General features: G+C 37.2%; 51 protein-coding genes and 1 riboswitch (1 of these 52 running past the window's edge). Of the genes, 44 read left to right on the forward strand and 7 right to left on the reverse strand.

Going from position 1 to position 50,860, the window contains the following annotated elements; genetic code table 11:
- The 8 genes from RR45_RS03630 to dnaK form a co-directional block, all read left to right on the forward strand.
- Nucleotides 1-200: the 3' portion of an ACT domain-containing protein gene (locus RR45_RS03630; RefSeq protein ID WP_031365900.1), read on the forward strand. It extends 67 nt beyond the left edge of the window; the window shows 200 of its 267 coding nt (coding positions 68-267); its start codon lies off the left edge, out of view; it ends in the stop codon at nt 198-200.
- A 45-nt stretch (nt 201-245) separates the two neighbouring features.
- On the forward strand, nt 246-1,583 hold the full coding sequence (locus tag RR45_RS03635; RefSeq protein WP_072353574.1) for a PFL family protein: 1,338 nt from the start codon (nt 246-248) through the stop codon (nt 1,581-1,583).
- Nucleotides 1,584-1,855: 272 nt separating this feature from the next.
- A complete protein-coding gene (locus RR45_RS03640; protein ID WP_031365898.1) occupies nt 1,856-2,545 on the forward strand; it encodes a histidine phosphatase family protein in 690 nt (229 codons plus the stop codon).
- Entirely contained in the window at nt 2,535-3,359 is an 825-nt protein-coding gene (locus RR45_RS03645; RefSeq protein ID WP_072353575.1) for a M15 family metallopeptidase, read from the forward strand. Before RR45_RS03640 ends, RR45_RS03645 begins: the two co-directional genes overlap by 11 nt.
- An 88-nt stretch (nt 3,360-3,447) precedes the next feature.
- A complete protein-coding gene (locus RR45_RS03650) occupies nt 3,448-3,858 on the forward strand; it encodes a hypothetical protein (RefSeq protein ID WP_031365896.1) in 411 nt (136 codons plus the stop codon).
- 228 nt (nt 3,859-4,086) lie between these two features.
- Entirely contained in the window at nt 4,087-5,136 is a 1,050-nt protein-coding gene (gene hrcA, locus RR45_RS03655) for a heat-inducible transcriptional repressor HrcA (protein ID WP_031365895.1), read from the forward strand.
- Nucleotides 5,137-5,162: 26 nt separating this feature from the next.
- On the forward strand, nt 5,163-5,705 hold the full coding sequence (grpE, locus tag RR45_RS03660; protein WP_072353576.1) for a nucleotide exchange factor GrpE: 543 nt from the start codon (nt 5,163-5,165) through the stop codon (nt 5,703-5,705).
- A 98-nt stretch (nt 5,706-5,803) separates the two neighbouring features.
- Nucleotides 5,804-7,627, forward strand: a complete 1,824-nt coding sequence (dnaK, locus tag RR45_RS03665; RefSeq protein ID WP_031365893.1) for a molecular chaperone DnaK — start codon at nt 5,804-5,806, stop codon at nt 7,625-7,627.
- Nucleotides 7,628-7,760: 133 nt separating this feature from the next.
- Here the strand turns inward: dnaK and RR45_RS03670 are convergent, their stop codons facing one another.
- Complete coding sequence (locus RR45_RS03670; RefSeq protein WP_031365892.1) at nt 7,761-8,534, reverse strand: helix-turn-helix domain-containing protein; 774 nt, start codon at nt 8,532-8,534, stop codon at nt 7,761-7,763.
- Between the two features lie 895 nt (nt 8,535-9,429).
- On the opposite strand from RR45_RS03670, the gene RR45_RS03675 reads away from it, so the two are divergent.
- The 16 genes from RR45_RS03675 to bioB all read left to right on the forward strand — a co-directional run bounded on the left by RR45_RS03675 (nt 9,430) and on the right by bioB (nt 25,966).
- Nucleotides 9,430-10,548 (forward strand): hypothetical protein, encoded by a 1,119-nt coding sequence (locus RR45_RS03675; RefSeq protein WP_031365891.1) that lies wholly within the window; start codon nt 9,430-9,432, stop codon nt 10,546-10,548.
- A complete protein-coding gene (locus RR45_RS03680) occupies nt 10,529-11,884 on the forward strand; it encodes a HesA/MoeB/ThiF family protein (protein WP_031365890.1) in 1,356 nt (451 codons plus the stop codon). Before RR45_RS03675 ends, RR45_RS03680 begins: the two co-directional genes overlap by 20 nt.
- A gap of 102 nt (nt 11,885-11,986) precedes the next feature.
- Complete coding sequence (locus RR45_RS03685; protein WP_031365889.1) at nt 11,987-12,880, forward strand: ABC transporter ATP-binding protein; 894 nt, start codon at nt 11,987-11,989, stop codon at nt 12,878-12,880.
- A complete protein-coding gene (locus tag RR45_RS03690) occupies nt 12,873-14,093 on the forward strand; it encodes an ABC transporter permease (RefSeq protein ID WP_031365888.1) in 1,221 nt (406 codons plus the stop codon). Before RR45_RS03685 ends, RR45_RS03690 begins: the two co-directional genes overlap by 8 nt.
- A 63-nt stretch (nt 14,094-14,156) precedes the next feature.
- The gene (locus RR45_RS03695) at nt 14,157-14,825 is read left to right on the forward strand and encodes a helix-hairpin-helix domain-containing protein (RefSeq protein ID WP_031365887.1); all 669 of its coding nucleotides are present in this window, start codon (nt 14,157-14,159) and stop codon (nt 14,823-14,825) included.
- Nucleotides 14,791-17,043, forward strand: a complete 2,253-nt coding sequence (locus RR45_RS03700; protein ID WP_341868402.1) for a DNA internalization-related competence protein ComEC/Rec2 — start codon at nt 14,791-14,793, stop codon at nt 17,041-17,043. Before RR45_RS03695 ends, RR45_RS03700 begins: the two co-directional genes overlap by 35 nt.
- 109 nt (nt 17,044-17,152) lie before the next feature.
- Complete coding sequence (locus RR45_RS03705; protein WP_031365885.1) at nt 17,153-17,947, forward strand: alpha/beta hydrolase; 795 nt, start codon at nt 17,153-17,155, stop codon at nt 17,945-17,947.
- A gap of 154 nt (nt 17,948-18,101) precedes the next feature.
- Nucleotides 18,102-18,302: a F0F1 ATP synthase subunit C gene (locus tag RR45_RS03710; protein ID WP_031365884.1), complete on the forward strand. Its 201-nt coding sequence runs from the start codon at nt 18,102-18,104 to the stop codon at nt 18,300-18,302.
- Nucleotides 18,303-18,393: 91 nt separating this feature from the next.
- Complete coding sequence (gene atpB / locus RR45_RS03715) at nt 18,394-19,104, forward strand: F0F1 ATP synthase subunit A (protein WP_031365883.1); 711 nt, start codon at nt 18,394-18,396, stop codon at nt 19,102-19,104.
- A 12-nt stretch (nt 19,105-19,116) separates the two neighbouring features.
- Entirely contained in the window at nt 19,117-19,626 is a 510-nt protein-coding gene (atpF, locus tag RR45_RS03720; protein ID WP_031365882.1) for a F0F1 ATP synthase subunit B, read from the forward strand.
- Between the two features lie 2 nt (nt 19,627-19,628).
- Nucleotides 19,629-20,156, forward strand: coding sequence for a F0F1 ATP synthase subunit delta (locus RR45_RS03725; protein ID WP_031365881.1), 528 nt, complete (start codon nt 19,629-19,631; stop codon nt 20,154-20,156).
- A 146-nt stretch (nt 20,157-20,302) separates the two neighbouring features.
- Nucleotides 20,303-21,808, forward strand: coding sequence for a F0F1 ATP synthase subunit alpha (gene atpA, locus RR45_RS03730; RefSeq protein WP_031365880.1), 1,506 nt, complete (start codon nt 20,303-20,305; stop codon nt 21,806-21,808).
- Nucleotides 21,809-21,822: 14 nt separating this feature from the next.
- A complete protein-coding gene (locus RR45_RS03735) occupies nt 21,823-22,698 on the forward strand; it encodes a F0F1 ATP synthase subunit gamma (RefSeq protein ID WP_031365879.1) in 876 nt (291 codons plus the stop codon).
- 320 nt (nt 22,699-23,018) lie between these two features.
- Nucleotides 23,019-24,431, forward strand: coding sequence for a F0F1 ATP synthase subunit beta (gene atpD, locus RR45_RS03740; protein ID WP_031365878.1), 1,413 nt, complete (start codon nt 23,019-23,021; stop codon nt 24,429-24,431).
- A gap of 21 nt (nt 24,432-24,452) precedes the next feature.
- Entirely contained in the window at nt 24,453-24,872 is a 420-nt protein-coding gene (locus RR45_RS03745) for a F0F1 ATP synthase subunit epsilon (RefSeq protein ID WP_031365877.1), read from the forward strand.
- Between the two features lie 116 nt (nt 24,873-24,988).
- Nucleotides 24,989-25,966 (forward strand): biotin synthase BioB, encoded by a 978-nt coding sequence (gene bioB, locus RR45_RS03750; protein ID WP_031365876.1) that lies wholly within the window; start codon nt 24,989-24,991, stop codon nt 25,964-25,966.
- 149 nt (nt 25,967-26,115) lie between these two features.
- On the opposite strand, the gene sdaAA is transcribed toward bioB, so the two are convergent.
- The 3 genes from sdaAA to RR45_RS03765 form a co-directional block, all read right to left on the reverse strand.
- A complete protein-coding gene (sdaAA, locus tag RR45_RS03755; protein ID WP_031365875.1) occupies nt 26,116-26,985 on the reverse strand; it encodes an L-serine ammonia-lyase, iron-sulfur-dependent, subunit alpha in 870 nt (289 codons plus the stop codon).
- 105 nt (nt 26,986-27,090) lie between these two features.
- Nucleotides 27,091-27,762, reverse strand: a complete 672-nt coding sequence (sdaAB, locus tag RR45_RS03760; protein WP_031365874.1) for an L-serine ammonia-lyase, iron-sulfur-dependent subunit beta — start codon at nt 27,760-27,762, stop codon at nt 27,091-27,093.
- Nucleotides 27,759-28,400, reverse strand: a complete 642-nt coding sequence (locus tag RR45_RS03765; protein WP_031365873.1) for an HAD hydrolase-like protein — start codon at nt 28,398-28,400, stop codon at nt 27,759-27,761. Before RR45_RS03765 ends, sdaAB begins: the two co-directional genes overlap by 4 nt.
- Before the next feature lie 346 nt (nt 28,401-28,746).
- On the opposite strand from RR45_RS03765, the gene RR45_RS03770 reads away from it, so the two are divergent.
- The 5 genes from RR45_RS03770 to RR45_RS03795 all read left to right on the forward strand — a co-directional run bounded on the left by RR45_RS03770 (nt 28,747) and on the right by RR45_RS03795 (nt 33,801).
- Nucleotides 28,747-29,166, forward strand: a complete 420-nt coding sequence (locus RR45_RS03770; RefSeq protein ID WP_031365872.1) for a hypothetical protein — start codon at nt 28,747-28,749, stop codon at nt 29,164-29,166.
- A gap of 14 nt (nt 29,167-29,180) precedes the next feature.
- Nucleotides 29,181-31,841 carry a C47 family peptidase gene (locus tag RR45_RS03775; protein ID WP_031365871.1) on the forward strand — a complete coding sequence of 887 codons (2,661 nt, stop codon included), beginning with the start codon at nt 29,181-29,183 and terminating at the stop codon, nt 31,839-31,841.
- A gap of 11 nt (nt 31,842-31,852) precedes the next feature.
- Nucleotides 31,853-32,146: a hypothetical protein gene (locus RR45_RS03780; RefSeq protein ID WP_031365870.1), complete on the forward strand. Its 294-nt coding sequence runs from the start codon at nt 31,853-31,855 to the stop codon at nt 32,144-32,146.
- Nucleotides 32,147-32,640: 494 nt separating this feature from the next.
- Nucleotides 32,641-32,991 (forward strand): hypothetical protein, encoded by a 351-nt coding sequence (locus RR45_RS03790; RefSeq protein ID WP_031365868.1) that lies wholly within the window; start codon nt 32,641-32,643, stop codon nt 32,989-32,991.
- A 516-nt stretch (nt 32,992-33,507) separates the two neighbouring features.
- A complete protein-coding gene (locus RR45_RS03795) occupies nt 33,508-33,801 on the forward strand; it encodes a hypothetical protein (RefSeq protein ID WP_072353577.1) in 294 nt (97 codons plus the stop codon).
- A 447-nt stretch (nt 33,802-34,248) separates the two neighbouring features.
- Here the strand turns inward: RR45_RS03795 and RR45_RS03800 are convergent, their stop codons facing one another.
- Together RR45_RS03800 and RR45_RS03810 are read right to left on the reverse strand one after the other, a co-directional pair.
- Entirely contained in the window at nt 34,249-35,187 is a 939-nt protein-coding gene (locus tag RR45_RS03800; RefSeq protein WP_084463452.1) for a biotin--[acetyl-CoA-carboxylase] ligase, read from the reverse strand.
- Between the two features lie 426 nt (nt 35,188-35,613).
- Entirely contained in the window at nt 35,614-36,159 is a 546-nt protein-coding gene (locus tag RR45_RS03810) for a biotin transporter BioY (protein WP_031365865.1), read from the reverse strand.
- Nucleotides 36,160-36,528: 369 nt separating this feature from the next.
- Nucleotides 36,529-36,642: riboswitch (FMN riboswitch) on the forward strand.
- A gap of 229 nt (nt 36,643-36,871) precedes the next feature.
- On the opposite strand from RR45_RS03810, the gene ribD reads away from it, so the two are divergent.
- From ribD to RR45_RS03850, 8 genes are all read left to right on the forward strand, one after another.
- Nucleotides 36,872-37,975, forward strand: a complete 1,104-nt coding sequence (gene ribD, locus RR45_RS03815) for a bifunctional diaminohydroxyphosphoribosylaminopyrimidine deaminase/5-amino-6-(5-phosphoribosylamino)uracil reductase RibD (RefSeq protein ID WP_031365864.1) — start codon at nt 36,872-36,874, stop codon at nt 37,973-37,975.
- Nucleotides 37,956-38,555, forward strand: a complete 600-nt coding sequence (locus RR45_RS03820; protein WP_072353578.1) for a riboflavin synthase — start codon at nt 37,956-37,958, stop codon at nt 38,553-38,555. The genes ribD and RR45_RS03820 overlap by 20 nt, the downstream gene beginning before the upstream one ends.
- Complete coding sequence (locus tag RR45_RS03825) at nt 38,548-39,747, forward strand: bifunctional 3,4-dihydroxy-2-butanone-4-phosphate synthase/GTP cyclohydrolase II (RefSeq protein ID WP_031365862.1); 1,200 nt, start codon at nt 38,548-38,550, stop codon at nt 39,745-39,747. The genes RR45_RS03820 and RR45_RS03825 overlap by 8 nt, the downstream gene beginning before the upstream one ends.
- Before the next feature lie 60 nt (nt 39,748-39,807).
- Complete coding sequence (ribH, locus tag RR45_RS03830) at nt 39,808-40,272, forward strand: 6,7-dimethyl-8-ribityllumazine synthase (RefSeq protein ID WP_031365861.1); 465 nt, start codon at nt 39,808-39,810, stop codon at nt 40,270-40,272.
- Nucleotides 40,273-40,410: 138 nt separating this feature from the next.
- Entirely contained in the window at nt 40,411-41,535 is a 1,125-nt protein-coding gene (gene mnmA / locus RR45_RS03835; protein ID WP_031365860.1) for a tRNA 2-thiouridine(34) synthase MnmA, read from the forward strand.
- Nucleotides 41,536-41,747: 212 nt separating this feature from the next.
- Entirely contained in the window at nt 41,748-42,242 is a 495-nt protein-coding gene (locus RR45_RS03840) for a YehS family protein (RefSeq protein ID WP_031365859.1), read from the forward strand.
- A gap of 143 nt (nt 42,243-42,385) precedes the next feature.
- Nucleotides 42,386-44,257, forward strand: coding sequence for a tRNA uridine-5-carboxymethylaminomethyl(34) synthesis enzyme MnmG (mnmG, locus tag RR45_RS03845; protein WP_031365858.1), 1,872 nt, complete (start codon nt 42,386-42,388; stop codon nt 44,255-44,257).
- Nucleotides 44,258-44,671: 414 nt separating this feature from the next.
- Nucleotides 44,672-45,175, forward strand: a complete 504-nt coding sequence (locus RR45_RS03850) for a conjugal transfer protein (RefSeq protein WP_084463453.1) — start codon at nt 44,672-44,674, stop codon at nt 45,173-45,175.
- Nucleotides 45,176-45,289: 114 nt separating this feature from the next.
- Here the strand turns inward: RR45_RS03850 and RR45_RS03855 are convergent, their stop codons facing one another.
- Nucleotides 45,290-46,285 (reverse strand): YhdH/YhfP family quinone oxidoreductase, encoded by a 996-nt coding sequence (locus RR45_RS03855; RefSeq protein ID WP_031365857.1) that lies wholly within the window; start codon nt 46,283-46,285, stop codon nt 45,290-45,292.
- A gap of 786 nt (nt 46,286-47,071) precedes the next feature.
- Between RR45_RS03855 and RR45_RS03860 the strand changes: the two genes are divergently transcribed.
- From RR45_RS03860 to rplT, 7 genes are all read left to right on the forward strand, one after another.
- Nucleotides 47,072-47,506, forward strand: coding sequence for a MarR family winged helix-turn-helix transcriptional regulator (locus RR45_RS03860; protein ID WP_031365856.1), 435 nt, complete (start codon nt 47,072-47,074; stop codon nt 47,504-47,506).
- A 585-nt stretch (nt 47,507-48,091) separates the two neighbouring features.
- On the forward strand, nt 48,092-48,355 hold the full coding sequence (locus RR45_RS03865; RefSeq protein WP_208601310.1) for a hypothetical protein: 264 nt from the start codon (nt 48,092-48,094) through the stop codon (nt 48,353-48,355).
- A 208-nt stretch (nt 48,356-48,563) separates the two neighbouring features.
- The gene (locus RR45_RS11520) at nt 48,564-48,686 is read left to right on the forward strand and encodes a hypothetical protein (protein WP_279625294.1); all 123 of its coding nucleotides are present in this window, start codon (nt 48,564-48,566) and stop codon (nt 48,684-48,686) included.
- A gap of 238 nt (nt 48,687-48,924) precedes the next feature.
- Nucleotides 48,925-49,155 (forward strand): tyrosine-type recombinase/integrase, encoded by a 231-nt coding sequence (locus RR45_RS11610; RefSeq protein ID WP_072353580.1) that lies wholly within the window; start codon nt 48,925-48,927, stop codon nt 49,153-49,155.
- A 484-nt stretch (nt 49,156-49,639) separates the two neighbouring features.
- The gene (infC, locus tag RR45_RS03875; protein WP_003140677.1) at nt 49,640-50,140 is read left to right on the forward strand and encodes a translation initiation factor IF-3; all 501 of its coding nucleotides are present in this window, start codon (nt 49,640-49,642) and stop codon (nt 50,138-50,140) included.
- A gap of 28 nt (nt 50,141-50,168) precedes the next feature.
- Nucleotides 50,169-50,369: a 50S ribosomal protein L35 gene (gene rpmI, locus RR45_RS03880; protein WP_003140675.1), complete on the forward strand. Its 201-nt coding sequence runs from the start codon at nt 50,169-50,171 to the stop codon at nt 50,367-50,369.
- Nucleotides 50,370-50,428: 59 nt separating this feature from the next.
- A complete protein-coding gene (gene rplT / locus RR45_RS03885) occupies nt 50,429-50,788 on the forward strand; it encodes a 50S ribosomal protein L20 (protein ID WP_003140672.1) in 360 nt (119 codons plus the stop codon).
- The last annotated feature ends 72 nt before the right edge of the window (nt 50,789-50,860 follow it).

The following is a 50,860-nucleotide window of genomic DNA, read 5'->3' on the forward strand; positions in this document are numbered from 1 at the left end:
TGACAGAACTTGATGTAAACATTATCGACATTTCACAAACGATTATGGATGGCTTTTTTACCATGAACATGGTGGTTGAAATTGAAGCAACTGAAGCATTCCCAGAAGTGAAGACAAATCTTGAAGCACTAGGTGAAAGTTTGAAAGTTGATATTAAAATCATGAATGAAGCCATTTTTGAGGCGATGCACCAACTTTAATTTTTAGTCGTATGAAACGATTAAAATAACAGAAAGGTTAATGAAGTGAAACAAAATCAAATTCTTGAAACAATTCGCATGATCGAAGAAGAAAATCTAGATATTCGAACGATTACAATGGGGATTTCCCTTTTGGATTGTATTGATAGTGATATCGATCGTGCCTGTGAAAAGATTTATCAAAAGATTACTACTAAGGCAAAAGATCTTGTGAAAATTGGTGATGAGATTGGTGATGAACTCGGTATTCCTATCATCAATAAACGAGTTAGCGTAACGCCAATCGCTATTATCGGTGCAGCAACTGATGCGACTGATTACACACCGTTTGCCTTGGCACTTGATCGTGCTGCGAAAGAAATTGGCATTGACTTCATTGGTGGGTTCACAGCGCTCGCCCAAAAAGGCTATCAAAAAGGCGATAAGATTCTCATTGATTCATTGCCTAAAGCCCTTGCGGCGACTGATTATGTTTGTAGTTCGGTCAATGTTGGCTCAACAAAAACAGGGATTAACATGGATGCTGTCCGAGATATCGGTGAGATCATTGTTGAAGCTGCTAAATTGGATGATATGAGCTGTGCTAAACTTGTTGTCTTTGCCAATGCTGTTGAAGACAATCCATTCATGGCGGGTGCTTTCCATGGTGTTGGTGAAGCTGATGTGGTCATTAATGTTGGTGTTTCAGGTCCTGGTGTCGTGAAACGTGCCCTTGAAAAAGTTCGAGGGGAGTCGTTTGATGTTGTCGCTGAAGTGGTTAAGAAAACGGCTTTCAAAGTCACACGCATGGGACAACTTGTCGGTAAAATGGCATCTGAGCGTTTAGGTGTAGAGTTTGGCATTGTCGATTTATCTCTTGCGCCAACACCTGCGGTTGGTGACTCTGTTGCACGTATTTTAGAAGAAATGGGTCTTGAGATGGTCGGGACACATGGGACGACTGCGGCACTTGCACTTTTGAATGACCAAGTCAAAAAGGGTGGCGTTATGGCCTGTAACCAAGTTGGCGGTCTCTCAGGTGCCTTCATTCCAGTTTCTGAAGATGAAGGCATGATTGCAGCGGTTAATGCTGGCGTGCTCAATCTTGAAAAACTTGAAGCAATGACTGCGATTTGTAGTGTCGGCTTGGACATGATTGCTGTACCAGGCGACACACCTGCCAGCACGATCTCTGCTATGATTGCAGATGAAGCAGCAATTGGTGTAATTAATATGAAGACAACTGCTGTACGTGTTATTCCCAAAGGCAAGGTCGGTGAACAGATTGAATTTGGTGGCTTGCTTGGGACGGCACCAGTCATGCCAGTCCATAAAGAATCATCTGCTGCCTTCATCTCCCGTGGTGGTCATATTCCAGCACCGATTCATAGCTTTAAAAACTAAGACTCTATTTGCATATTATCAGAATCTATTACCGATTACGATACTTAAATCGTCATCAAAGATACAGCAAGAGAGCTGAATAAAAAGTGGAGAAATCTGCTTTTTTTTGTTAGAATGAATATAACTGGTGTTGTTGAGCGCTTACATCTCAGAGAATTCATGACAGACGTCATATTGAATAGCTAGACTATCAACGTGATTTACGGTTTTTAGTCACAAAATCATCTTGCGCAACATATCAAACAAACATTTTAAAAATGGAGTAGACAGAAATGGTAAATATCTATTTAGTCAGACATGGCAAGACCATGTTTAACACAATCGGCCGTGCCCAAGGCTGGTCAGACACCCCCTTAACCCGTACCGGAGAAACCGGTATTATCGAGCTAGGTTTAGGCTTTGCAGTGAAAAATATCAAATTTGATTATGCTTTTTCGTCAGATAGCGGTAGAACAATTCAGACTATGGGGCTTATCTTGAAATATTCTGAAAACGAGGGCATCCCTTATGAGATGGACAAACGTATTCGTGAATGGTGTTTTGGTAGCCTAGATGGCGGTTATGATGGTGAACTTTTCGATGGTGTTTTGCCACGGACGGATGCCTATAAAGGTAAAAGTCCAGAAGAATTAACCTATGAGGACATTGCTAAAGGTTTACTTGAAGTCGATACTGCTGGTTGGGCAGAGCCTTGGGAGGTGTTAAGCAAACGCATTCTGGATGGTTTCTTTGACGCTGCTAAAAAGGCTGAGGCCAATGGTGCAGAAAATATTGTCATCGTTAGTCACGGTATGACGATTGCAACATTTATCAAATTACTCGATAGTCGTCGCCCGAAATTTCAAGGGCTAGATAATGGTTCGGTCACACACTTAACCTACTCAGATGGTAATTTTTTAATCGGTGAAATCGGAGATATGCATTACCGAGAATTAGGACGGGAGATTTTAAATGCAGAATAATGAACAACATAATGAACCTTATCATAGAAGAAGACCCCGCAAAAAGCCTCGTTATGATCGCTTGGTAGGGGCTGCCATAGTAGGTGTTGTTGCTATTTGTGCAATTGCTTTTCTGGTGCATACTTTACTTAAGAAAGAAACGGCAACACCGACCAAGTCGACAACAATTAGTCAGTCTCAAAAATCAGCAGAAAAAGCTAAGGCATCATCAGTACAAACTTCTGAAACTAAAAAAGATAAAAACTTGCCAGATAGTAAATCAACAGATTGGGAACTTGTTTTAGTGAATCGTGATCATCCTAAGGAAGAAATGAGTCCTGATGTCGTACAAATAGACAATATTTGGGTTGACTCGAGAATTGCAGATGCGACAGAGCAATTTTTAGCAGCAGCACAGGCGATCAATCCTGCCGAACATCTGATTTCAGGTTATCGCAGTGTCGCTTATCAAACAACACTCTACGAGCAGTACGTTGACCAAGAAATAGCAGCTGATCCATCGCTAGATCGTGAGGCGGCAGAAAAGAAAGTCCAAACTTATTCACAACCACCGACGAAATCTGAGCATCAGACTGGTTTAGCCATTGATTTGTCAGATGTTGATAGCCTTAATGAATCAACAACTGCTGAACAAGTCGCTGCAATTGCTCCGGAGTATGGTTTTGTTTTACGTTTTCCAGAGGGGGGCGCTGCGAGTACGGGTGTTGATTATGAAGACTGGCATTTTCGTTATGTTGGTGTTGCCAATGCCAAATATATGACAGAACACCATTTAACTTTGGAAGACTATCTCAAATTACTAGACAAAAATTGATTAGCGTTAATCACAATTCTGTATGAAAATTATGGTAAAATAGTAATATCTAACATCATTTAAAGTCGAATTAGGAGCAAAGGTCCTCATGTTTTCAGGAAAATCACCATCATTTATTATTTTATCAAGTATTGGTTTGCTGATTTATTCAGCTTGGCAAATGATTAACAACATATTACCCAATTTACAAATTTTTAAGGTTGTCTATGACACCTTCCTTAAAGCATTTGCTGCTTTTAAATTGCAGTCGAGTGTCTCAATGACTAATATTCAATTTTTGATTTATGTTGTTTTGCTAGTCGTTTTCATCTTTCTTTTGGCTAAATTTTGGAAATTTGCTATTTACGCTTTGCTCTTTTTCGTCTTTGTTCTGGTTTGTAATTTTGCTTATTACGCTTGGTCAACAGGTGCGACATCAGCAGAATGGTTCACTTTTATTGTCATGAGTGTTAGCTTTATCAACGTTTTTCTGACATCTAAGACAGGCGGCCTCATCTAATTATTGCTTTAAAATTAACAGTTTGAAAAAATTAGCACTCTGTGTAAAAGAGTGCTAATTTTTTGTGTTTTTTCCTTGACAATACCTCAATAGAATTATATAATAATAGATGTAGTTAGCACTTGGTAGCTACAAGTGCTAATACTAATTCACATTTAAAATATAACAATTTTTGCCTAATTTTAGTTATATTTCAAACGTTCATTAGTATAAAAAGAGGTGTTCAATATGATTACAAAACGCCAACAACAAATTTTAAATCTCATCATATCACTGTATACACAAACGCATAAAGCGGTTGGTTCCAAGGCTTTGATGACGTCAATTAACGCATCTAGTGCTACCATCAGAAATGACATGAAGACGCTAGAAACGCTAGGGTTCATTCAAAAAGAGCATACATCATCTGGCCGTGTGCCAAGTGTCACAGGTTATAAATATTTCGTTGAAAATTTTTTGAAACCTGGAAAATTAGATAATAATGATGTTTATCAGGTGGTGAAACGTTTCGATGGTGAGTTTTATAAACTGGATGTGCTATATCAAGAGGCTGCTCAAATTTTGTCTGATATGACTGGTTTTTCAGCCTTCATCTTGAATGTCTCTTTGAAAAATCAGATTTTATCAAAATTTGATTTTGTTCAACTCGATAATCACTCAGCAATGGCTGTGATGACACTTGATAGTGGCCTAGTCAAAACGACACAGTTTTCACTGCCAAGGTCAATGACTTTAGATGATTTGACGACTTTCAAGTTTATTTCTGATGAACGGTTGGTTGGTAAACGAATTTTGGATATTCACTATTCTTTATTGACAGAAATTCCGCAAGTCGCACAGAAATATTTTGTCGTGACAACAGCTGTTTTGCAACTCTTTGATCATGTCTTTTCAGATTTGTTCAAGGAAAACTTGATTTCGGCAGGACGACAAAACTTATTAGAGTATTCGGATGATGTTATTTCTCTTTACAAGATTTTGATGGATGATGATGCCATTATTCATGAGATTCGAGATACGGTATCCGATGATGAAATCAGAAGTGTCAAATTTGATTCTAGCTTGACAGAGAATCATCAGATTTCAAAAAACATCACCCTTATGACGCAACAATTTGTTGTGCCATATAGAGGTCTGGGTACATTAGCGCTAATGGGTCCAGTGGATTTAGACTATCAAAAGGTTGTTTCTACTATGGACCTTGTGGCAAAGATTTTAACAATGAAGCTGAGTGACTACTATCGTTATCTTGATGGTAACCACTATGAAGTAATATAACATTCAAATGGTGAAAAGGAGATGAAATGTCTAAAAAAAAGCATAATAAAGATGTTGAAGATGTTGAAAAAGAATTAGCTCAGGAAGTTGAGAACGAAACGGTTTTGGAAGAAATTGTAGCCGATGAAATTGATGAGTTGGCAGAACTTCAAGTTAAGCTAGATGAGATGGAAAACAAGTATCTCAAAGCTTATGCGGAGATGCAAAACAATCAGCGTCGTGCTAATGAAGAACGTCAAACGATTTTAAAATACCGTTCACAAGATTTGGCACGTAAAATCTTACCAAGCTTGGATAATCTTGAACGTGCGCTTGCAGTTGAAGGTTTGACAGATGATGTCAAAAAAGGTCTGGAAATGACCCATGAAAGCCTGCTCAATGCCCTCAAAGAAGAAGGGGTTGTTGAAGTCGCAACGGATGGCGAATTTGACCCTAACTTCCATATGTCAGTTCAAACTGCACCAGCAGACGATGAGCATCCAGCTGATACTATTGCACAAGTTTTACAAAAAGGCTATCAGCTCCATGAGCGCAACCTGCGTCCAGCTATGGTTGTGGTTTATCAATAAGCTATTTGACTGACCGAAATGTCAAAAAACTATGAATAAATTGATGAATGCGCGTAGCGCACAAAATAACTATCACATAAAAAAGAAGGTAAAAAATTATGTCTAAAATTATCGGTATTGACTTAGGTACAACAAACTCAGCTGTCTCAGTTCTTGAAGGCGGCGAAGCTAAAATTATTGCTAATCCAGAAGGTAACCGCACAACGCCATCAGTTGTTGCCTTTAAAAACGGTGAAATTCAAGTTGGTGAAGTTGCGAAACGTCAAGCAGTAACTAACCCAGATACAATTATCTCAATCAAACGTCACATGGGGACTGACTACAAAGTCGAAGCGGGTGGCAAATCTTACACACCACAAGAAATCTCAGCTATGATTCTCCAATACATCAAAGGTTTTGCTGAAGATTACCTTGGTGAAAAAGTTGAAAAAGCAGTTATCACTGTTCCTGCTTACTTTAATGATGCGCAACGTCAAGCAACAAAAGACGCTGGTAAAATCGCTGGTCTTGAAGTAGAACGTATTGTCAACGAACCAACAGCAGCAGCCCTTGCTTATGGTCTTGATAAAGTTGACAAAGACGAAAAAATCCTTGTCTTTGACCTTGGTGGTGGTACTTTTGACGTCTCAGTACTTGAACTTGGTGATGGTGTCTTTGAAGTCTTGTCTACATCTGGTGATAACCACCTTGGTGGTGATGACTTTGACCAAAAAATCATTGATTACTTGGTCGCGCAATTCAAAACTGCTAATGGGATTGACTTGTCACAAGATAAAATGGCTTTGCAACGTTTGAAAGATGCTGCTGAAAAAGCTAAAAAAGACTTGTCAGGTGTGACATCAACACAAATCTCATTACCATTTATCACAGCTGGCGAAGCTGGACCACTTCACTTGGAAGAAACTTTGACACGTGCTAAATTTGACGATTTGACTGCTGACTTAGTAGAACGTACTAAAACACCAGTTCGTAAAGCATTGTCAGACGCTGGTTTGTCAGCATCAGAAATTGATGAAGTGATCTTGGTCGGTGGTTCAACACGTATTCCTGCAGTTGTTGAAGCTGTTAAAAAAGAAACAAATAAAGAACCAAATAAATCAGTTAACCCAGATGAAGTGGTTGCCATGGGTGCTGCCATTCAAGGTGGTGTGATTACAGGTGACGTGAAAGATGTTGTCTTGCTTGATGTGACACCTCTGTCACTCGGTATCGAAACAATGGGTGGTGTCTTCACAAAACTCATTGACCGTAATACAACCATTCCAACCTCTAAATCACAAGTCTTCTCAACAGCTGCGGACAACCAACCAGCAGTAGATATTCATGTCCTTCAAGGTGAACGTCCAATGGCTGCTGACAACAAAACGCTTGGTCGTTTCCAACTTTCAGATATTCCTGCTGCACCGCGCGGTATTCCACAAATCGAAGTGACCTTCGACATTGATAAAAATGGTATCGTGTCTGTTAAAGCGAAAGACATGGGCACAAACAAAGAGCAAACGATCGTTATCCAATCAAACTCTGGTTTGTCTGATGAGGAAATCGACAAAATGATGAAAGATGCTGAGGCTAATGCTGAAGCTGATGCGAAACGTAAAGAAGAAGTTGACCTTAAAAATGAAGTCGATGCAACAATCTTTGCCACTGAAAAAACAATCAAAGAAACTGAAGGCAAAGGCTTTGATACAGAACGTGACGCTGCACAAGCTGCACTTGATGAATTGAAGGCCGCACAAGAAGCTGACAATCTTGATGATATGAAAGCAAAACTTGAAGCCTTGAACGAAAAAGCACAAGCCTTGGCGGTTAAACTCTATGAGCAAGCAGCAGCAGAGCAACAAGCCGCTGCCGGCGCTGAAAATGCTGGTGATGCACCTAAAGATGACAATGTTGTTGATGGGGACTTTGAAGAAGTGAAATAAGTTTTTAAAAAAGGTATCTGTGGAACTGAGTAGTTCTACAGATATCTTTTTCTTATTCTAATTAAATGATAAATCCATAATAAAATTTGAGGTTTGCCTACAGTATGGATATTAACTAGAAAAAATTTGTATTTTAATTTTTATATTTTTTTCTGAAGTTTAGAGGAGATAGAGAAGTTTGGGATTTAAAAAATCTAATAAAAGAAGGACTATTCATAAATCCTAAGTTATCTGAGATACACTCAATTGTTTTTTCTGTATGAATAAGCTGCTGACAAGCAAAATCAAATTTTAATTTAAAAACGAATTTTGAAAAGCTCAGTCCTGTTTGTTTAAAAATTTCATCTTTGATTTTTTTTTGATTGATTTTTAGACTTTTTGATATCTCTACTAATGTTGGTTTATTTTTTAGTTGTTTATAGATTTCAGTTTGGATGGAAAAGTAAAGGGTTTTATTTTGCAGATGTTTAGAGATATGATGGTAAATTTTTAAACATCTATTTTCAATATCTAGATTATCAAATATAGGGAAATGATGTAAATCAAGTATTCTATCATGACTAGTTTTTGAACGAAAACCACCAAAGATAAAAGTTCCGATGAGTATCTTATCGGGTCTACGAATTGGAAAAGCTGCGTAAATTAAGTTGTAATAACCTCTGAATAATACCATTTCATCTTTAACGAAGAAAAAATTATGGCGTATTTTTTTATAATACTGATACCAATCACTGATAAAGTCAGTTTTGGATAAGATGAGATGATGATTTTTTAATTCAAAAATAGTATCTTTGATATAATCGTGATAGATGATGAAAGGTAATTCAGTAAATTGATTAAAACTTTTAAAGAAAGAAGTATCGGTGAAAAATTCCTTCAATTCTTTTAATTCTTTTAATTCTTTCATTTTTAAATCCCTTTAATTCTTTTTATTCTATAATATAATGAATGTTCAGAAAAATCAAATATTTATCTTGATATTAATATTATAATTATCTAAAATAGTTAGATATAATATGAAAAAGAGCCCTAAAAAGATAACTGAAAACTCAAAATTGTCTATTTATTTGAATGTTTTTTATTGTTATACTAGATTTGTAAGGTTGATAGAAAATATTTTTCGACATCATTCAAAATTTTTACAACGTTTATTGGTATTTATAATTTTGTGTAATTGATAGAAAAATATTTCTTGAGAGTCTTATATTGGCAAGTCGACAGTCAGTAACTTAATTGGAGGGAGAAGTATCATGGAGTTTAATTTGGTAGAAGAGATTGAAACAGTTGTCTATGGTGATGGCGCTTACTGGGCTGGTGCTGTAGTAGGAGTTGCGTTGGTGGCTTTGGCGTGTGATTAATTATAGAAAGAGAGAAATAAATGGAATTTGAACTGATTGAGACTGAGGAAACTGTTGTTTATAGTACAGCAAGAGATTTTGCAGAAGGTATCGCTTTGGGAATTGGCATAGCCTCTCTATTTTTATGCTGATGAAAAAATTATGAAGATTAAAGTTTTGTTATTACTGGTAGTGATATTACTCATTACAAGTCATTTTTTAGAAAAAAAATATGATGTATTTAATATAGTAAGCATTGTCCTGACAGTAATTGTTATTTTGATGTTTCTTTATTTTGTATTTAAGAAATACAAAAATTAATATTTTGGTAAGATATATCCAAATATTAATTTTGAAATGTTATGAAAAGAACATATCTGTTTTGTTTTTGCTTAGGAAAAAATAAAATTTTAAAGTTTGAGCATCTATCAAATTGATAGATGTTTTTACATAACGAGGGAGAAAATGTTTACAGACGATTGGCAACCAAAACACAACGATAATTTGATATTTCGAGAAAATAATTCCAGATTTACAGTCAGAAATACAGTTACCAAACAGACTTTTACAATTGGAAAAATAGAGTATCAGATTATTCAAGCACTTGATGGCAGTAAAAAAATTGCAGAGTTATATCAACAATTCAAGCAGTTTTTTACTGCAAATCAATTTGAACGCTATTTACTTTTACTGTCAAGCAAAGGCTTATTAGAGGAGGGAAAACAAACTAAAAAGAAAGTTGATATTTTGAAATTATTGTTACCTTTGACTAAAGATTTTCATTTTTTAAAAAAAGGTAGATTGAGTCAACTATTGTCCCACATTATATTATCTGGTGTCTTTGTTTTAGGGATTGTCTTAATTGTTTTAAAGGCACATCTTGGCACAATTGTTACAACAACAATGACTGCTAATTATTTCCGATGGGATACAATTCTATTGTATCTAATGGAAGTCTTTGTAATTGGCATCTTGCACGAAAGTTGTCATGCTATTTTAATGATAAATTCAGGTGGTAATGTATTTGAAATGGGAATTGGTCTTAATCATTTTAATCCTGTATTCTATGTTGATATTACAGGTATTAAACAGATTAAAGATAAATCAAAACGTTTACAAATTTGGTTTGCTGGTATTAGTAGTCAGATGATATTTTTGGGGATTGGTCTATTGTTAGAATATCAATTTGGCATTGATACATATGCTATTTTATTATGGAATACCATTAATGTAGGCATGATACTTTTAAACTTAACATTTCTAATTAAGCTGGATGGTTATTACATTTTATGTGAGCTATTAGATGAACCTGATTTGCGAGAAAAGTCACTATCTTATGTCATTGAACTGTTTCAGGATGAAAAACAAAATTTTGATTTGATTAAATTGACAATTGGTATGATTTATATGATCTATTTACCAATTTTTATCATTAATATGATAAATTTTATCCTTACAAGGCAATTTCCAAACTTTGTAAACATCTATAATCAGATTATTAACTATTTTATACCAAGTTCAATTATCATTTTGATTATGATTGTTATTGTGCAAAGGAGAAAAAATGCAAATTTATTATCCTAACCCGTTTATACTGGTGCTAGAAACGGAAAAAAATTATGTCGTTAAGAACGGTACTAAATTTGAAAAAGTATTAGTAAAAACTGATTATAGGCACTTTATTAATCAATTTCAAAAACAGGAACCGATGAATATGAGAGAGCTAGAAGTCCTGTTCTCTCAAAGTGAGTTGGTTGAACTTTTTAGTTCACATATCTTATTAGACTCACGATTAGAGCTATCTTCTGAATTTTCTAGAACTATCGGCTATTTTTCTCTTACTTCTACAGAGTCTACTTATCCAAAATTAAAGGAAAAGAAAATTTTGATATTGGGAGCAGGTGCTATTGGTACTCATTTAGCTTGGCAACTAGCTGCAATGGGAATTAGTAAATTGATAATCCTAGATTTTGATCAGATTGAATTAAGTAATCTCAATCGACAACTACTTTATCAGCATAGAGATATTGAGCAGAATAAAGTTGAGATACTCAAAAAACGGCTCGGAGAAATTTTTCCTGAGTTGATAGTAGATGTTCTGCATAAACGGCTTAGTGACCTCAATGATGTTAGAGAGATAGTTGATTCGTCATTTGATTTAGTTGTAAAGGCAATTGATACACCAAATGAGATGACAGATTGGATAGGACAAGTAGCCTTTGAAAATAAAATTTGCATGGTGCAAGGAGGGTTTATAGGTACAACAGGAGTAGTAGGACCGCATTATTTTCCTGAAAAAACGCCATGCTATCGGTGTTATCCACAAGAGATGAAAATTTCAAGATTATCTGGAACAGGTGCAACTCAATCAAGTATGACAGAACTTGTAGCAGGGAAAATTGGTTTAGATATTATGAATATGTTACAAAATCAAAGAACTGCCTATTCAGGAATGTATGAATTTTTAGATGATGTTACGAATAAGATTGAGACAGTAGAGCTTGAATTGATTGAACATTGTACAGTCTGTAATAGAAATAACAGTAAGCAAAAAACTTTACCTAAAATTATAGATATTCTATATCTTATGCTTGTCTTTATCATGCCTATGATTGTGACCTTTAATCATCTTGATGTCCGATTTAATTTATTGGGACTTGCAATTTTTTGTATTGTATATACGCTAGTGCAAGAAAATGAACAAAAGAATTTTCAACTACAGTTTCAAGCTGCAGTTTCTTATGTGATAAGCTTGTTTATATTGAATATTTTTCTAGGTGTCATAAGATTTGAGCTGACACATTGGGTAGTATCTATTGCTCAAATAGGATTACAGGAAATGTTTTTAATAACGGCTAGTGTCGCCATATTTGAAGGTGTTGCTTACGTTACAAAGGGAGTAAAAAAAATATTGATATGAAAATTTTGAAAGAGTTTTCAACTTTATCTAAGCAATATTATATTCAATTATGCTAAAATGAAGATATTGTAATATTCTTTAAAAATAGGAAAGGAACTATAAATGCTAGAACTAACAAACATCACCAAAAAATTTGGTGATAAGGTGGCAGTTGACGGTCTGAACATGACGGTTAAGGCTGGTGAAATCATGGGACTGATTGGTCAAAATGGTGCAGGTAAGACAACAACTTTCCGCATGATTTTGGATTTCATCAAGGCTGATAGTGGTGAGATTACTTGGAATGGTGCGCCAATTACGCAAGCCGTCAAACAAAGAATAGGTTTCTTACCAGAAGAACGTGGCCTTTATCAAAAATTGACGGTTGAAGAACAGATTCTTTATTTTGCGGAATTGCATGGCATGAAACGTTCAGACGCGCGTGCTGATTTGGCAAACTGGATGACAAAACTTGAAGTTGTCGGCAAAGTAACTGACAAAGTACAGGCGCTTTCCAAAGGGAATGCACAAAAAATCCAGTTTATTGCAACATTAATTCATCAACCAGATTTTCTGATTTTGGATGAGCCTTTTACAGGGCTTGACCCAGTAAATACGAGTTTATTGATGAACGAAATTCACACTCTCAAAGAAAATGGCGCAGCGATTATTTTTTCAAGTCACAATATGAGCGGGGTTGAGCTACTTAGTGATAATCTGACCATGCTTAAAAATGGTAAAGTGGTCTTGCAAGGTGATGTTCAAGGAATTCGCGATAGTTTTGGTCGGACCCAGATTTATGTTGAAAGTGATGTTGAGACAAGTGAACTCTTGGCCGTTGACGGGGTTAAAAAGATTGAAAAACAAGGTAATGGTCGCATGATTTATGTAACAGATGAATCGGTAGGTCGCTCGATTTTCTCTAAAGTCAGTGAATCTGGTTATACACAGGCATTTGTTCAGGCACCGCCTACGCTTGACGAGATTTTCCGCAAGGAGGTAGCTGAAAATGTTTAATCAAATCAAATTAGTCGCAGGACAAGTTTATCGCATCAAAATTAAGACACCAGGTTTTTGGCTAACCGTTTTAACTCCTTTATTACTCCCGATTGTTGGGCTAGTCATTGGCTTTGTGATTGCTAAAACCAACGATGAATCGACTGCTAGACTAGCAGTTGTAGACAATACGGCGCTTGTCCAAACACTCAAGTCCGGCAAGTTGTTAGACGCTAAAATTTCAGAAGTTACTAATATTGAAGTGGCCAAGAAAAAGGTTATGGCGGATAAAATTGACGGCTACTTGGCTAAAACAGACGGCGAGTACACCTTAGTGACTTCGACTGATGGCACAACGAAATTTAGTGAAGCAACAGTCAAGGCTGCCTTATCTCAGATTGAGATGGCAGATAAAGCCGCCCATCTGAAGTTAAGCGCTGAGGACTTGGCTAGTCTACAAACACCAGCTGCCTTGACGATTAAAACCTTGAATGACAAGGGTGAATCTAGGGGTGGTGATGACAAAAATGCGGCAAATTCTATCATTTCTGGTGGGTCTACAATCATTATCGTTATGCTGCTCATGATTTATGTGAGTATGATTGCCCAAGAAATTGCCAATGAAAAATCCAATCGAATTATGGAGACTCTTCTGGCAGCAACCAGTGCTAAAGTTCAATATTTTGGTAAAATCATCGGGGTAAGTCTCCTTGTCCTCACGCATATTCTCTTTTACATCATCTTAGGGGTGGGGGCTAGTCTGGCGCTCAAAGGTAATAAAATGGTCAAAACTGTTCAAGACATGCTGAGTGGTGTGGATATTAATTTCTTGATTTTTACCATGCTCATGTTAGTCGTTGCCTTGCTATCTTATTTGGTTTTGACTGCGATTGTTGCCAGTCTGGTCAATGACCAAAGTCAAGTCCAGCAGGCAGTTGCCCCAATTTCTTATCTAGCAATGATTGGCTATATCGCTGGAATTGTGGGAGCAAGTGTGCCCAATAATATCGTGATTAAGATTTTGGGTTATGTTCCCTTTGTGTCACCCACGCTGATGCCAGGTCGTTTAGCGACAGAAGTAGCAACGATGACAGACGCCTATATCGCCTTAGTCTTGCAAGTGATTGCGTTGGTAGTAGTTGCGAAATTTGGAGAAAAAGTTTATGCCAAAAATGTTTTAAGCTATTCTGATGAAAAAATCTTTAAGCAATTTGTCAGAAACCTCAAAAAATAATAGAAAATCCCTGTGACAAACGGGGATTTTTTTCGTATATAAAAGTGAGGTGAAAATATGTATATGAAAATGATAATTGAACAAGTAAAAGAGCATTTTAAACTTGTTCTAGGCGTTGCTCTTGTCCTCATTTTGGCTGTCTTTTTTTACTTGAGAAACACAAGAAATGATATTGAGGGTACAGTTGTTTTAACAGAAAAGTCAGCGATGACACCTAAAGTTGAAAAATCAGCGGTAAAACAGTCTAGTGAAAGTCAAAAATCTGAGACCAAGCAACATATCATGGTCGATATCAAGGGTGCAGTGAAAAAACCAGCAGTCTATCAAGTAGATAGTCATGCACGGGTTGGTGATGTTATTGCTCTGGCAGGCGGCATGACAAGTCAAGCGGATAGCAAGTCGGTAAATTTAGCCCAAAAGGTGACGGATGAGATGATTATTTACGTGGCAAGTATTGGTGAAAATATCACTGTTATACCATCAGCTACAGCAGATAAGACGACTAATGAACAAGGTAAATCGGTGACTGCAGCATCAGATAAAGTGAATATCAATACAGCAGATATGACGCAGCTCCAGAGCCTGACAGGTATCGGGGCTAAGAAAGCTCAGGATATCATAGATTATCGAGAACAAAATGGACCTTTTAAGACACCAGAAGACTTGGCTAATGTCTCTGGTTTTGGGGAGAAAACGATTGAAAAACTTAGAGAAAATATTACAGTGGATTGATTTACCTCCGATTTTTATCGTCTATTTCTCTGTTATTATCTACTATACAATTTTTCGTTTCTCCTATCTCATATTAGTCTATCTTGTAGTCTCCTTACTGGCGCTAATCTGGCACAATGGAATCAGGGCTTGTTTAAAGCTCAGTTTGATCTTACTTATCTTTACGGGAATATGCATGGTGATTATGAAACAAGAAACCACCGATTTTGCGCGTGAGACAAAGGTGGCAGAGGTTAGCCCAATACTTGATACAATTCAAGTGGATGGTGACCAAGTTTCTTTTCGTGGTAAATCAGGCAAACAAATTTACCAAATTTACTATAAGGTGACCACGGAGCAAGAACAACAGTACTTTATGACAATATCACAACCAGTTGTTTTATCTGTTTCGGGTCAGTTAGAACAAGCGAGTCAGAAAAGAAATTTCAATGGCTTTGATTATCAAACCTATCTTAAAACACAAAATATTTATCGTGTCTTGACGATTGATCACATAATAAGTATCAAACCTAGACAAAGTTGGCACCTGACGATTTTAAGACGTAAAGCTATTTTGTTTTGTGAGCAAAATTTCCCACGCCCGATGTCATCCTACATGACAGGACTACTTTTTGGACATCTAGGGAAAGACTTTGATGAGATGGGTAGCATTTATACTAGTCTGGGAATTATGCATCTTTTTGCTCTATCCGGTATGCAAGTATCATTTTTCGTTGATTTTCTACGTAAAGGTTTATTTAGACTCGGTTTTAGACGCGATATCGTTAATCTGTTTCAAATACCATTTTCTGTCTTTTATGCCGGTATGACAGGATTTTCGATATCTGTTATCAGATCATTAATTCAGAAAGTTTTAGCTAATTTTGGCATCAAGCATCTCGATAATTTCAGTCTGACTCTGTTTCTTTTATTTCTGTTCATGCCCAAATTTCTTCTTACCACGGGTGGCACCTTGTCACTCCTTTTCGCTTTTGTCATTTCCATGTTCGGTGAGCGCTTTGAAAAGCTACCGAAATATAGCAAGCTACTCGCAGAAAGCTTGACACTTTCTCTATCAGTTCTACCGCTCCTTATGCTTTACTTTCATAATTTTCAACCCTTCTCGATTTTTTTTACATTTGTCTTCAGCTTTCTTTTTGATGTCCTTTTTCTACCAGGATTATCCCTTATTTTTTTGTTGGCAATGGCGACAGGAATTATGCTAACGCAGATCAATATTATTTTCCAGTGGCTTGAAGGTCTGATTAAATTAGTCGACAGTTGGTATCATTATCCACTGATTCTAGGAAAACCAACAACCTTCGTTTTTCTGGCAATGTTAGTTGTCATTGGTTTTTTAATCGACCAGTGGCGCAATCAAAAAGTCAGGTATAGTTTGTTGCTGATTTTGCTGAGTCTATTTTTCGTGACTAAAAATCCACCAATACCATCAATTACGATGGTAGATATTGGTCAAGGAGACAGTATTTTTTTACAGGATCAATTTAATCGTCGAAATGTTTTAATTGATACAGGTGGTCGAGTCCAGTTCGGCGCAAGGAAAAAATGGCAAGAGCGTACATCATCTGCAATGGCAGATAAAACTTTGATTCCTTATTTAAAAAGTCTAGGTGTTAGTGAAATTGACACATTAGTTGTGACACATACAGACGAAGATCATATGGGTGATTTGCTTGCAGTCGTCAATCAAATAAAGGTCAAAAACATATTAACGAGTGAAGGAAGTCTCAATCATACTAAGTTTATCAAACTGATAAAAAAAACAGGCGCTAATATTATGGTGGCATATGCCGGTCAACGGTTAAAGATTTTTGATCGCTATTTGGAAGTGCTGTATCCATTAACCACAGGTGATGGTAAGAATAATGATTCGATTGTTTTATATGGGGAATTATATGGCAAGAATTTTTTGTTTACAGGGGATTTGGAGGAGCCAGGCGAGCGTGCGTTGTTGGCACATTATCCATCACTTACTGTAGATGTTTTAAAAGTAGGGCATCATGGCTCTAAAACATCATCATCTGAGCCTTTTATTAAGGCGATTAATCCGTCTATCGCTTTGATTTCTTGTGGTTTGGACAATCGTTATGGTCATCCCAATACAGAGACACTTACGACTTTTCGGACATATGGTATACAAACTTTTCGAACAGATGAAAGTGGTGCTATTAAATTTGAGAAAAATAGTAAATCTTGGCATATCTCGACGGTAAAATGATAGAATAGAGGCAATACTTCAGGAATAAGTACTTATAGAATTACTCTGTTTTGGCATAGCGTTAGCGTAGAAAGGAATTGTGCGTTGAAAAGACGTGCAAATTGATATCATGGCACTATTAAAAATTGATTATTATTCAGAAATACTTGGCATGGTGCGCACGGTAAATGTGTTATACCCTGAATCTCGGAAGAATCCAGATAAGGATGTGCCGACAACAGATATTCCAGTTCTTTATTTGTTGCATGGGATGTCTGGCAATCAAGATTCTTGGTTAAACCGTTCGGGGATTGAGCGGTTGGTTAGAAATACCAATTTGGCAGTTGTCATGCCGTCAACAGATTTGGCTTGGTATACGAATACAACTTATGGTGCCAGATATTATGATGCAATTGTAGATGAGTTGCCAGAAGTGCTACATCATTTCCTACCTAATTTGTCTACAAAGCGGGAGAAAAACTTTATTGCTGGTTTATCTATGGGTGGCTATGGTGCTTTTAAAATAGCGCTTGCTTCTAACAAATTTTCCTATGCGGCGAGTTTATCAGGTGCGATTTCATTTGAAAGTGTTGCAAGAGAAGAGATGGGTGATTTGTCTTATTGGCAAGGTGTTTTTGGTGATTTAGATAAATTTGACGAATCGGATAATTCTGTCCAAAAATTGGCGACTGAATTTGTGGCAACATTTGGTTATGATAAACCAAAACTTTATGCTTGGTGCGGTCACCAAGATTTTCTCTATCCCGCTAATAATTTTGCCGTCCAAGACTTGAAAAATAAGGACTTTGACATTGTTTATGAAACGACGGACGGGACACATGAGTGGTATTATTGGACGAAAATGATGGACCGTGTGCTTGAGTTTCTTCCAATAAAATATAATCAAGAGGAGCGTTTATCGTAAAATTGAAAATTTTTTTGATTTTTTTCAGAAAATAAGACTTTAGACTGATTTTTTTGTTGACATTTCAGCAAAATAGGACTAGAATTTTACTGTTAAGTAAAAACGTAAGGTAATCTTACGGAAACATTCATCCAAATTATAGGAGGACAAATTAATGTCATTAGGAATTCTCGCTCTAGGGATTGCAGCACTCGGTGCAGGTATCGGTGAAGGTCTCATCGTTAATAGTATTTTGAACGCGGTGTCTCGTCAACCAGAACTTGAAGGCAAATTGCGTTCATTGATGTTTGTAGGTATCGCATTTATTGAAGGAACTTTCTTTATCACACTCGCTATGACATTCGTCTTGAAATAAGACGATTCTCAGTTTATGCACCGTCAGCAACCCTATTTAGTTTACTTAATTAGTTAATGACGTGTATACATAAGAAAGGAAGTGAGTATTCGTGGAAAAATCTTGGTCTTTTCATATTGGACCGGTTTATTTTGATGGTGCTGTCCTTGTCATGACTGTTTTAACTTGTGCGATTATCTTTGGCTTTGTTTTTTGGGCAAGTCGTCGGATGACTTTACGACCAAAAGGCAAACAAAATGTATTGGAAGCCATCATTGATTTCGTCAATGGTATTTCAAAAGACAACATGGGTGCGACTGAATCACGTCGCTACTCACTTTTCGTTTTTGTCCTCTTCATGTTCATCTTTGTTGCTAACAATATTGGCTTGATGACCAAAATTGAGGGGTCAAATGAGTTAACTTACTGGAAATCACCGACAGCAGATGTTGGTGTGACATTGGCTCTATCATTAATGGTGTCACTCGTTGCGACATTATCAAGTATCAAGCGTTTCGGCTTTAAAGGATACATCAAACACGCTTTTTTAACGCCTGCTGCCATGTTACCAATGAACATTATGGAAGAATTTATTAATTTTCTAAGTTTAGCCCTGCGTTTATTTGGTAATATTTTCGCTGGTGAAATTGTGATTGGCTTGATTACACGCATTGGTAATATTGAAGTGTATTATTTACCACTTGCCATTTTGCTTGAAGTGGCTTGGACGGCGTTCTCACTCTTTATTGGGGCGCTACAGGCTTACGTTTTCGTCTTGTTATCAACCATGTATATCAATGAAAAAATCGCAAAAGAAGAGTAGAAAGGAGTAGTCATGAGTCCATTTATTTTGTTAGAATCTGCTCCGAGTTCAATGCTGGGTAACATTATTGTCGTCAGCGGTGCCTTTTTAATCTTGCTCGTTTTGATTAAAAAATATGCTTGGGGCATGGTGACAGCAATGCTTGATGCACGTGCTAAAAAAATCAACGATGATATTGATAGCGCTGAGAATGCACGGCTACAAGCTGAGGCATTTGCGACACAACGTGAGACTGAATTAGCAGGATCACGTGATGAAGCGATTAAAATTATCAATAATGCAAAAGATACAGCAGAATCTAATAAAGCCAAAATTGTAGCAGAGGCTGCAGAAGAAGCACGTCGTGCTAAACAACGTGCGAATGAAGAAATTGAACAATCTAAAAAAGAAGCCATTTCAGGTATCAAAGGTAATGTTGCGGATATCTCAGTCAAAATTGCCGAAAAATTAATTGGTGAAACGTTAGATGCGTCAGCACAGTCAGAACTGATCAATCAATACTTGGAAAAATTGGGGGAATAAATATGTCTCTCATTATTGCTCAAAAATATAGTAAAGCTTTGCTTGAAGTCGCTCAGGAAAGGCAGCAATTAGAGGCTGTATTAGCCGAAGTAGCTGCTTTTAATCAAGTCATTCAGTCAACGGATCTCCAAGATTTTTTAGTTGATGTAGCTTACTCGGATGACAAGAAACACCAAGTCATTGAGAGTCTGCAAAATGTGTCCTCTGATATTTTCAAGAATTTCTTGGAAGTATTGGTAAAAAATCAACGGATGGCACTCTTACCTTTAATTATTAAGGAAGTTCGTCATCAAGCCGATAATCTATTCAAGATTTCAGATGTTGATGTTACGAGTGCGATTGTGCTATCAGATATACAGCTCAGTAAACTTGAAACGACGATTAAAAGCAAGTTTGACCTCAATGAAGTCACAATCAAAAATACAGTCGATACCAGCATTTTGGGTGGCGTGATTATCAACGCCCGTGGCAAAAGCATCGATGCAAGTATTAAGTCGCAGTTAAACAAAATTGCGAAATCAATTATTTAATAATAATACTGAAAGCTTGGGCGACACAGTCGTAAACTTTCTTGGGAAAAAGATTTAATTGATTTGCGCTTGTGCAAGTTCGATAAATATCTTTTCCTAGAAAGACAGCTTGAAGTTCAAATGTTCTAATAAGGAGGCGACAATCTTTGGCTTTTAATGCTAATGAAATCAGTTCACTGATTAAACAACAAATTGAAAATTTTACGCCTGATTTTTCAGTCGCTGAGACCGGAGTTGTAACATACGTCGGTGACGGGATCGCCCGTGCTCATGGACTAGAAAATGCCATGAGTGGTGAATTGCTTGAATTTTCAAACGGTTCGTATGGTATGGCACAAAACTTGGAGTCAACTGACGTCGGGATTATTGTTCTCGGTGAGTTTGGCGATATTCGTGAAGGCGATACCGTCAAACGGACAGGTAAAATCATGGAAGTCCCTGTTGGTGAAGCGCTGATTGGGCGCGTTGTCAATCCTTTGGGAATCCCTGTTGATGGTCTGGGTGAGATTAAAACGGATAAAACACGTCCAGTCGAGTCAGCAGCACCGGGAGTTATGCAACGTAAAAGTGTGGCTGAACCGCTTCAAACGGGTCTCAAAGCGATTGACGCCTTGGTACCAATCGGTCGCGGCCAACGTGAGTTAATTATCGGTGACCGTCAAACGGGTAAAACAACCATTGCCATTGATGCTATCTTGAACCAAAAAGGTCAAGATATGATCTGTATCTACGTGGCGATTGGTCAAAAAGAATCAACTGTACGGACGCAAGTTGAAACGCTCCGTAAATATGGTGCGCTTGACTACACGATTGTGGTGACAGCATCTGCGTCACAACCATCACCATTGCTTTATATCGCACCTTATGCTGGTGCAGCTATGGGTGAGGAATTCATGTATAATGGTAAACACGTTTTGGTCGTTTATGATGACTTATCAAAACAAGCCGTTGCCTATCGTGAATTGTCACTATTGCTCCGCCGTCCACCAGGTCGTGAAGCCTATCCCGGTGATGTTTTCTACTTGCACTCACGTCTTTTAGAACGTGCAGCTAAACTTTCTGATGAATTAGGTGGTGGTTCTATGACTGCTTTACCGTTTATTGAAACGCAAGCGGGAGATATTTCTGCCTACATCGCAACAAACGTTATCTCCATTACAGATGGTCAAATTTTCCTTGAAAATGACCTTTTCTATTCAGGTATTCGTCCAGCCATTGATGCCGGTTCATCCGTATCACGTGTTGGTGGTAGTGCACAAATTAAGGCGATGAAAAAAGTTGCTGGAACACTTCGTCTTGACTTAGCATCATTCCGTGAACTAGAAGCCTTTACACAATTTGGTTCTGACTTGGATGCCGCAACACAAGCAAAATTGAACCGTGGTCGTCGAACTGTTGAAGTTTTGAAACAACCGCTACATGAACCGCTTGCCGTTCAGTATCAAGTCTTAATTTTATATGCTTTGACGCATGGTTTCCTTGATACAGTGCCAGTTGATGATATTCTTGCCTTTGAATCACAATTGTTTGATTTCTTTGATATGAATCATAAGGACTTGCTTGAGACAATCGTCACAACCAAAGATTTACCAGCTGAGGACTTACTTGATGCAGCTATTCAAGAATTCAAAGCATCATCAGCAATTAATTAAAAGGGAGGTTTGCTATGCCAGCTTCGCTAAATGAAATCAAAGTCAGAATTGCATCAACAAAAAAAACAAGTCAGATTACAGGTGCCATGCAAATGGTATCTGCTGCAAAATTGACAAGATCTGAACAAAACGCTAAGAACTTTCAAGTTTATGCTCAAAAAGTTCGTGCGATGACGACCGATTTGATTGGCTCAGAATTATCTGAGGGGTCAAATAATCCAATGTTGATCAAGAGACCGATTAAAAAGACTGGCTATATTGTCATTACATCGGATAAAGGTCTCGTCGGTGGCTATAATTCAACGATTTTGAAAGCTGTTATGCAGATGTTGCACGACGATCATGACAATCAAGAGGAATATGTTATCATTGCCCTTGGTGGCATGGGGGCAGATTTCTTCAAGGCTCGCGATATCAACGTCTCTTATGAGCTTCGAGGCCTGTCTGATCAGCCAACCTTTGATGAAGTACGCAAAATTGTCAATAAATCAGTTAGTCTTTATCAAAATGAATTATTTGATGAATTGTATGTTTGTTATAATCACCATGTTAATTCTTTGACGAGTCAAGTACGTGTTGAAAAAATGTTACCGATTACTGATTTAGATGAAAATGAAGCCACTTCTCATCATCAAGAATTTGAACTTGAACCGAATCGTGACACCATATTGGCACAACTTTTGCCACAATATGCGGAAAGCATGATTTATGGTAGTATTATTGATGCTAAAACGGCTGAACATGCTGCAGGTATGGCAGCCATGCAAGCCGCAACTGATAATGCTAAAAATGTGATCAATGATCTGACTATCCAATACAACCGTGCCCGCCAAGCAGCCATTACCCAAGAAATTACGGAAATTGTTGCCGGCGCGAGTGCCTTGGAATAAATATACGTCATTAAGCAAATAAAGCAAACGTTTTTGGCTATTTTCGACACTTCTTCTTCGTTTGGCTATTATCTTGGCACTTTAGTGCTTAGATCAGTAGCTATGTATGATGTACCTAAGTGGTTTTGCACTTAGGCGTTGGACAAAAAATATCTCAAAAATGTTGTATACTTTCTTTACTTAAATGCGTATAGTCAAACAAATTGAGTGTTGGCAACTTGTTCCCTAATGTAAGTATCCCTAGTCTACCTGACTAGGGTCACTCACGTCATGGTGCAGAGTAGTTGTCATCTGAATATCTTAATAAAACAGGAGGTAATATGAGCTCTGGTAAAATTTCACAGGTAATCGGACCAGTTGTAGACGTAGAGTTTGCAGGTGGAGAAAATCTTCCTGAAATTAATAATGCGCTGATTGTTTATAAAGACAATGGCGATAAGACAAAAACTAAAATCGTGCTAGAAGTAGCACTTGAGCTTGGTGATGGGGTTGTCCGCACCATTGCCATGGAGTCTACTGATGGTTTAACGCGTGGCCTTGAAGTTCTGGATACAGGTCGCCCAATCAGTGTACCTGTCGGGAAAGAAACCCTTGGTCGTGTATTTAACGTTATTGGTGATACAATCGATTTGGAGACACCATTCCCTGAGGATGCTGAGCGTAGCCCAATTCACCAAAAAGCACCTGCTTTTGATGAATTGTCTACCTCTAACGAAATCCTTGTGACCGGTATCAAAGTTATTGATTTACTTGCCCCTTATCTTAAAGGTGGTAAAGTTGGTCTTTTCGGTGGTGCCGGTGTTGGTAAAACCGTTTTGATTCAAGAGCTGATTCACAACATTGCCCAAGAACATGGTGGTATTTCCGTGTTTACTGGTGTTGGTGAACGGACACGTGAGGGGAATGACCTTTACGGAGAAATGAAAGAATCAGGCGTTATCGAAAAAACAGCCATGGTCTTTGGTCAAATGAATGAGCCACCTGGTGCACGGATGCGTGTTGCCTTGGCGGGTCTGACAATCGCAGAATATTTCCGTGATGTTGAAGGTCAAGATGTGCTTTTGTTTATCGATAACATCTTCCGTTTCACGCAAGCCGGTTCTGAAGTATCTGCCCTCTTGGGTCGGATGCCATCAGCCGTTGGTTACCAACCAACATTGGCAACAGAAATGGGGCAATTACAAGAACGAATTACTTCTACTAAAAAAGGCTCTGTTACTTCAATCCAAGCGATTTATGTACCAGCCGATGACTATACTGACCCAGCGCCAGCGACTGCCTTTGCCCATTTGGATTCAACGACCAACCTTGAGCGTAAATTAACGCAACAAGGGATTTATCCAGCCGTTGACCCATTGGCATCAAGTTCACGTGCTTTGACACCGGAAATCGTCGGTCAAGAGCACTATGAAGTGGCAACAGAAGTGCAACGTGTCCTCCAACGTTACCGTGAATTACAAGATATCATCGCTATCTTAGGGATGGATGAATTATCTGACGAAGAAAAGACCCTTGTTGGTCGTGCTCGTCGCATTCAATTCTTCTTGTCACAAAACTTCAATGTGGCTGAACAATTTACTGGTCAACCTGGTTCTTATGTGCCAGTTGAAGAAACAGTTAAGGGCTTTAAGGATATTCTTGAAGGTCAATATGATGACCTGCCAGAAGATGCGTTCCGTTCAGTTGGTCCAATCGAAGATGTCATCGCCAAAGCTAAGAAAATGGGCTATTGAGCTTAGATAAGGAGGTCTGATATGGATTACATGACAGTCCAAGTCATTACACCTAATGGCATCTGTTACGATCACCATGCATATTTTATCTTGTTGTCAACAGTTGATGGCGAACTCGGGGTCTTGCCTAACATGATTTCAACGATTGCCTCATTAAAAATCGATGAGTTGAAAGTGCGTCGAATTGATGATGAAAAACATGTTGACTGGATTTCCATCAATGGTGGGATTGCTGAAGTTCATGATAACTTAGTCACGATTGTTGCTGATTCGGCCGAACGTGAGCGTGATATCGATGTTACCCGTGCTGAACGTGCCAAACGTCGAGCTGAGAACGATCTTCAAGAAGCTGAAAAGAAACGCGATGTGGATGCTGCCAAACGTGCTGAAGTCGCACTTCACCGTGCACTTAATCGTTTGCGTGTCTCGGGCCACAGATGAATTTAGAATATAAAGAAATACCTTGTCTATTGATAAGGTATTTTTGTATAGCTTGACAAATGTAAACTATTTATATAAAATAAGTTTACTATATGATAGAGGAGTGTTATTTTGGGATGGATTTTATTGAACTTGCTCAGAGAATTTGTAATGAGAAAAGTCAGATAACAAAAGAAGAATCATTGGCTATTTTAAACAGCAGTACGGATTGGTGGGGAATATATGGAGCTGCTTTAATGGTGAAAAATCATTTTCATCAAAATACAATGCAGTTGAATGTACTAATGAATGCCAAAAGTGGGTTATGCGCAGAAGACTGTGGTTATTGTGCACAATCTAAGATTAGTTCAGCTGATATTGAGAGTTATGGCTTGTTACCGACTAATATTATCTATAAAAAAGCATGTCTTGCCTACAAACGGAATGCCACGACATTTTGTATCGCAACAAGTGGTAGTCGGCTATCCAAGCAGGAAATGATTGCAGTAGGTGAGACAATCAAAAAAATTAAGCAAGACTTGCCTTTGAAAATATGTTTATCAGTTGGGTTGTCAAAACTTGAACAAATCAACTATTTTAAATCTATCGGTGTTGATCGTCTGAATCATAACTTAAACACACCAAAGGATAATTATGAAAAAATAGCGACGACACATACTTATGCGCAAAGAAAAAATACCTTGGAGATGCTGCAACAAGTTAATATGAGTGCTTGTGCAGGTTTTATCTGTGGAATGGGTGAGACAGATGAGCAGTTAATTGATTTGGCGTTTGAGTTACGCGAATTGAGACCACATTCTGTTCCAATAAATTTCCTGATTCCGATTGAGGGGACAAAATTTTCAAATGTTAATACCTTGACGCCTATTAAATGTTTGAAAATTTTAACTTTGATGCGGTTTATTTTCCCTGAAGTAGAGTTACGTGCGAGCGCTGGGCGAGAATATCATCTTGGAGATTTAGAACATTTTGCTTTCTTGATAACAGATTCTTTATTTCTAGGGGACTATTTGACAAGTGGTGGAAACGCTGAAGATCAAGATATCGCGAAACTTGAGTTATTAGAAATTGACTATAAGAGAAAAGAGATGTAAATCAAGGTGAATAAATATTTCGGTGATGTTTTAAATATGAGTGTAATATATTTTTAGATAACTCATAAAAACTCATAAAAACTCATAAAAACTCATAAAAACTCATCATGTGATTAGACTACATGATGAGTTTTTCATTTCTTTTAGATTCAACCGAAAATTTCAGTTTTAAGTCGTTTCCCTGTTGGTGTAGCCGCAAGGCCACCTTCCGCAGTTTCGCGAAAGGCACTGGGCATGGCTTGTCCGACTTGATACATGGCTTGGATAACTTCATCAGTTGGGATTCTAGACTCAATACCGGCTAAAGCCATATCAGCAGCAACTAAGGCGAAACTTGCGCCCATAGCATTGCGTTTGACACAAGGGACTTCGACTAGTCCAGCGACAGGATCACAGATGAGACCAAGTAGATTTTTAATGACAAAGGAACAAGACTGACTGGCTTGATGGGGGGTACCACCAGCAGCCATGACGAGGGCAGCTGATGCCATAGCAGTGGCTGAGCCAACTTCAGCTTGACAACCTCCTTCAGCACCTGAAATTGAAGCATTGTTAGCAATAACTAATCCGAAAGCGCCGGCAGTGAACAAAAAATCTAGCTGTTGTGTTTGGGTTAATTGGAGTTTGTCGATGGCGGTAGATAGCACTGCGGGAATGCAACCTGCACTACCAGCGGTTGGTGTGGCGCAGACGAGTCCCATCTGAGCATTACTCTCATTGACAGCCATAGCATTTCGCGCGGCGCTTAAAACGGTTGTATCTGATAAAGTTTTACCATTTTTTATATAGCTATCAAGTTTGAGGGCATCACCACCAGTCAGTCCAGTGCGTGATGTTCTTTCTGTCATGCCATTATTGATTGAGGCTAACATGACATTGAGATTTTCTGACATGAGGGCGAGAATTTCATTACGCGTCCGACCAGATGTTTCAATTTCGGTCGCAATCATCAATTCAGAGATGGATCCGTCAAATTTCTGATTAGCCTGTGTGACTAATTCTTCTATCGTGTAAAACATGGCTACTCCTTTAGTAATTTGAGGAATGAAGAGCTTAGGAAAGCTGCTATCTGCAACGTGGCTCAGCAGTTAATCTCGTTGTGGTATTTTTTAGTGTTTTACCTCTTAACCAAAGAAGTTGACATTGTGTAAGTTATCAATAGCTCTGATTTTAGCGAGGGCTTGGTCGACATCACGTGAGTCAATTTCGATAATCATGATGGCTTTTTCACCCGCATTTTCTCGCGTGACGTTCATTTGGGCGATATTGATGTTATATTTTGAGAGGCTATCCGTAACTTTAGCAATCATGCCTGGCACATCTTGGTGGACGATGATAAGTGTTGGCGTGTTTAGATTCAGAGCAACGTTAAAGCCGTTGAGCTCAGTTACCTGAATATTACCACCACCGATCGAAATCCCTTTAATTGACATGGATTTGTTCTTGTTCTTGATAATTATTTTAGCAGTGTTGGGATGATCCACTTTTTCTTCTTTATGAATACGCCAAAAAACTTTAATGCCAACCTTATCTGCAATTTCTAACGCATCTGGAATTCTAGGGTCATTTGTCTCCATGCCTAGGATTCCCGCTACTAGAGCTAAATCCGTTCCATGCCCACGGTAGGTTTTTGCGAAGGACTGATAGAGATGAAACTCGACTTCGGTTGGTTGGTCACCGAAAATCGAGTGTACAATTTTACCGATGCGGACCGCACCGGCAGTATGTGAGCTTGATGGTCCAATCATGACGGGACCCATGATATCGAAAACTGATTTAAATTTGAGGTGTCTCATCTGATAATCTCCAAAAGTTGTTGTGGATGGGCAATGAGGATATTGCTACCTGCATTTTTAAGCTCGGTTTCATCCCCAAATCCCCAGAGTACGCCGATTGTTTTTGCGACGTTATTTTCCTGACCACCGATGATATCAAATTTACGATCTCCAATCATGGCAGAGGTGTTAGGTGTCGATTGTGTGAGCTCTAATGATTTTTTGAGGACAAGCGTCTTAGAGTGTGCTTGAGGTGTGTTCCCAAAAATACCTTTAAAATGATGCGATAGATTGAGTTCTGACAGCATGTTCTGCGCGACATCTTCCTTTTTCGAGGTCGCGATAAAGAGGTTGTAGTTATGGTGATGTAGGTCTTCGAGCATCTCTAGAATTCCATCGTAAGGCTTAGCATCGAACATGCCTTTGGTTGCATAGTATTGGCGGTAAGTCATGATAGCTTTTTTGGCCCATGCGTCATCGCCTTTAGACAGGGTCTCAAAAGTGACTTCAAGGGGTGGGCCGATAAAAGTATTTAATTCAGTATCGGATAGCTGAGGATATTTCATTTCATCAAAAGTATATCGAAAACTATTAAGGATTCCCCTGGAACTTTCCAGAATTGTTCCGTCCAAATCAAAGAATAAATTTTTTAATATCATAGCTCTATTTTATCATGATATGGTCTGTTTTGATACGTTGAATGGTTGTTTTTTTATTGAAGGAGTGTGATATAGGTCACACAGGGTATATGATGACTTTAATTAATAGAATGTCCTGATATTGCACTATTTCTGTCCCAATAGTATTATCATGAAATGATATATAAGTTTATAATAGTGTATACATATGTTATAAAAAATGATATATTTCCATTTTTATGTAAGCGCTTTTTTAGTGGTTGAGATATGAAGATGGTAAAAAACTACTTTTAAGCTATTATATATCGTTTTTCCCAATGAAAGAGTGAGCAAAAGTAATGTTTAGCTAAATTGAAAGGAAATGAATATGAGGAAGTTAAAAATAACCTTACTCGGAGGGTTTATTTTATGTATTGGATTGAGTTTATTTTTGGTTAGTTCCAAAAAAGAGGACACAAAAGACTTAAAACTTGGAATAAATAGACCGTCAGTAAGTAAAACAAGTAAAAAAGAAACAATAGATGAAAATGTCAAAGTAGAATCAAGTATTGCAAAAGAAGAAACATCAACAGTTAAGGAAGTGACTACTGCTGAAGAAAAGAAAAATATCGCTGAGTTTAAAAAAGACATAATTTCTAATGGCGTTTATATTAATTTAAATGGTAGTTTAGAATTAGTAACCGAGTCTAATTTAAAGGATTTGGAAAAGAAAATTAAAAATCCAGTTATTTATGATATGAGTAAAGATGGGAAAATGATAAAGGTTATTGCTGATTCAGAAGAGTAGATAGGGAGAAAGAAATGAAATTGAAAAAGTTAATCATACAAGTAGCGATGTTGATTGGTGTTGGGTTTATTTTACTGCCATACTCAGCACAAACTGCGTTTGCATTTACAAGCGGTAACACGGCTACTACGATTGATGATATTAAAGTAGATATTAAACAAATTAATGAAATAGCTAGACCTACATGGCAAATCATCAATTCAAGTGACGGAAGAGATGGTAAAATTTCTCAATCTCTTGCTGCATCAATCGTTTCTGTAGTGAATGCTAATATTCAGAATGACGGTTGGTTATCGGCATCAGATATGCTAAGTTGGTTATATCCAAATGATACATTTGAGCAGTTAAAAAGTGAAAATATTAGTGCTGAGCAAGCTGTGGCATGGTTGAATTCTAAAGGGTATATTGCTAGTATTGTTAATCGTCCATTAACAACAGATGAGATTAAGAAAAGTCTAGATAAAACAAACCCGATTATTACAATATTTGAAAATCAAGATTCAATAAATTGGTTAGAAAAAGAAACAACAGGGGTACTCTATGCACATACGGATGTGGAGGCAGGGACTGAAAAACTTCATCAGTCATTTGTTAAAACAGCCTATCATGGGGAGTTATTTATTCAAGATGGGGCAGAACAAAACGCATTTAAGTTTGAAGATCAATATGAAAATCCAGATTCAAGCAGTGCTGCATCAGATTATAAGTGGGTCAAGTCTATAACAGATATCCAAAAAGACCCGACTTGGGAAAGTAGTTTAACGATTTTAAGTAATCGTGCATCAGGGATTTTTAATGTTAATTTGACTAAATCAGGAAATGATATTACAGGTGCTGCATTTACTGATTCAGATTTGAAAGGATTATATCGAAAATATCCAGCAACGACAAAAGATAGCGAGGCAAAATTAGCGGCAGTTTCTTTAATCAATCTCTATTTTGATGCTGACCACCAAAAAACTATCGAAGAGTTAGAAAATTTTGCTAAAATAGATACCAGTAAGGATGTGACAGGACAACAGATTGTTGAATGGTATAAGTCCTTAGGTTTTGCATGTGATACATCATCAGGAAAATTAACAAAAGACTTGACTAAATCTCTTTCAAGTTCCGGTAAGCTTTATTTAACGACATATAAGGCTACAGATCAACAGAACAATCTTCAACAATTGGCTTCAATTGGTAATGGTTTCATAGATAATAATTTTGGATATGCTATTGATACATCACCAATGTTGCAAGATGAAAATATTTCGACGGTTTACAAGATAAACTGGGGTGGTCAAGATGCCTATCAAACATATTTAAAAAGGAATAAAGCCTTTGATTATGATAATTTTATGAGAGTCGATGTTTCTAAGGCAGTCACTCAAGGAGATTACCAGTCAGATTTAACTATTTATAACATTCGTCAAAAATCTGCACCGGAAGGCGATAATACACAGTTTAAACCAACTAATCCTGCAGTTGTTAATCCACCAGAAAAGACAGCCAACTTTAATTCCAGTAATAACTTTTATATACGTGAAACACAAAGTTCAGAGCCCTGGTGTGCTGCCTATGTGAACGCAGCTGCAATTAACACATTTAGAAAAGCTACAGATGCACCAATTACGACAGCAAAAAAGATTATGCAAGCGGATCGTCCAGATTTATCAGATGAGGAGCTTAGTACAATACAAGGTAGCACAATTGAAAATTTTGTAAACATCATTAATTCAAAATATAATATTGGTGTGACGGTTGAAGAGCGTGCTCTAAGTTTTGATGAAGTGAAAAAAGAAATTGATGCTGGTCAGATTATTGAGATGGATGCTTATAATATTAATGCTCAGACATATGAGGAAAAACAAGAAACAGGACACGCAGTAGCAATCGTTGGTTATGTGACCGCTAAAGATGGTGATAAAAATAAAACACCCTACTATGAGATTTGGAATCCATGGTGGTCAAGTACGTTCTATATTCCAGTAAATTCGAAAACTTTCCGTCTTGGTGGTATAGATTACAAGTGGGAAAGAACTTGGCATAACTGGCGTCAAAATGGTCCAGTATCAGTAGATGCGGCATCAGCTAAACAGACAGTTGCGAGTATGGGCAATCCTGCGGCAGCGAAACAAAATCTTATTCCAACAAATCCACTTTTAAGTGGCAGAACAGCTTTTTCAAATTTAAAATTAAATCAGTTACAAAGTCTATCTTTAAGTGATGAAGTTCTTTTCCAAAATATAGACCTATTTAGGGCACAAGATGTGATGGGACAGTTAGTTAGTAGTTTTGGACGTGAAACAACTATTGATAGTAAGACACATGGCTCCACTTTTGGTTATGCTTTTAGTTTAGGTGCATCTGAGTTTATGCGTGCTAGGAGAAATAAGACTACCAAAATAACAACAAATATGTCTAAAGCTAAAGCCTTTAGTGATAGTGTTGATGATATTATATCAGCTAAAAATGAAATAAGATTATTTGGGATTGGTACGGCTGTATTTATGGCAGTATATATCGCATTACAGATTATTCCTGTGGCAAATTGGGTTAGTAATACAGCTTTAGGTATTATCAATTTAGTGACAGGTGGAGGTTTGAATATAGATACAGGCGCTCTTGCAATTGCTATATATTACTATTACACTGCTTCGCAGAGTGCAGAAACTGCATTCAATAAAATATGAGGTTAGTCAAGATGACAAATCGAAATAAGATTAGGATATTGTTTATTTGCTGTTTCCTTTATGGTTTGGTTGGTGTACCTATTAAAGCTCCTTTATCAACATCAACAGAAAAAATGTTTTTTTCAGCTGTCTTTTCAGTTAGTGCATTTTTGATTGTGATAGTTTTAATCTTGAATTATAAAAAACTTTTATCCTACTGGCATCCCAAAAACAAACAACAAGAAATGACTTTTTTGAAACATTTTACTTTCAGTGTAGGCTTTCTTATGACAATCGCTAGTTATGGGCTTGTTTGGATTCTGTGACATTTGAGGTAACGAGGCTATTTTGTAAAAATTCGGATTGTACAAATTCAAATTATAACAAATTAGAGGAGGGTGTTTAACATGAAAAGGATTGGAATATCAATTTTAATATTTATCTTAACATGTCTATTCTGTGTTTGCCTATATCTTTGTTTCAATCCACCATTGATAAAACCAGCTTCCCCTTTTCAATCGTTCACGGAGGTGATAAAATTTTCAAAAAAAAGCCGATTGATTGCTAATTTTATTTCTCTAGTTCTTGCTTTAGCTGCAAAGTTACTTATTTTTGTAATTAGTTGTTGCATTCGAGTTTTCCCTGTGCAAGAAGAACATGCTAACTATTATCCAAAAATAAAGAAGTCTTTGCAATGGATTCAATGGGGACTGAATGGATTGGTATTAGTAAAGATAATGTCTTTGTTAATAAATTGAATATCTTGTGATCATCAATGACGAATAGAGAAAATCAAACAATCAATATTAAGGTGTAAGCTATGAAAAATTATCGAACCTATTTATCAATAACCCTGAAAATTTGTATCGTTCTAATTCTATTAATGCTACCATTTGTGATTATTTCGTATGAAACTTCAGGTGCTGTTGATTTATTTTGGCAAAAGACTAGATTTTACACCTCTCTTGCTAAAAGAAATCAAGTAGAATTTATCTCCAGAACAGATGATATTATTTCGGATGTATGTTATCTGCTAGCTGTGTTAATCTTACGCATTACTATCAAGAAGAAAGAATCAATGGCTAGGAAAGTATTCTTATTCATAGCGGTACTTGGTATTGCCGATATGCTAGGGCAAATAGTTGGCTTGGGTATAGCGGGTTTGAGATAGTTGTTATAATTTAGTGCTTGTGATGTCTTTGGTTAAGAAATAACCATTAGAAACGCTTATGTTGAGTGTTATATATAGGAGGTTGTGGTGAAATATGCTAGTTTATTGATTTTGCTAACTTTGTTTTTGGATATTTCTGTTTTATATTTGTTCTATCTTAAGATGGATTTGCTAGATTTTTTAATAGTATTGTTTTCGTCAATTTTGTTAAGTTGCTTTATATTAACTAATTCTGTATTAAGAAAGTTTTTCCATTTCAAAGAGAAAGACAGATTTTCTATTGTACATTTGATAAGTCCTTTCTCCATTCTTATGTTCTCTATTTTGTTTTCTTTTCGAGTGGGAGGTAGTGCAGCGTGGCTAGTTTACCTAGTCACTATACTCCTTTCTTTAGAAATATTATTGTTTAGAACAGATAGATAGAATTAATGTGGTTTTGATAATTAATGTACATTTGCTATATGTAACTTTGCAGAGTGCAGAAACAGCATTCAATAAACTATGAGGTTAATCAAGATGACAAAGCGAAATAAGATTAGGATATTGTTTATTTGCTGTTTCCTTTATGGTTTGGTTGGTGTACCTATTAAAGCTCCTTTATCAACATCAACAGAAAAAATGTTTTTTTCAGCTGCTTTTTCAGTTATTACATTTTTGATTGTGATAGTTTTAATCTTGAATTATAAAAAACTTTTATCCTACTGGCAACCTAAAGATAAACAACAAGAAATGGCTTTTTTGAATCATTTTACTCTCTGTGTAGTCTTTCTTATATCAATTGCTAGTTATGGGCTTGTTTGGAGAATATGATATTTGAGGTAATGAGGCTATTTTGTAAAAATTCGGATTGTACAAATTCAAATTATAACAAATTAGAGGATGTTGTTTAATGATGAAGCAGAAACAGCATTCAATAAACTATGAGGACTGAATAGAAATGAGAATCAAAATTACAAGTTTATTTGTCTTTGCTTTTCTTTTTAGTATGTTATCAATATTTATAAAGAATGATTACTCCCCTTTAAATATGTTGTGGTTAAGGATAGTATACTCAGTTTGTGCCTTGTTATTAGTTTTTGTCTTGATTTTGAATTACAAGAAATTATTGCTTATCTCAATAATATTTTATCCAATCATTGCTTTCAACGGCTTAAAAAACCGACAGAGTAGAATATAGTATAGTATAGTTGAGTTGAGTGGACCTTACAAACCAAACCTATCATTTAAAAGAGTATTAAAAAAGAGCAGCTGCTCTTTTTATTTTGTTTCACCAGATGACAATTTTTGGAGACCCACTGCCGTTTTGAGAATTAATCTCCCATCGTTATCAATACGGATGGCTTTACCAACTAAGGTTTTCTGAGCGCATTGGATCTGGACGTTTTTGCCCAGATCGCTAAAATGTGCCCGGTAATCATCAAGGAATTTACCATCTTGGTAAGTGTCATATAAGCTCAAGAATTGATCAATCAGTGAGGCTGCGACTTGGTTTCGGGAAATTGCAAGTTGACTAGTAAGGTAGCCAAGTTCAGTTTGCTTATTTGTCAGGTTCAGTCCAATGCCGACGATGAGTGCCGAGTAGGTTTGGGTTTCAAAATTTACAATCGCTTCTGTTAGAATGCCACCTACTTTTTGCCCCTGATAATAAATATTATTAATCCATTTGAAGTCTAAATCAATATTAAAAAGCGCCTTAACTGTGCGCCCAACAGCGACAGCAATTGCAGTAGCTAGAAGATTTGGCACGACTTGCTGTTCCGGTGTAATCGGGAGTGCAAAACTGAGATATAAGCCGGTTTGGGCAGGAGAGTCGAAAAGTCGACCAAAATGTCCTGTCCCTCTCGTCTGGATATTGGCGATAATCACAGTCGGTTCAGTCACCTCACCGTTAATCAGAACTTGTTTGGCATAAACATTGGTCGAAGGTAGACTGTCAAAAACTTGGACAGCAATATTATGTTGTAAATCATGAGTAATACCCGCGGCACTCATTTTTTCATCAGGGATATACCGGTAGCCCTTGCCAGGACCACGTTGACTCTCAATCGTAAAACCATCAGCAGATAGCTTGGTAATAGCTTTCCAAATTGCTGCACGCGAAATATTCAGTCTAGTGGCTAATTCTTGACCAGAAACCCACTCATTTTCATGGTCAATTAAAAGATTTAAAATGATTTCTGCTGTTGAAATTGTCATACTTTATTTTAACATAAATATTTGAAACGTTTATTGAACAATAGTATTATTTAAACACTATTTTTAATCACTCAAATCCTATCTGTGTTAAAAGAGTCCTTAATGGACTGGTCATTATTCTAGTATCATTATGGTTTGAAATAGAAATGCGCATGTAAATGACAGCCAGAGTTTAATGGATGTTGGCAAGTAGAACAAGAAGATAAGTGACGATAAACATCCCCTGTCATTCTGGAGTGGCAAATGCCGCACATAACGCTTAATGTATCTCTTGAATTTGGTGTGAATTCATGATCCTGTAAGGCATTATGACAAAGATAACAGGAAAAATATTGATGACAACTGCCACACTGATTAGCGATAATATCGTTTTTACCATACCAATGCTGACAACGACCAGATTAGTCAATTTGTAAACCAAATATTTCAGGCATTTAAAAATTTTCCTAACCTTGTATGTAAAGCAATCGTAATTGTACTTGTTACAATTGCTTTAATGATATCACCCGGTATATAGGTTAACTGTAAAAATAGCGATTTGCTTAATGGCATCTTTGTGACAAGTGTCAGACCAATTGCGCCCATGCCATCAATGAAAAGCACACCAAAAACTAAGGTGATGAGCAGTACATTGAAAAAATTAAAAAGATTGAATTGTTTTAGTTTTGAAACGCCAAAACCGATTAGTCCTGCGCCAACAGGATAAGCCCACAAATAACCAGCAGTTGCACCAAAAAAACGTGCGAATCCACCAGAACCACCAGTTAAAACAGGTAAACCAAGCATGGCGAGTAGTAAAAGCAGTGCAACTGTTATAAAACCTTTACGACCACCAAGTAAAGCACCCGCTAGCATGATGCCAAGATTTTGAATGGTTATCGGAACGAGAGGTAGTGGAATAATAGGAATATAAGCCATGATAATGAGAGCAGCCAAGACAATGGCTGATAGTGTAAGGTGACGTGTTTTCATAAACCCTCCTAATTGTAAACCTATATTTATATTATGGTATACTATTTTAGTATAGAGAATAATTTAGTCGATGTCAAGTGTCAATTAGCAGACAAGATAAGGATAATATCTAAAATTTAAGGTCGATAAAACTTATGTAGTTGATTTCACAATTAGAAAATTTACAATTTTAGAAATATTAGACAGGATATTTTCTGTTATAATATTTTTTATGAAAAAATGGATAAAAAATTTATCCTCGATGGACATATTAATATCGATTGTTCTAGGAGTATATGCATTGTCTTAGGCGTATCATTGTGAGTAATAAATAATATTTGACAATGCAGATTATTTATTATATACTTTGCTGGTAATCATAAAATTAAATAATATCTTCAGGGCAGGGTGAAATTCCCTACCGGTGGTATAGCCCACGAGCCGCAAGGTTGATTCGGTTAAATTCCGAAGCCGACAGTATAGTCTGGATGAAAGAAGATGAAATACTCAATTAAAGTGTTTTCGTTGTACATTGCTCTGGAATGATTTTTTGTCATTTCAGTTTTTTTTATATTTCTAAAACTCCCTAATTAAGGGCAGGATGGTCTGTTGAAAAGGGACTTTTGGAGAGTGAAAAGGCAGTTGCTTCTCGAATTTTAACCTTTTATGTATCAAAAGCCCTGATAATGTTAATTGTTAGGGCTTTTGTTGATGCCCTTAAAAAGGAGGCTTTTTGACAGATAGAGACTATATGCGCTTGGCGCTTGATTTAGCCGAACTCGGTTGCGGATGGGTCAACCCTAATCCCATGGTTGGCGCTATAATCGTTAAAGAGAATCGAATCATTGGGACAGGCTACCATCATCGTTATGGCGAAAATCATGCGGAGCGAGATGCCATCGCCAATTGTTCCGAATCCCCGGAGGGGGCAACGATTTATGTAACACTGACACCTTGTTGCCATCAAGGTAAGACTCCAGCCTGTACTGATGCGATTATTAAAAATGGTATTTCTCGTGTCGTTATTGGATCGGCAGATCCTAATATTCTTGTAGGAGATAAAAGTCTTTCTATTTTACGACAACATGACATTATTGTCGAAACGGGTGTCCTAAAAAGCGAATGTGATGCATTAAATCCTGTATTTTTTCACTACATTCAAACAAAAAAACCTTATGTGATCATGAAATATGCGATGACCTTAGACGGTAAAATTGCGACTGTGACAGGCGCTTCCAAATGGATTACGGGTAAGCTATCTCGGACGCGTGTCCATCAAGATCGCCACCGTTATGCTGCGATTATGGTTGGTGTCGGAACGGTTTTGTCAGATGACCCTTCCTTGACTTGTCGCATTCCGAACGGTCATAACCCGATTCGGATTATTTGTGACACCACACTGAAAACTCCTCTGACAGCTCAGGTTGTCCAGACAGCCAAAACAGTACCGACGATTATTGCCACCAGTTCAGATGATGCTGCTAGAATTGCGGCTTTTGAACAGGCAGGATGTGATATTTTAATTGTTCCTAAATACCAACACCATGTGGACTTGCAAGTACTGATGACCTTGCTAGGAGAGAGAAATATCGATAGTCTCTTGATTGAAGGAGGACAAACCCTGAATTGGTCAGCGCTTGAATCAAGAATTGTGCATCGGATCCAAACTTATATTGCTCCTAAATTATTTGGTGGAGAGACTGCTAAATCACCAATCGGTGGACGAGGTATCAGGGAGCCGTCAGATGCTTATCAAATTTCTCCACCGAAAATCACAGTTTTAGGTGATGATATTTTATTAGAAAGTGAGGTGTTAGATGTTCACAGGCATTATTGAGGAAGTCGGAAAGATTCGGCAAATTAAAAAAGGAATGAATTCAGCTGTTGTAACGATTGGTGCTCAAAAAGTCCTGATAGATGTTCAGATAGGTGACAGCATTGCAGTCAACGGAATTTGTTTGACTGTCACATCATACACGAAAAAAGACTTTACGGCAGATGTGATGCATGAAAGTTTACGACGGTCATCTCTTTTCCAGGCGAAAATTGGCAGTCATGTTAATTTAGAGCGTGCCATGCCAGCCAATGGTCGATTTGGCGGTCATATTGTGAGTGGTCATGTTGATGGTACAGGTGTTATCCAGTCAATTGTTCGCGACGCTAATGCCATCTGGTACAAAATACGTGCATCGGCTGATATTTTGTATTATATTGTTGAAAAAGGATCGATTACGATTGATGGTATTAGCCTGACAGTTACGAGAGTTGAGAAAGAATATTTCAGCGTATCAATCATTCCCCATACACTGGGAGAAACCAATCTGATTGATAAAAGAATAGGTGACATGGTCAATTTGGAAAATGATTGTGTTGGTAAATATATCGAAAAATTTGTAGTTGGGAGACAGAATGAGTGAATTTAGTACAATAGAACAGGCCTTAGAAGATTTGCGTCAAGGTAAGGTCATTCTTGTCACAGATGATGAAGACCGCGAGAATGAAGGTGACTTTATCTGTGCAGGTGAGTTTGCATCGGCTGAGAATATCAACTTCATGGCAACGTATGGTAAAGGTTTAATATGCATGCCAATTTCGGAAAAAATTGCGAAAAGGCTGGATTTACCACAAATGGTAACCGATAATCAGGATAATCATGAGACCGCTTTTACCGTTTCCATTGATCATATCACGACAACAACAGGAATTTCAGCCATTGAACGTGGCATAACAGCCCGTGCTTGCGCGAGTTTAGAGACCAAATCTAGCGATTTTCGCCGACCTGGTCATCTCTTTCCTTTAACCGCTAAAAATGGTGGTGTTCTCGTCAGAAATGGTCATACCGAGGCGACCGTCGATTTGATGAAACTTGCAGGGCTAGCTGAAGTCGGCCTATGTTGTGAAATTATGCGAGAAGATGGTACGATGATGCGTCTTCCTGAACTGATGATATTTGCTGAAAAACATGGTATGTCGATAATTACGATTCAGTCATTGCAAGTTTATTGTAAGCAACACGAACAGATTATGAAGCAGGCGACAAAGACGAAATTACCAACAAAATATGGCGATTTCACCTCCTATGGTTATGTCAATGAAATCAATGGTGAACATCACGTTGCTTTAGTTAAAGGGGATATTGGCGATGGTTTAGATATTTTATGCCGTGTCCATTCGGAATGTTTAACTGGAGACGTCTTCGGATCAGAACGCTGTGATTGTGGTCAACAATTAGAGGCGGCACTGACGCAAATTGAGCAAGAAGGTCGCGGTATTCTACTTTATATGCGTCAAGAAGGTCGTGGCATTGGATTAATCAATAAACTTCGTGCCTATGAGTTGCAGGAACAAGGTTTAGACACCTTAGAAGCTAATCTAGCTCTAGGCTTTGCTGGTGATGAACGAGAGTATTATGAGGGGGTTCAGATTTTGAAAGATTTGGGTGCAACAAGTCTACGTTTGCTGACCAATAACCCTGATAAGGTCCATCAGTTAGAGGCGTTTGGTATGACAATCACTGAACGTGTACCTATCCAGATGCCTGAGACAGCACACGATTTAGGCTACTTACAGACCAAACAACATAAGATGGGACATTTACTGGATTATTGATTATGAATGAGTTAATCAAGTATACAAGGTAAACGAATATAAAATGAAAGAGGAAAAAAGATGACAAAATTTGAAGGAAAATTTGCTGTAAAAGAAGTTAAGATTGCGATTGTTGTCGCGCGTTTCAACGATTTTATCACCTCAAAATTATTAGAAGGCGCTTTAGATGCCTTGAGACGCCATGAGGTGACCGAAGATGCTATAGATATCGCATGGGTACCAGGTGCATTTGAAATCCCACTAATCGCTGCAAAACTTGCTAAAACAAATCAGTATGATGCCATTATCTGTCTCGGAGCTGTCATTCGCGGCGGAACGACACATTATGACTACGTTTGTAGTGAAGTTTCAAAAGGCATAGCGCATGTTTCATTGACGTATGATTTACCTGTCATGTTTGGTGTGCTTACAACAGAAAACATTGAACAAGCCATTGAACGTGCTGGTTCAAAAGCTGGTAATAAAGGTTTTGATGCGGCAATAGGTGCAATTGAAATGATTAGCTTATCTCAAAACATAGGTTAGTTAAATCGTGTTTGATGTTGCAAGCCCCCAATATCCGTACCTAGCAATCCAACAATAAATTTGCTATACTGGAATAGTTAATGACGCCCTTCAAAGCGATTGATTAACCAAATAAAATTTGATGGGAGGATTATTATTTTGCCAAATGATAATTCAAAAACTCGTGTCGTTGTCGGCATGAGTGGTGGTGTGGATTCCAGTGTCACAGCGCTTTTGCTCAAGGAGCAGGGCTATGATGTGATCGGAATCTTCATGAAAAACTGGGATGATACTGATGATTTTGGTGTCTGTACGGCGACGGAAGACTATAAAGACGTTGCCTTAGTAGCAGACCAAATCGGTATCCCCTACTATACGGTAAATTTTGAAAAAGAGTACTGGGATCGCGTATTCGAGTACTTCTTAGCAGAATACCGTGCAGGTCGGACGCCAAATCCAGACGTGATGTGTAACAAGGAGATTAAGTTTAAAGCTTTCCTTGATTATGCCATTGAACTTGGTGCGGATTACGTTGCTACAGGGCATTACGCTCAAGTCAAGCGTGATGAAAATGGTATCGTCCACATGTTACGCGGCGCTGATGACAATAAAGATCAGACTTATTTCCTCAGCCAATTGTCACAAGACCAGCTCCAAAAAGTGATGTTTCCACTTGGTCATTTGGAAAAGCCTGAAGTCCGTAAAATTGCGGAGCGTGCAGGTCTTGCCACGGCTAAGAAGAAAGACTCAACGGGTGTCTGTTTCATCGGTGAAAAGAATTTCAAACAATTTCTCAGCCAATATTTGCCAGCTCAAAAAGGTCGCATGATGACTTTTGATGGTCGTGATATGGGTGAACACGCTGGCCTCATGTACTATACCATTGGTCAACGTGGTGGTCTAGGTATCGGTGGGCAACACGGTGGTGATAACGAACCTTGGTTTGTTGTCGGTAAAGATTTGTCACAAAATATTCTTTATGTCGGACAAGGTTTCCACAATGAAGCCTTGTATTCAACAAGCCTTGATGCCAGTGATCTATCTTTCACACGTGACATGCCAGATACTTTTGAAATGCATTGCACAGCTAAGTTTCGCTATCGCCAAGCTGATACAGGTGTGACGATGAAAGTCAATGGTGATAAGGTTACAGTTATTTTTGATGAACCCGTTCGTGCCATTACACCAGGTCAAGCAGTTGTCTTCTATGATGGCGCAGAATGTCTAGGTGGTGCAATGATCGATTATGCTTATAAAGATGAACAGGTCATGCAGTATCAATAAATATTAAAGAAAATCGTTTGGGAGAACTATCCCAGACGATTTTTGGCATCAAAAAGACAGGGGCAAAAGTCCTCAGATTAAGAAAAAGTTTAATGTTTGGGCTATTTAAATTTAACAGTGCAATGATTATAGCAACGTAGATGATAGTTGTGCTAATGAATGCTCCTGATTTTATCTACTCCTGACTATACTTTTCTGGTATAATCAAAGGTATGAATAATAACGATATTTTAATCCGTCTGCGCTACACGTTTGACATTAAAGATAGTGACATGCTCGATATTTTTGACTTGGGTGGGGTGACACTTACCCTAGAAGAGCTCCGTGTCATCTTAAAAAAACAAGAACCTGATACGGATCGTGATCAAGCTTTATCTCGCGAGAATTTGGAACGTTTCTTAAATGGCTTCATCATTAGCCAAAGGGGTGTGAAACGTGACAAAGCGGGTCATGAAGTACCTGCATCTTTCGATATGGCGAGCGATGCGCTGATTAATAATGTGACAATTAAAAAGATTAAGATTGCGATGACTTATACGACAGATCATCTTCAGGATTTTCTGGCGCAGTCGGGTAAAACGGTATCGACGAGCGAGTTGTCGGCGATTTTGCGCAATAAAAATCATCGTAATTACAAGCCTGCTGGGGATCAAATTTTGCGTAATATGCTGAAAGGTATGGCCTTGGATTATCGGGGCAAATCTTGAGTTGAGTAAAAATCTTGACCGACTAGGACAATTTTGCTAAAATATAAGTATCAATAATTCAAGGTAGTCAAGTACCGAGAAGAATAGCGGAGCTATTTTTCGTGTACTTGGCTTTTTGGTTTGAAAATAAAAAAGAGGTAATCATGCAATTTCAAGAAAATTTTGATGTGATCGTCGTGGGCGCCGGTCATGCAGGCAGTGAGGCGGCACTTGCCGCAGCACGTATGGGCAGTAAGACGTTGCTCGTCACGATTAACTTAAATATGGTCGCATTTATGCCGTGTAATCCGTCTGTCGGCGGTTCAGCTAAGGGCATCGTCGTTCGTGAAATCGACGCGCTTGGTGGTGAGATGGGGCGCAACATTGATAAGACTTATATCCAAATGAAGATGCTCAATACAGGTAAAGGGCCTGCGGTTCGGGCGCTTCGCGCACAGGCGGATAAGGATTTATATGCGCGTGAAATGAAAAAGACGATCGAGCAGACGGAAAATCTGACTTTGCGTCAAGCTATAGTGGATGAGATTCTCGTAGAAGACGGTCATATTACAGGCATTAAGACGTCAACAGGTACAATCTATACGGCAAAATCAGTTGTCATTACAACTGGGACAGCACTTCGTGGCGAAATTATTATCGGAGAGCTCAAGTATTCGTCAGGTCCAAATAACTCATTAGCCTCTATTGGTCTTGCTGATAACTTACGTGACTTGGGCTTTGAGATTGGTCGTTTTAAAACGGGTACGCCACCGCGCGTGAAGTCTAGCACTATTGATTACAGCAAAACGGAGATTCAACCAGGAGATGAGAAGCCAAATCACTTTAGTTTCTTATCAAAGGATGCGGATTATTTGGCCGATCAAATTCCCTGTTGGTTGACTTATACAAAAAATGCGACGCATATGATTATTCAAGAGAATTTGCACCGTGCACCGATGTTTTCAGGGATGGTTAAGGGGGTTGGACCACGTTATTGTCCGTCGATTGAGGATAAAATTGTGCGTTTTGCTGACAAGCCACGTCACCAATTGTTTTTAGAGCCTGAGGGCCGAGATACAGAAGAAGTTTACGTGCAAGGCTTGTCAACGTCAATGCCAGAAGATGTACAGTTTGAGATGTTACGTTCAATTCCTGGTTTGGAAAATGCTGAGATGATGCGTTCGGGCTATGCCATTGAGTATGATGTGGTTTTGCCGCATCAACTGCGTGCAACGCTTGAAACGAAATTGATTTCAGGTTTATTCACGGCGGGTCAAACCAATGGGACGTCGGGTTATGAAGAAGCAGCAGGTCAAGGTTTGATTGCCGGTATTAATGCCGCACTAAAAGCACAAGGTAAACCTGAGTTTATTTTGAAACGCTCAGATGCTTATATCGGTGTGATGATTGATGACTTAGTCACTAAAGGGACGATTGAACCGTATCGTTTGTTGACAAGTCGTGCTGAGTACCGCTTGATTCTTCGCCATGATAATGCTGATATGCGGTTAACGCCACTTGGTCGCGAGATCGGCTTGGTCTCTGATTATCGTTGGCATACTTTTGAGATTAAAAAATATCAATATGAAAACGAACTATTACGCCTGCAAAAAAATAAACTCAAACCAATCGCTGAAACCAATGCTAAGATTGAAACTTTAGGCTTCAAGCCATTGACAGATGCTTTAACAGCCGCTGAATTTATGCGCCGTCAAGAAATCACTTATGAGATTGCGACATCCTTCATTGGACCAGCGCCAGAAGTCTTGGATTCGAAAATTATTGAATTAATTGAAACAGAGATCAAATATGAAGGCTATATCAAAAAAGCAACGGATCAAGTCGCTAAAATGCATCGTTTGGAAGCCAAACGCATTCCGAAAAATATAGACTGGGATGCCTTAGACAGTATCGCCACAGAGGCACGCCAAAAATTCAAGAAAATCAATCCAGAAACGATTGGTCAAGCCAGCCGTATCTCAGGAGTCAATCCTGCGGATATTAGTATTTTGATGATTTATTTGGAAGGGAAATAGGATTAGGCTCAGATTATCTGGGCCTTTTTCTGTGGTATAATAGGTGTAAAAGGTTTAATAGTCTGTGACTGACTAGGAAGTTATAAGAAAATGTAAGTATATTTTGATTGATAAAGACGAACACCTACTTACACTAAAATACACAAGTCAAATCGTAGAAACCATACCACTACCAAAGATAAAAGCTCCACCTTTGAGAAACTGATCATCTGAAATAGGACAATACATCCTGAAAGAATCAACCACAAAGACCAGAGAAAATTAATCCAGCAGGAATCAAATAACCAATAAGAAAATAAAATCACTTCCAAAAGGGGTAAGAAATGAAGCTAAAACATCTCGCTATTTTTGGAGTGGTTTTCTCTTTTTTCTTTACTCTATTATTATTTATGATGATTGTATTTATGGATTCAGATGACTACCGACATGGCGCGTACTGATATTCTGACCAGTTCTATTGTGAGAAACTTACAGAACTGGAATGTGTTAGCAGAAAGCAATTCGGAATTTAAAGTACAGTTTTCTGTAGTACAGGATTTGACCGAGGGCGAAGTCAAAAAGACAGAGTTGTCTACTCACCATGTTGTGGTTTATGTCGACAAGAATGGTAATTTGGTTATTGTACAGAATGCAACTATGGATAACAAACCTGTTAGTTCTACCTATCTTCCAAAACAGAAAGAAAATGATGGTATGGTTGACTCAGTAATGACCGAAGAAATCAACGGTTTTTTTAAAATGTTCTTCAAACTCTATCCCAAAGTGATAGATAAAGAATTAGCATACTATATTAGCAATGATGCGCTACCAGGTAGCACCAAGGATTGTGTATTTACGGAGCTGGTAAATCCTATCTACACCATGAAAGATAACAAGGTTACAGTGGTTGTGACCGTAATACTTAGACCAAGAAACTAAAGTAACGTAGCTCTCCCAATATGAAATGGTATTGGAGAGAAATGAGAAATTATTAGATAAGTAGAAAAAACCGAAGCAAGGATTAAAGAATTCCTGTGCTTCGGTTTTTAACTATTAATCAGTTAGTTTTACAATAGTTCGTCCTACATGGGTTCCTTTCTGTAATTCATTGAATACACTGGACAATTGTTCTAACTTGATTTCATTTACTATAGTATTTTCAAATATATGCCATTCTTGGGAAAAGCGTTTCCAGATGAGATTGCGCTTTTCAATAGGGTAATTTACTGAATCTATCCCTAATAAATTTATACCACGTAAAATAAAAGGTAATACTGTGGAAGAGAAATTTATACCACCTACATTTCCACACATGGCTATACTACCCCCATAGTGTATTTGAGGAATTAGTATTGTCAATAACTCTCCCCCGACTGTATCTAGCACAAAATGATACTTTTGTTTCATAAGAGGGCGCGTTTTTTCCGAAGTAATATCTTCAAGAGAAATAACATTACTTGCTCCTAAATTCATAATTTTCTGTTTGTATTCTTCTTTACGTGTCAAAGCAGTGATATTCCTATATCCATTTTGGGCTAATAATTGAATTGCTAAACTTCCTACACCGCCAGTTGCGCCGGTTACTAGAATATTAGGAGAGCTTTGACTCGACATACCCATTTCCTCAAGAGATTCAATTGATATACCTGCTGTAAATCCTGCTGTTCCAATTATCATGGAGTCTTTTAAAGATAAATTTTCAGGAAGTTTTACAACCCACTTAGCTGGTACACATGCATATTCTGAAAAACCACCAGTATGAGTCATTCCTAAATCAAAACCTGTTACAATCACATGTTGCCCAACCATAAACTCATTTGATGATGTAGAAACTATTACCCCACTCAAATCTATACCTGGTATCATTGGATATTTCCTTATCACTCCACCGTTCTTCATCACTGCTAAAGAGTCCTTATAATTAACTGATGAATAAGCAACCTTTATTATCACCTCCCCATTTGAAAGTGCGCTAAGATTTATATCTTCTTTTGCATATGTTATAACTCCATCAATCTCTTTTACGACTATTGCCTTAAATGCTTCCATAATGTATCCTCCCTTTATTTCAATATGAAATACTTCTACCATAGAATTATTTTATATTGAAATATTATCAAATAAATGATACAATGTCAACGTAAATCATTTTTTATTATAGAATATTGGAAAGATAAAAGTAATACAGATGAAATAATTATTTGAAGCAGCAAAATTAGGCAGTTTATAAGTTAAAATTGGTTTGTAAGAAGTGCTACTTGGGAAAATATGGCACCTGAAACAGGACATTTAACAGAAAGGTATTTAATGTATACGAAAGATTAGCTAAAAATGAAGTAGGATCTGACTTTCTGATTATTGTAAAATTGACTTGTACAGAATTTTTTGATAAAGGTCTATCATTTAAAGAAACAAAATTAATTTGTAATAATTAGAAAAAATAGGTGTAGATTGTTTAGAGACCACTGAAAGTATACATGGAAAAGTTAAAAAATGACTGGTAATAGATAGGATTTACATCGAATACTAAAAGATATTTATTTCAGAGATTTTGCTAAAGAAATATCTGAAACTATCTTCATACCAACTGTTATTTGTGGAGACATTAAAGAATACTGTTCTGTAGAAAAACTGCTCAATAAAAGTAATATTGATCTTTTCTTTATCTAGACCACTACTAACTGACTCTGCACTTATTAAAAGATGAAAAAATGAGATATAAAAAGTCAACTGTATTAGATGCCCAAAATGTAGAGCTAATAAAGGAATTACTGTGTTGTTTTTGATGTGATGGTAACATTATAATTATATTAATTTAATTAGGAGGATTTAATTATGGAAGTGGAAAGCTGTATCAATTATATGCTTAGTGTTTCACAGAATGCTGTTTTTCAATATTTTAGTCAACAATTATCTGTGTACAATTTAACCCCTGCACAATATGGTATATTAAATTGTTTGTGGAATGAAAGTCCTTTGTCTCCAAAACAAATTGGTAAGAAGCTACACTTAGAAGCTTCTACGGTGTCTACAATACTTGAAAAACTGCAAAATAACGATTTGATAGAAAGAAATATTGACCCTAATAATCGTAGAACTATACAAGTAACACCTACTCAAAAAGCACAAAATATGAAATTTTCAGTAGAAACTATAGTTTCGAACATGAATGATTATATTTTAGGAGAATTTACTAATGAAGAAAAAGAAATTTTATCAAAAGTATTACTGACTATAATTCGAAAGCACTCTAAACATTCGGATAAATGAAGTAATAGATATTTAAAATTTATTTACTTTAATAAAAAAGCTAACATTATGTAAACAATGGAAGGATTTAGATTAATCGTGTCTAGCCCTCCATCTTTATGACAAAGAAACAAGTAAATTTTATTATTAAGGGAGTGATTAATCACAGGCGAATTATTGGATATATTATCCTGTGTGAAAAAACAAAACAAGAATAAATTACTGAAAGTACGGAATTCATTAATTTTTCTGTTGCATGGCCCTAAATGTAAACAAGAAACTTTTGTCAATATTAAAAAATGAAAATATCAATCATAAAAGAGCCAGCCACAGATCCGATAACTGTTGAAGAAATATACTTCAGATCATCGGATTTTTTCATGTGAAAGATAGTAAAACTTTGTAGTGGTTCACTGAATATTATTATGACGAAACTGCTTTATTTTAAAAATCAAATCTTTAAAACTATTACACACTTTGACTGTAAAGTTTAAGTGTGTATTTTTTCGTTTTTTTATAGGATTTTGGTTATTTAGCCCCTACCACTAATGATAGGAGTGAGTAAAGGATGGCTCTCCTTTGTAAAACGCAGAAAGGGGGGATTTAATGGGAAATATATCTGACGATGAAAAAACTATCCAACACCACTTTGATAGCTTTTGTAAGACCATTCTACGTCATCAAGCAAGAGTCATCTATGAAGCGGAATGTATTCTCTTTTCAACCCTTGATTATGAAATACCGATTGAAGATATTTTGATGGCACAAGCAATTCAATCTCTTTTAAAAAGACGACAAAACACTATTTTGCTTTCATTCTTTTTGGATATGAAAGAAATGGATATTGCAACGCTCATGAGTTTTGCATAGAGCACGGTACATTATCACAAAGAAAATGAATTAAAAGAATGATGCAAATTTATGGAAAAGTACATCGATGAACAGCAAATAGATATGTTTGTCAAGATGATTGTATTAGAAATAATTCTTTTGAAATTAAGCTAAATGGTGTATTGAAAGTTACTACGCCACCAAAAGTTATTTAATCTCAGAACAAGAAGCGAATATGCTGTCTTTTATGAAAGATGACTATACGTATCACAAATATTATGATGAAGTTGTTGTTCTGTTAGAAACAGGACTTCGTACTTCTGAATTATGTGGTTTAACTTTGACTTTGAACATGAAAAAAGGTTATTAAAATAGACCATCAATTATTGAGAGATACAGAGATTGGTTATTACATTACCCCAACAAAGATGAGACAAGGTGAATGTGAAATTCCAAAGACCTAAAAAGCCGACCGATCATTTGAACGTATTTTGAGAAGGTGAAAGAAAGTCAAAGTAGAATCTACTGTAATTGATGGTTATATTGATTTCCTGTCCTTTACTTAACAGTAAGGGATTGCCAAAAGTTGCTGGTAATTTTATGTAGGTATGTTAAAAGGTTTGATAAAGAAATATAACAAGACCCATGAAGATAAACTACCTATGATAACGCCGCATTCGCTAAGACATATATTCTGTGCGAACATGGCAAACAAAGGAATGCATCCAAATACATTACAATATATCATGAGTCATGCTAGTATTATTATGACATTAGGCTATTATGCACATGGTTCATTTAGTTCAGTTAAAGCTAAAATAGGAAGGCTATCTGCTTAGTGTAGACGCTAAATTTACTATTTTTGATTACCTTTCATCTGATAAATTCCTTGTTATGCAAGGCATCATCCAAAAAGAAAATGCGGAAACAGCCTGTAAATAGAGGACATATCAACATTTATTAACTTATGAAAAGATAATCAAATTTTATATCAGTTTTTAGTATCAAAACTATTGACGCAAACCCCAAAACTATGTTATACTAGAGAAGTTGAAAAGCAGAAAGCCCCCGCTTTCTCGCCAATATTGCGTAAGCTACTTGGCATGGAAATGAATTTATTCTCTGGATTCAGAGTTGATTTATAGCGGGCTTTCTACGGAAAGTCCGTTTTGTTTTTCAATGGAGAAGTTGGCTCATTTAGCCAGCAGAACATTTACAGTAATTGAGTTTTGGTGACTTGAATTGATAGTTTGCTACGAGTCAAATCACTGTCTCAATATCTTTAAGACAAGGAGAACAATCATAGCAAGAGAAAGAGTGACGATGAATCAGGCGATTCGTGCAAGCGAAGTTCGTTTGATTTCGGCAGATGGTGATCAACTCGGTATTACACCGACACGCGATGCGCTTAATCAAGCGATGGACCAAGATATGGACCTGGTGTTGATTTCAGCACAAGCAACACCACCTGTTGCCAAAATTATGGATTTTACAAAATTCAAGTTTGAGCAAAAGAAAAAACTGAAAGAACAAAAGAAAAATCAGGCTGTTGTAACAGTCAAAGAAGTTCGTTTGTCTCCAGTTATTGACCAAAATGACTTTGATACAAAATTGCGTCAAGCAACTAAGTTCCTTGAAAAAGGCAACAAAGTTAAGGTGTCTATCCGATTCAAAGGTCGGATGATTACCCACAAAGAAGTTGGTCAAAAAGTCTTGGATGATTTCGTTATTGCAACCCAAGATATTGCCCACGTTGAACAACGTGCCAAAATGGATGGTCGTCAAATGTTTATGCAATTGGCACCTGGTGAGAAAAAGAAATAATACTAAAATTTTAGAGGAGATTTGAGAAATGCCAAAACAAAAATCACACCGCGCTTCAGCAAAACGTTTTAAACGTACTGGTTCTGGAGGATTGAAACGTTTTAAAGCCTATACAAGCCACCGTTTCCATGGTAAAACTAAAAAACAACGTCGTCACCTTCGCAAAGCTGGTATGGTATCAACTGGTGACTACAAACGTATCCGTAAAATGGTTTACTCTCTTAAGTAATAGAGACCTGAATCAAGCATAGACTACATTAAACTAAGATATTATAAGGAGAACTATAAATGGCTCGTGTTAAAGGTGGCGTCGTAAGCCGCAAACGTCGTAAACGTGTACTGAAACTTGCGAAAGGTTACTATGGTGCAAAACATACTTTGTTCCGTACTGCCAAAGAACAAGTAATGAACTCATATAACTATGCGTTCCGTGACCGTCGTCAAAAGAAACGTGATTTCCGTAAATTGTGGATTGCACGTATCAATGCAGCTGCACGTATCAATGGATTGTCATATTCTAAAATGATGCATGGTTTGAAATTAGCTGAAATCGAAGTTAACCGTAAAATGTTAGCTGACCTTGCAGTTAATGACGCAGCAGCTTTCGCATCATTGGCTGACGCTTCTAAAAAAGCTTTGGCTAAATAATCAAAACACCTAAAAAGCAAGCTTCGGCTTGTTTTTTTATGAACGCGAATTGTAAAATTAAGTTAGAAAAAT

It is taken from the genome of Pseudolactococcus chungangensis CAU 28 = DSM 22330 (assembly GCF_002441885.1).
Taxonomy (GTDB): Bacteria; Bacillota; Bacilli; order Lactobacillales; family Streptococcaceae; genus Pseudolactococcus; species Pseudolactococcus chungangensis.

What these genes read in the sequence shown, in the direction of transcription:
- RR45_RS03865 (WP_208601310.1), top strand. Translation starts at nt 48,092, where the DNA reads ATGGGAAATATATCTGACGATGAAAAAACTATCCAACACCACTTTGAT.
- infC (WP_003140677.1), top strand. Translation starts at nt 49,640, where the DNA reads ATGAATCAGGCGATTCGTGCAAGCGAAGTTCGTTTGATTTCGGCAGAT.
- mnmG (WP_031365858.1), top strand. Translation starts at nt 42,386, where the DNA reads ATGCAATTTCAAGAAAATTTTGATGTGATCGTCGTGGGCGCCGGTCAT.
- hrcA (WP_031365895.1), top strand. Translation starts at nt 4,087, where the DNA reads ATGATTACAAAACGCCAACAACAAATTTTAAATCTCATCATATCACTG.
- RR45_RS03745 (WP_031365877.1), top strand. Translation starts at nt 24,453, where the DNA reads ATGGATTACATGACAGTCCAAGTCATTACACCTAATGGCATCTGTTAC.
- RR45_RS03725 (WP_031365881.1), top strand. Translation starts at nt 19,629, where the DNA reads ATGTCTCTCATTATTGCTCAAAAATATAGTAAAGCTTTGCTTGAAGTC.
- RR45_RS03800 (WP_084463452.1), bottom strand. Translation starts at nt 35,187, where the DNA reads ATGACAATTTCAACAGCAGAAATCATTTTAAATCTTTTAATTGACCAT.
- RR45_RS03850 (WP_084463453.1), top strand. Translation starts at nt 44,672, where the DNA reads ATGACTACCGACATGGCGCGTACTGATATTCTGACCAGTTCTATTGTG.
- RR45_RS03680 (WP_031365890.1), top strand. Translation starts at nt 10,529, where the DNA reads ATGCAAATTTATTATCCTAACCCGTTTATACTGGTGCTAGAAACGGAA.
- RR45_RS03735 (WP_031365879.1), top strand. Translation starts at nt 21,823, where the DNA reads ATGCCAGCTTCGCTAAATGAAATCAAAGTCAGAATTGCATCAACAAAA.
- RR45_RS03710 (WP_031365884.1), top strand. Translation starts at nt 18,102, where the DNA reads ATGTCATTAGGAATTCTCGCTCTAGGGATTGCAGCACTCGGTGCAGGT.
- RR45_RS03780 (WP_031365870.1), top strand. Translation starts at nt 31,853, where the DNA reads ATGACAAATCGAAATAAGATTAGGATATTGTTTATTTGCTGTTTCCTT.
- RR45_RS03705 (WP_031365885.1), top strand. Translation starts at nt 17,153, where the DNA reads ATGGCACTATTAAAAATTGATTATTATTCAGAAATACTTGGCATGGTG.
- atpD (WP_031365878.1), top strand. Translation starts at nt 23,019, where the DNA reads ATGAGCTCTGGTAAAATTTCACAGGTAATCGGACCAGTTGTAGACGTA.
- RR45_RS03685 (WP_031365889.1), top strand. Translation starts at nt 11,987, where the DNA reads ATGCTAGAACTAACAAACATCACCAAAAAATTTGGTGATAAGGTGGCA.
- RR45_RS03860 (WP_031365856.1), top strand. Translation starts at nt 47,072, where the DNA reads ATGGAAGTGGAAAGCTGTATCAATTATATGCTTAGTGTTTCACAGAAT.
- RR45_RS03640 (WP_031365898.1), top strand. Translation starts at nt 1,856, where the DNA reads ATGGTAAATATCTATTTAGTCAGACATGGCAAGACCATGTTTAACACA.
- RR45_RS11520 (WP_279625294.1), top strand. Translation starts at nt 48,564, where the DNA reads ATGAAAGATGACTATACGTATCACAAATATTATGATGAAGTTGTTGTT.
- rpmI (WP_003140675.1), top strand. Translation starts at nt 50,169, where the DNA reads ATGCCAAAACAAAAATCACACCGCGCTTCAGCAAAACGTTTTAAACGT.
- RR45_RS03825 (WP_031365862.1), top strand. Translation starts at nt 38,548, where the DNA reads ATGAGTGAATTTAGTACAATAGAACAGGCCTTAGAAGATTTGCGTCAA.
- RR45_RS03790 (WP_031365868.1), top strand. Translation starts at nt 32,641, where the DNA reads ATGAAAAATTATCGAACCTATTTATCAATAACCCTGAAAATTTGTATC.
- ribH (WP_031365861.1), top strand. Translation starts at nt 39,808, where the DNA reads ATGACAAAATTTGAAGGAAAATTTGCTGTAAAAGAAGTTAAGATTGCG.
- dnaK (WP_031365893.1), top strand. Translation starts at nt 5,804, where the DNA reads ATGTCTAAAATTATCGGTATTGACTTAGGTACAACAAACTCAGCTGTC.
- RR45_RS03695 (WP_031365887.1), top strand. Translation starts at nt 14,157, where the DNA reads ATGAAAATGATAATTGAACAAGTAAAAGAGCATTTTAAACTTGTTCTA.
- rplT (WP_003140672.1), top strand. Translation starts at nt 50,429, where the DNA reads ATGGCTCGTGTTAAAGGTGGCGTCGTAAGCCGCAAACGTCGTAAACGT.
- RR45_RS11610 (WP_072353580.1), top strand. Translation starts at nt 48,925, where the DNA reads ATGTTAAAAGGTTTGATAAAGAAATATAACAAGACCCATGAAGATAAA.
- atpF (WP_031365882.1), top strand. Translation starts at nt 19,117, where the DNA reads ATGAGTCCATTTATTTTGTTAGAATCTGCTCCGAGTTCAATGCTGGGT.
- RR45_RS03690 (WP_031365888.1), top strand. Translation starts at nt 12,873, where the DNA reads ATGTTTAATCAAATCAAATTAGTCGCAGGACAAGTTTATCGCATCAAA.
- RR45_RS03795 (WP_072353577.1), top strand. Translation starts at nt 33,508, where the DNA reads ATGACAAAGCGAAATAAGATTAGGATATTGTTTATTTGCTGTTTCCTT.
- RR45_RS03765 (WP_031365873.1), bottom strand. Translation starts at nt 28,400, where the DNA reads ATGATATTAAAAAATTTATTCTTTGATTTGGACGGAACAATTCTGGAA.
- RR45_RS03675 (WP_031365891.1), top strand. Translation starts at nt 9,430, where the DNA reads ATGTTTACAGACGATTGGCAACCAAAACACAACGATAATTTGATATTT.
- RR45_RS03775 (WP_031365871.1), top strand. Translation starts at nt 29,181, where the DNA reads ATGAAATTGAAAAAGTTAATCATACAAGTAGCGATGTTGATTGGTGTT.
- RR45_RS03810 (WP_031365865.1), bottom strand. Translation starts at nt 36,159, where the DNA reads ATGAAAACACGTCACCTTACACTATCAGCCATTGTCTTGGCTGCTCTC.
- RR45_RS03770 (WP_031365872.1), top strand. Translation starts at nt 28,747, where the DNA reads ATGAGGAAGTTAAAAATAACCTTACTCGGAGGGTTTATTTTATGTATT.
- RR45_RS03820 (WP_072353578.1), top strand. Translation starts at nt 37,956, where the DNA reads ATGTTCACAGGCATTATTGAGGAAGTCGGAAAGATTCGGCAAATTAAA.
- RR45_RS03650 (WP_031365896.1), top strand. Translation starts at nt 3,448, where the DNA reads ATGTTTTCAGGAAAATCACCATCATTTATTATTTTATCAAGTATTGGT.
- RR45_RS03645 (WP_072353575.1), top strand. Translation starts at nt 2,535, where the DNA reads ATGCAGAATAATGAACAACATAATGAACCTTATCATAGAAGAAGACCC.
- grpE (WP_072353576.1), top strand. Translation starts at nt 5,163, where the DNA reads ATGTCTAAAAAAAAGCATAATAAAGATGTTGAAGATGTTGAAAAAGAA.
- RR45_RS03670 (WP_031365892.1), bottom strand. Translation starts at nt 8,534, where the DNA reads ATGAAAGAATTAAAAGAATTAAAAGAATTGAAGGAATTTTTCACCGAT.
- sdaAB (WP_031365874.1), bottom strand. Translation starts at nt 27,762, where the DNA reads ATGAGACACCTCAAATTTAAATCAGTTTTCGATATCATGGGTCCCGTC.
- bioB (WP_031365876.1), top strand. Translation starts at nt 24,989, where the DNA reads ATGGATTTTATTGAACTTGCTCAGAGAATTTGTAATGAGAAAAGTCAG.
- sdaAA (WP_031365875.1), bottom strand. Translation starts at nt 26,985, where the DNA reads ATGTTTTACACGATAGAAGAATTAGTCACACAGGCTAATCAGAAATTT.
- RR45_RS03855 (WP_031365857.1), bottom strand. Translation starts at nt 46,285, where the DNA reads ATGGAAGCATTTAAGGCAATAGTCGTAAAAGAGATTGATGGAGTTATA.
- RR45_RS03840 (WP_031365859.1), top strand. Translation starts at nt 41,748, where the DNA reads ATGAATAATAACGATATTTTAATCCGTCTGCGCTACACGTTTGACATT.